Raw genomic sequence first — 51739 nt, 5'->3', positions numbered from 1 at the left:
GGGCGCGCAGGCCTTCGTCGTCCTCGATCTCACTGGTCGCCCCGGCGGCCCGGGTGCGGGCGAACCGCGCCTTGCCCCGCGACAGGTCGTGGCCGACGGCCACCGCCTCCACCTCGTACGACGTGCGGTTGTTGCCGTCGACGTCAGCCCAGTCGCGCGTGTAGAGCCGGCCCACCACGACCACGGGGTCGCCGGTCATCACCGAGGACGCGACGCCTTCCGCGAGCCGACGCCAACAGGTCACGCGAACGCGCAGGCTGTTGCCGTCAACCCAGCGGTTGCTGTCACGGTCGAACCGCCGGGCCGTCGAGGCGACCCGGAAGCTGGCCACGAGCGTGTTCGTGTTCGTGGTCCGGCGCCATTCCGGCGCCGTCAGAATATTGCCAACCAAAGTCACATACGTGTCAAACATTGACATCTCCACAGCAGAGTGAACAAAGAGGGAGTCGACTCGGAACACCAGCCTGCCGGGAGGCGAGGGGGAAAGCCACGGACGGACTGATGCCTGTGGATAAGTGGGCGGCTGTGGAAAACCGAACGATCAAGTTCGGATGTGCTACACGCGCGGTAGCGTCTGGATCGTGGCAGACGTGGAGATAGACGTCCTCGGCGAACCGTACGAGCGCCGGATCATCGACCTCGGGCACGACGACGAGGGACCGCTGGTCGCGACGCTGGTCAGCCGCCGCACCGCGCACCCGACCGGCCGCGCCGTCCTGTACGTGCACGGCTTCGTCGACTACTTCTTCCAGACCCACCTGGCCGACTTCTACGTCGAGCGCGGCTGGGACTTCCACGCCCTGGACCTGCGCCGCTACGGCCGCAGCCTGCTCCCCCACCAGACGCCGAACTTCACCACGGACCTCAGCGAGTACTTCACCGAGCTCGACATCGCCGCCGAGCTGATCGGCGCGGACACCCTGCTCGTCAACGGCCACTCGACCGGCGGCCTGGTCGCGTCGCTGTGGGCACACGCCCGGCGTGACCGAAAAATGATCGATGGTCTTTTCTTGAACAGTCCGTTCTTCGAGTTCAACATGCCCTGGCTGATGCGCGGCCCGGTGCTCGCCGGGGTCGCCCGGATGGGCCGCCGCCGACCTCGCCGAGCGGTCCCCCGCGGCCTGGAGAGCCTCTACGGGCAGAGCCTGCACGTGAACTACCGCGGCGAGTGGGACTACAACCTGGCCTGGAAGCCGATCGAGGCCTTCCCGATCTTCGCCGGCTGGGTGGGCGCCATCCGACAGGCGCACCGCCAGCTATGGGCCGGCCTGGAGATCCCTGCCCCGATCCTGGTCGCCTGCTCGACGCGCACCTTCCGCGGCGCGAAATGGCACGAAAGCATCAACGTGGCCGACGCGGTGCTGGACGTCGACCACATCGTCCGTTACGCGCCCCGCCTCGGGCAGCACGTCACGCTGGTCCGCATCGACGGCGGCATCCACGACCTCACGCTCTCGGGCCCGCAGCCCCGGGAGCGCCTGTTCACCGAGGTGGGGCGCTGGATCGACGCGTACGTGACTCCCACGGACGGGGCCCCGCCGGTGGTGGAGGCGGCGGATAGTCGGGTTCCGGCCGCTGACGCGGCGGCTGCCAGCGACGCGCGTCCGGGTCCGGTGCCGAGCTGACCTGTCGCGGCCCCGAGGGACGCCACCCCGGCTCCGGCGGCCGCGGCCCCGCCGGCCGCCGCCCGTCCGGCATCGGAAGCCACTCCCCGTGCCGCCACACCAGCAGCTCACGGCTGAGCGGATGCCGGTCACCGGCCATGAACACCCGTTCGACCGCCCGCCGCGCCTTGGACAGACCCGGCGGCGACTCACTACCCGTGATAATCACGACATCCCGAGCAGGCACCCCGACAACCAGTTCACCGGGTACGCGCGGCGCCAGCTCGTCCCAGAACTCCTCCGCGAGCAGCACGCTGGACTCGAGCCCCTCGAACGAGAGCATCAACGCGGGCGGCCGCCCGTGGATCTGCGCCCGGCGCAGGTTGTCGTAGAGGTGGTCGATCGCCAACCGGCGTAAGGTACGGCGGTTGATGGCCAGCCGGTCGAGATCCGACCAGCTGATCATTCTTTCCCCGAACGGTGGACCGAAGGAGTAGGCGACCGCGATACCCTCCGTGAACTCGTCGCGCACGTGCCCGTCGTCGACCGCCCGGTCGTCGGTCGACACCAGGACGGGCAGAAAGCGGGTGCTCGTCACCTGCACGCGTGGAAACCTAATATGTGCAGGCGAGATCGTCACGCCCTGGCTGTCCGTCAATTCCACCGACACAGGGCGCGACATCACCGCCCGGCGCTCGTAGCTCAGTGGATAGAGCAGGGGTCTTCTAAGCCCAGGGTCGCAGGTTCGAATCCTGCCGAGCGCACCACAAGATCAAGAGCCGTGGGGCCGATCCCCGCACCGCCCGGTGCGAGGATCAGCCCACCGCCCAGGGCCAGTCGGCGTCGCGACCGCCCTCCAGCAGCGGAATCATCCGGAACGCCTGGTCCGTGAGGCCGCCGAAGGTGTGCCGGTTGGCGGTGCCGGACGGCGCGTGGCCGAACCGGTAGCCCGCCAGGTTCCACGTGTACATCGGCACCGTCGGCGGCACGGCCGTGTCGACAACGCCGCCGGCCGACGCCTGCTCGTCGGTCACCACGACCACGCGGTCATGGCCCGCGAAGTGTGCCCGGAGCGCTTCCGCCGTCGCCGTGCCGTACCCCATGAAGAAGCCGTCCGTCTTCCAGCGCTCGATCGACCGCAGCAGCGACTCGCCCGGCCGCAGCGGAAAAACCCTGCTTCCGGTCGAGAACGACACCACATCGGCGTACGCGCAGCGCTGCGCGAGTGCGACCCCGAACACGACCGCGGCGTCCCAGCGGAGCAGCGTGCCGTCCTTGCTGAACGTCGAGTGCATCGATCCCGACGTGTCGACCAGCACGAGGGTACGGCCGGCCAGCCGCGGGACAGACGCGAGCGCGTGCCCGATCGCCTGTTCCAGCGGGTACGCCCAGCGCAGCGACGGAGCGGCCCGGTATGCCGACAGAAAACGCATCGGCAACTGGCGCGACGTGGCGACCTGGCCCGGATCCGCGATTCGTGCGGCCACGGACGCGGCGACCTCGTCCGAGACACCGGCCCGGTCGAAGTTGCGCAGGTTGCGCGAGAGGGACATGAAACCCATCCCCGGGATCAGCGCCGTCCACAGTGCTGCCTTGTCGAGCCGGTCGCCGGCCAGCGACAGCGCGTCCTCCCACGTCATGCCCGCCGCGCGCAGCCGGTCCGCGGCCAGGAGAACGCCCGGATCGTCGGCCGCCGCCCGGCGGAGTGCGGCATTCGCGGCCACCATCGGCAGCGACGCCCGGACCACCTCGTCGCGGTTGTGCCGGCGCTCCAGCGCCGTCAGGAACAGGTCACCCTGCCACGGTGCGGCCGGCGTCGGGTGCACCAGGTCGATGACGTCGGCGAACCGGAAGCCCTTGCTCGCGGTGTCGTACTTCAGCAGGCCGTGCTCGGTGTAGAGACGGGCGACCGCGTCGGCGACGCCTCGCTTGACCGGCTTCGGGATCGCGCGGCCGTATCGCGAGGTCCAGTAGGCCAGGGCCTCGCCCGGCTCGTCGGCGCGGCGCAGCACCGAGGCGACGATCTGCCGACCGCCGGGCACGCCGGCGGCGACCATCGCCTTCGCCGCCTCCAGGCCGCCGACCAGCGACGCTGAGCGCAGGTTTGCATCGGTCCGCAGCCAGCCGAGGAACCCGGCCAGCCACTGCGGGTCGGCGACGGCGACGGCACGGACCAGCGCGGCGTAGCGGCTGTCGCGGTCGCCGGCGGCCTCGTAGAACGTCGACTCGCCGACCATGTTGGTCACGGCGAGCAGGAACAGCTCGGACTTCTGGTCGCGCGCGTACCCCGGCGCGCCCTCGAACGTGACGCCCGCCGGCACCGCGCCGGCGGCGACCGGGCTCGAGCCGGTGGCCACGCGGTTCTTCGTGCTGTTGAACTTCGACACTGCTTTGATCCCTCCGTTCGCTGCCCGAGATCGAATCGGTCCGGCGGTCAAAGGCGCTCTGCCACTTGAGCTACGCCGGCCGCGGCCGACGGCGGGACTCGAACCCGCAACCACCCCGTTATCAGCGGAAGAACTCCGAACCTGCGCACCGGGCAACACGTGTCTGGTCCACAGTGGATGGCATTGAGGCCTGCCTGGGAGCTGAACCCGAGTTCAAGTCGGCGACGGCGATGCGGGGCTTGAACCCGCCGACCGGAAGGTCGTCACCAGAAGTAGCCGTCACCTGCGCACCGGGCACGTGCGCTTCCCCGGCTGGATTCGAACCAGCAGCCTTGCGATTAACAGTCGCCTGCTCCGCCGATTGAGCTACGGGGAAATGATGTTGAGGAACGTGTGCGCCGTGAGGGATTCGAACCCCCGACGAATGGCTTAAGAGGCCACCGCTCTGCCAGGCTGAGCTAACGGCGCATGGCGGAGGACACAGGACTTGAACCCGCGGCCTTTCGGCCGGCTCCGGTTTTCGAGACCGGCTGCGGCACCATGCCGCGCTATCCTCCTCGGTCGGGCTGGCCGGATTTGAACCGCGCCACATCCCGTGGTGTGCCACTAGGAGGAATCGAACCTCCGACCTTCCGATTCGTAATCGGACACTCTTTCCGCTGAGCTACAGGGGCAAGCAAACCACCAGTGCCCGCCGAGGGATTCGAACCCCCAACCTCCCGGCCCTGAACCGGGCGCCTCTGCCAATTGGGCTACGCGGGCATGACATACAAACGCGTTCGAGACTGTACGAAGATGTTCGAGAATGTTCGTACCCCGTGACGCGAGCGGCTCAGGGCTCGACGATCGTCGATGACGGCCATTCGGGTCGTCGCCCGAAGGGGAGGTCGAGCATGAACCGAAACAGATCGGTCGCGCGGTGGGCGGGCCGCACGCTGCTGGCGCTGGCATTGGCCGTCGGCGGCCTCGTCGTCGCACCCGGCGCGGCGTTCGCCATCGACTTCAACTTCTCCGCGCGATCGCTGAACAGTGCGAAGGGCGGTTACGGCACCGCGTACTTCGCCAAGATCGGGACGTACAACGCCACGTTCACCGTCTGCGACAACGGCCCGGGCGACAGCCGCCGCGCACGCGGCGAGATCTGGTGGGCGAGCGGGCAGCTCAACCTCGAGGCCTCGTCCGGCAGCGGCACCTGCGTGCAGAGGGACTATCCCATTCCGTCCGGCCAGTGGTTCTCCATGCGGGCCTGCCTGCGCAACGGGTCGGTGTCCGGCAGCCTCCCGGAAAGTTGCGGAACGTTGACCCAGGGCAGAGTGCCGTAACCGTCCCCAGCACCGGGGCCGGGCTGCTCCCCAGCGCGGCCCGGCCCCGGCCCAACCCCCCAGGTGGAGTGACGCGGTATCGAACCGCGCACGCGAAGCTTGCAAGGCAACGCTGCGCACCTGCGCCCACCCCGAGCCACCCAGCTCCGCCGCTTTGGCTGCGACCTCGGCCAGGCCCGAGCCCGCCGCGTCGTGCCCTCGGCGCGATTCGAACGCGCACCGTACGGTCCCTCAGACCGTTGCCTCTGCCGTTGGGCCACGAGGGCATCGTTCTTGCTCAGGGGACCAGAAAGGCTCTGTACTTTTCCCCCAACGAAATTACCGTGTGGCCGCCAACCACTCTGGTGGGTATGAGGTAGCGATCCCCACCGCTGGTAATGACGAAAAAGAAGTCGACATCCTCACACGTGTACGTGGCACGGACGCGTCGAACATTGGTTGTCGATGCGGCCACCGCGCGATACTCCATCCTCGACACTCCGACCTGGAAGCGGCCCCCTTTCTGACGCGTCGTGGTCTTGACCTGAACCTTCTTGAGGCCCTCGTCGGACTCCACGACGATGTCGTAGCGGGTTGGCTCCACCGGGAGCGACGGAGTGTAGCCGCGCCGGAGGAACCACGAGACAGCCTCGCCGATAGCAGCGGACCGCAATCGCTCGTCCGCCGCCTGGCGAGCGAAGGGAATTGCGGAGCTAGGATGGATGACCCGAGCGTTCGCGGCATCGGGCAGGTGCGATGTGTCCACGCCGAGTTGAACCGCAGCGCGTTTCATCGTGGCGTAAGCGGATCCGGACGAGCCGCCGTACCCAAGCCTTCGCGCCACATCGGCCCACGACGACGCCTCCCTTATCGCACCGGGAAGCAGATTGAGGCGCTCTCGTGCCTGATCATGGAGCACTGGCGTCTCCGGTGGTATCGGCGGCAAGTGAGTTGCGTCGACGCAGAGCCGGAGTGTGTGGCCTTGAACCGTCAACGTCGCCTGTCGCGACGCCCGGCGACCTAGGGCACGCACAACCTCGTTCCAGGTGGACGATTTCGAGAGCGCTTCTCGAAGTTGGTCGTCAGTCCAAGATCTCGGCCTCGGCATGGACGCGAACCTCCCCGCGCGTCGACGTTGGGGTGTGTGGCGCTCCCGGACAAGGATTCGAACCTCGATTTGCTGGGCCAGAACCAGCCGTCCTGCCGTTGGACGATCCGGGAAGGACGCGGCCGGCGGCAGGGAGACCGCCGGCCGCGGTCAGCGCTGGGTGAGCGACGCCCACGACGGGGTCGTCGGCTCGTGCCGCGGGATCATCCCGGCCTCGGCCGGGGTGCGGTCACCCTTGCGCTGGTTGCAGCCGTCGCAGGCCGCGATGGTGTTGGTCCACGTGTTGCGGCCGCCGCGGGAGCGGGGCAGGACGTGGTCGACCGTGGTGGCGTGGCCGCCGCAGTAGGCGCACCGGCGCCCGTCGCGGATCAGCACGCCCTGCCGCGACCAACCCGGCACCGAGGTGTAGCGCCACCTCGTGACCACATAACGCACGAGGCGCACGACGGTCGGCACCGGATAGACGCCGATCAGGCTGTCGGGCCGTGCCTCGTGAACCTCGGCGACCTGCCGGACGAGCATCCGCACGGCGTGCCGCAAACTGACCCGGTGGAGCGGGCCGAGGTCGGCGTTGATGACCAGGACGTCCACCGGGTCCTCCTTTCGTTGTCAGAACGACTGCGTTGAGCGGATGACCGGGCTCGAACCGGTGACCTGCACCATGGCAAGGTGCCGCGCTGCCAACTGCGCCACATCCGCGTGTGTCGGGAACCAGGGAGTCGAACCCCGCGCTTCCTGCACCCAAAGCAGGTCCGGTCACCGAGCCGGTCGTTCCCGAAAGCCCTCGACCAAACAACAGAGGCCGAGGGACAAACAAATGCCATCCACTGTGGAGTTCTCAAATCACGATCCCAACCGCGCCCATTGGCGCGGTAGGAGAATAAGAGTGCAAAAGAAACGCCGCCCGGTCCCTTACGGGTGGGCGGCGTCAGCGCTCGAGAATGAGCGCTACGTCAGCCACCGACCCGCGTTGGGCTTGGCTTCGAGACCGGATAGCCCAGCGAGACCGGGCAGGAACGCGCATCCGCGCGGCGTCTGCCGCCACGGTCGCGAATCCATCTGCCGCATCATCTCCGGGTCTCCTTGCTCGTTGGTGTCTGTATCAAAGGTAAGCCGCACGCCGCGACAGAGCAACGGAATAAAAAGATCATTCATTGTGCAGCACCTCGGCGATCGTGAGCCGGGCCGCGCCGCCGGCCGGCACCAGCGCCCCGAGCAGCGCGATCACCACCCCGGAGAGGGCCAACAACGCCAACGTCGGCGCGTGCCAGACCGCCATGACGCTCGACGGCAACGACACCTGACTGGCGTCCGCGGCCTGCGGCAGGATGAACCGGTGCGCCAGCACACCCAGCGGGATGCCGAGCAGCCCGCCTGCCAGACCCACGACCAGCATCGACGACAGCACCATCGTGACCACCTGACGCGGCGTCATCCCGATCGACTTGAGCATGCCGAGGTCGCGCCGGCGCTCCCGGACGTTGAGCACGACCGTGTTGAAGACGCCCAGGGCGGCCACAGTGGACAGCAGCAGCGCCAACGCCGACGAGAAGCCCACCACCGTCACCAGCAGGTCGCTGAGCTGCGAGGTGTCCCAGGCGTCCAGGCTGGCGTCGGCGGCGGCAACCGCCCGAACATACGACGCGACGTCGAAGCCCGCGACGAGCTGGACCTGGTAGAGCACCTCGTGCGCAGGGACCACCCGCTCCGGCGCCAGTGACGTGAGCACGCTCCAGTCCGCGACGATGCCCGGCGGCCCGTCGGGACCGTCCATCACCTCGCCGACCACGGTCAGCGACCGCGACGCGGAGCCGAGCCGCAGCGTCAACCGGTCACCGATCGACAGGCCGCGCTCCCGCATGAGCTGCGCCGGCACCACGGTCTCCTCGGGGCCGGCCATCCAGCGCCCGGCCGTGAGCTCGTCCGCGTACCCCATCGTCGAGTAGTCACCGCGGAAGAAGTTGACGTCCAGGTTCTCGGTCTGCCCGACCTCGGACACCGGCAGCCTGTACCGGGCGGCGACCCGCGCCGCGCCCGGCAGTCCGCGGAGCAGCTCCTCGACCTGCGCGTCGGTGCGGGTGGTGGCCACGGGCTGGCCCGGCGGCGGCGCGCCGTCGGGCGCCATCCGGCTGCGTCCGTCGGACGCGTGCACCACGATCTGCCCGTCGGACCGGTCCTGGATCGTGGAGACCCGCACGAGCGTGTCGGCGAGCCCGGTCGCGAACGTCACGGTTGTCACGCCGAGCAGCACGGCGGCGACGGTGAACCAGGTGCGCCCGGGCCGCGCGAACGGCTGACCCAGACCCAACGACACGGCACGCGGCAGGCGTACGCCGGCCAGCCGGTGCTGCACCCGCGTGCCGCGACCGGCCCGTGGCGCGCTGCCCGCGGTGATCGCCTCCGCCGCCGACAGGCGGTGCGCCCGGGTCGCCGGGACGAACGCCGCCAGCAGCACCGTCAACGGCACGCCGACGAGCACGGCCAGCCAGATGCCGCCGCCGGCGCCGATGCCGGGATCGAGCCCGAGCCCCTGGAAACCCTCCCGCAGCAGCGGTTGCGCGGCCAGGGTGCCCAGCACCGTGCCGAGCACGCAGGCCACGATGGCCGGCACGGACACCATGACCAGGTAGACCCCGACGACCTGGCGCGGCGTGAAGCCGACCGCCTTGAGGATGCCGATGTGCCGGTAGCCGGACACGACCGCTCCGCTGACGACGTTGCCGACGATCACGATCCCGACGACCAGTCCGAGCACGCCGAACGTCGCGAGGAACGGCACGTACACCGCGATGTCCGTGGAGATGCGTTCCTTGACCACGGTGTACGCCTGCGAGGCGACCAGGGCTTTCGCCGGCAGGCCGGCGGTGACGGCGGCCAGGGAGTCCTCGACGGCCGCGGCGCTCGACACGTCACCGGTGAACCGGTAGAGCATCTGGATCCCGGTCGGCCGCAGCGCGGCCATCTGCTCCGGCGTCACCCAGGCGTCGGCCGAACCCGCGAGGCCGTAGGCCCGGCCGACGATCGTGAAGGTCGTCCCGTCGAGGGTGATCGAGTCGGGGTCCGGCGGGACCCGGTCCGTGGGGTGCACGGGCTCGTTGAGCACGATCTCCCCCGGCGCGGCCGGCCAGCGGCCGTCCCAGAGGTCGAGCTTGTCGACCGGGCCGCCCGGGTCGCCGCGCCCGACGACGGTCAGCGGACCGCGCGGTCCCGGCCCGGTGCGGATGGCGGGTTCGAGGACCGTCAGCGGGAACGGCCCCGCGACGGCCGCGACCCCGGTCTTCGCGGCGGTGAGCTGTTCGGCGGAGACGACCGCCGGGTCGAACTCCGCGATCGCGTGCGGCCCGGCCTGCCGGGCGAACGCCTTGTCGAACGGCGCCGACGTCGCCGACAACAACGACAGCGCCACCACGATGGTCGTCGTCGACAGCAGCACGACGAGCCCGATCACGAACGTCTGCACCCGCCGGCGCCGCACGGCCGCCCGCGCCGCCCGCCAGACCGCACTCATGCCCGTTCCAGGGCGCGCTCGTTGGTGACGCGGCCGTCGGCGAGCTCGACGACGCGGCTCGCGCAGCGGGTGGCGAGCCGCTCGTCGTGCGTGACGATCAGCAGGGTCTGGCCGATCTGGTTGAGGTCGAGCAGCAGGTCCATCACCTGCTCGCCGGACCGGCTGTCCAACGCCCCCGTCGGCTCGTCGGCCAGCAACAACCCGGGCCGGTTCATCAGCGCCCGCGCGACCGCCACCCGCTGTCGCTCGCCCCCGCTGAGCGCCGCCGGGTAGATGTTGCGCCGGTCCGCGATGCCCAGCTCGTCGAGCAGTTCCATCGCCCGCTGCCGGGCGGTGGCCACCCGCGAGCCGGTCAGCTGCGCGGCCAGCGCCACGTTGTCCAGCGCCGGCAGGTCGTCGAGCAGGTTGAAGAACTGGAAAATCATGCCGATCCGGTGGCGGCGGAACAGCGCCAGCTTGGTCTCGTTGAGCCGGCCGAGGTCCTGGTCCTGCACCCACACCGAGCCGGACGTCGGCCGGTCCAGCCCGGCGATCATGTTGAGCAGGGTGGACTTGCCGCACCCCGACGGTCCCATCACCGCCACCGCCTCGCCGGCCCGGATCTCCAGGGACACACCGGCCAGCGCGGTCGTGTCGCCGTACTCTTTGCGGACGTTCTCCAGCCGCACGACTGTGGTCATGGCAGCAAGTTATCCACCCACCGACCAGGACGGCGTCGGCCGCTGGATGCAACCCGGCGCCGCCGTCATACCCGGGATGTAGGCGGCTGGCCCCGCGGATGACGCGGCGCGCCATGCGTTCTGCCATGGTGTGTGGGTGGGTTGGCTGGTGGCCGCCCTCGCGACCGCGGTCGCGGCGGGCCTGTGCGTGGCGTGGCTGCGCGCCCGGAACCGGCACAGCCGGGCGATGGAGCAGCGCGGCTGGCTGCTCGAACGCGAGCGGGAGACGGCCGCGCACAAGGCCGTCGAGGAGGAACGGGCCCGGATCGCCCGGGAGCTGCACGACATCGTGAGCCACAACGTGAGCCTCATGGTCGTGCAGGCCACCGCGGCCCGCGAGGTGCTGACCACGCTGCCCGACGACGCCGCCCGGGCGCTCGACGCCGTGGAGGGCGCGGGCCGCACGACGATGACCGAGCTCAGACACCTGCTCGGCCTGCTCGCGCCGTCGGCCGACGGCGAGCCGGACACCCCGGACGCCCCGCAGCCCAGCCTCAGCCGGCTCAGCCCCCTCGTCGACCGGATCGCCTTCGCCGGCCTGCCGGTCGAGGTGCGGATCTCCGGCGAGCCGAAGCCGCTGCCCTCCGGCGTCGACGTCACCGCGTACCGGATCGTCCAGGAGGCGCTGACCAACGCGCTCAAGCACGGCACGGGCGGAAAGGCCGAGGTCACCGTCCGGTACGCCGAGCATTCGCTGCGGGTCGAGGTGCTCACCAGCGGCCCGAGCGTGCTGACCGGCGCCCGGCCGGAACCGCACGCCAGAGCGGGCGCCGGGCGCGGACTCGTCGGGCTGCGCCAGCGGGTCGCGGTCTACGGCGGCGACCTCGACGCGCGGCGGCGGCTCGGCGGCGGTTACCGGGTCCGCGCCCGCATCCCGGTGGAGTACCCGTGACGGCCCCCCGGGTGCTGATCGCCGACGACCAGGAGCTGATCCGCACCGGTTTCCGGCTGATCCTGACCGCCCGCGGCATCGACGTGGTCGGTGAGGCCGCCGACGGCGCCGAGGCGGTGGCGGCCGCCCGGCGGCTGCGGCCGGACGTCGTGCTGATGGACATCCGGATGCCGACGATGAACGGCCTCGACGCGACCCGGCGCATCCTGGACGACGACGGCGGCTGCCGGGTGCTGATGCTGACGACCTTCGACCTCGACCGGTACGTCTACGCCGCGCTGTCGATCGGCGCGAGCGGCTTCCTGCTCAAGGACGTCACGGCCGACCACCTGGCCAACGCGGTGCGCCTGGTCACCACCGGCGACGCGCTGCTCGCACCGTCGATCACGAGGCGGCTGGTGCAGCGGTTCGCCGTCGAGGACCGGCGGGACGTTCCGGCCCAGAACGAGAAGGACCTGGCACCGCTGACGCCGCGGGAACGCGAGGTGCTGGCCCTGCTCGGCCGCGGACTGTCCAACACGGAGCTGGCGAGCGCCCTCACGCTCAGTGAGGCGACGGTGAAGACCCACGTCGCCCGCATCTTCGCCAAGCTGGGCCTACGCGACCGGGCGCAGGCGGTGGTGCTGGCCTACGAGACGGGCCTCGTCACTCCCGGCGACGGATAGTGGAAAAACTCTCAGCCGATCGAGGCAACCTGGCGGCGCCCCAGAGCATCTAATCCAATGTGGACGAACGTGCGGTCAGCGGAGGGCGCGCATCGGCGCGCCGTCGAGGAAAGGGTCCTCGTCCTTCCGCGCGGCGAGCGAGTGGCTGGTCACGGTGTCCACGCTGGTGCCTCGACCTTCCGCGGGCCGGTAGCGGACCGTCGCCGCGTGCGGCGAGGAGTGGAGCACGATCCCGGGGCGCCAACTGCCCGACGTGTGCACCCACACCCAGGTGCCGGGCTGGAAGCCGGCTCCGGGAACGGTTTCGGGTTCCGTGCGGAGGTTGGGGTCGAGCAGCGGCGCGGCCATGTGGATCAACTCCGTCGCGGGTCGGTGCTTGGGGGAGCTCGCGGGAGGTCTTATGTAGATGAGCATCTCAGCCGGCCGATCAGCGTGCAAGATTTCACGGCGATCTTTAACATCCTGAGGTCATCCATCGCGGCGAGTTTCAGTTACGCTATGTACCTCGCGGTTTCATGGTGAAAGAAGCAAGCCGCCGGCCGTACAACCAATATCGGTCTCTACCAGGAGCAAGTGCAGCGATGGCAGCTCGAAACAGGCACGCGGTGCCGATCTTCGACTACCCAGAGCAACTTCTGGATTTCGACCGCGCGGGTGTCCGGTTCGCCGGAAACCGTGGTGGGCGCCAGTTTCCACGTCAAATGACCAGAAGGGACAACCCCATGCCGGACAGCACGGGATGGATCATGTCCAGCCGATCGACGGGCAACGGTGGCAGCTGCGTGGAAGCGCGCCGCCACGAAGGATGGATCGAGGTGCGCAACAGCAAGAACCGTTCCGGCGGCCTGGTGCGGTTCACCACCGAGGAATGGGACTCGTTCCTCTTCGGCGCCAAGGGCGGCGAGTTCGATCAGCTGCTCAAGGACTGAGCGAGCGAGCAGAGCCTGACCTGGCTACACACAAAGAAAAGCGCCGGGCCGGTGGAACCGGCCCGGCGCACGCGTGTCGGTGCGGGTCAGCGCACCTTCCCCACCGCGCAGATCCCACCGCTCTCGGTGGGCCGGTCGGCGAAGTCCTGCGGGTCACCGGGCGCGGGCCGCCACTCGGGCAGCCACACGACGCCGGGCTCCACCAGGTCGAGCCCGTCGAAGTAGGAAGCCACCTGGGCCTTGGTCCGCAGCACGAACGGCGTCGCGGTGTCGCGCTTGTAGACGTCCTGCGCGTTGTCCAGGTTGGCCAGATCGCGCTGCATGCCCTCGGCCGACCCGTGCGAGATGGCCAGGTAGCTGCCCGGCGGCAGCGGGGTCAGCAGCTCGCGCACCGCCCGGCTGGCGAGGTCGTCCTCGGAGACGAAGTGCAGCACGGCCACCATCAGCAGGCCGACCGGCTGGTCGAAGTCGATGATCTTGCGGACCTGCGGGTGGTCGAGAATGGACTGCGGGTCGCGCAGGTCGGCCCGGATCGCGGTCGCGTTGTCGTTGCCGGCCAGCAGGTCGAGGCTCTCCGAGACGGCGACGGGGTCGATGTCGACGTAGACGACCCGGGCCTCGGGGACGATCTCCTGGGCGATCTCGTGGACGTTGCCCTCGGTCGGGATGCCGGAGCCGACGTCGAGGAACTGGGTGATGCCCTGGCTCGCCAGGTGCCGCACGGCGCGCCCCAGGAAGGCGCGGTTGGTGCGGGCCAGCAGCGGCACGAACGGGAACATCTGGGTGATCGCCTGCGCCGCCGCCCGGTCGGCCGCGAAGTTGTGCGTGCCGCCAAGGTGGAAGTCGTAGATGCGTGCCGCGGTCGCGGGCTTGTTGTTGCCATCGTGCGCGACACCAGACACGAGCCCTCCCCAGGGTTCATTCACCGTCAAGGTCCACTATGCCCGAAGGCACCGGACCTTGTCGCCCCGGGGGAAGCTAGAAGGCCTCGAGCGCGACGGAGGACTTCATCACCAGGTCGAAGACCCGGCGGTACTCGGCGACCTCGTGCTCTTCCTCCAGGTAGAGGGCGCCGACGTGGGACTCGAGGTAGACCACGTCCGGGTCGTCCGGGTCGTCGAAGTCGAGGATGCGGAACGCGCCGGCCATCGCGGCGTGGGCCCCGACGGTGAAGGGCAGCACCCGGATCTCGACGTTGTCGCGCTTGGCCGTGCGCCGCAGGTGCTCGATCTGCCCGTCGAGCACCGTCTTGCCGCCGACCGGTCGGCTCAGCGCCCCCTCGCCCAGCACCGTCACCAGGCGGGGAGCGCGGGCTAGTAGGGCGCGCTGGCGCTGCATGCGCAGCTTCACCTGCCGGTGCACGGCCTCGTCGTCGCGAGGCTGCTCGGCGCCGAAGACCGCCAGGGCGTATTGCTCCGTCTGCAACTCGCCCGGGATGATCTCGCCGTCGTAGGTGCAGATCTTCGAGGCGCTGGCCTCCAGGCCGACGTAGAGCTTGAACCAGTCCGGGATGACCGGGCTGCCGTCCCACCACTCCTCGCGCGACGTGCCGAGCGCCAACTCGGCGAGCGCGTCGGTGACGCTCTGGTCGGCGCCGTAGAGCCAGCACAGCGCGCGCACGTTGGCACCCGTGACCGGGACCTTGCCGGTCTCGATGCGGTGCAGCGTCGGCTCCGAGATGCCGAGCTTGGCCTCCGCGACCTCCCGACGGGACTTGCCGTTGGCGAGCCGCAACTTGGTCAAGCGCCGCCCGAGAGCACGCCGAACCACCCGCTGGCCAGTGACCGGCACTTTCCCGACCTCCCATGCATTGCGCCCCCGCGACGCCATGTCAACGCCCGACACCTTACCGGCGGTACCAGTCCAGTTACACCATCCGAAGGATCAAATCCGAAAGATCGATCCAGGAGGTACGGGTGAAGCGCGCACCACCCTATCGGTGGATACTGCGATCATGCCGCTCCCTACCGGCTATGCCGATCTGGTCCAACAGGCCTCCGCCGAAGCGCGCGACGGTGCCACCGAAACGGCGGTCCTGCGCCGGCTGCGCGACGGCGGCCTCCAACTGCTCCCGTCCGCCCGCGCCCTGTGCGACATCTACGACATCGACCTCGGCGAGGCGCAGCGCCGCATCGACCGCAGTGGAGTGTGGTCCGACGTCCGCGACGGACACGGTCCGTTCGGCGTCACCGACACCTGAGTGCGGGCGGCCGCACGCTACAGTTGCGGCATGCGACGATGGCTGTCGATGTCTTGCGTCCTGCTCGCATTGGCCGGGTGCACGTCCGCGAGGCGCGAGCAGGCACCGCCGCCGCCCGACCTCGCCAGCCTGGCGAGCCCCTGCGGGTTCCTCCGCGACGCCGAACGCGACGACCTCGGCCTCGGGCCGGGCGCGTTGACCACGGCGCCCGGGCTCGAGGGTGGCGCGGAGACGACGCAGTGCGTCTACCGCGAGGCCGAGCCGGGCGCGGGACGGGACGCGTACGTCGACAGCGTCTCGGTCACGTTCCTGCCGACCACGCTCGACCTCGCCCGGCGGGCCCTGGAGACCGTCGAGAACCGCGGCCTGTTCACCGCCGGCCGGATGTCGGCGTTCGCCGCCGCGCCCGACGGCGTGTTGCAGCGGGAGGGCACGCGGCTCGGCGAGCCCACCTGCGAGCGGCTGTTCGCGGTGCGACCGGACCGCGCCGTGCAGGTGGGCTACACCGTCGAGCGCCTGCCGCTGGGCGAGCCCGTCTGCCAGGCCGCGGCGCGCCTGGCCCCGCTGGTCGACACTCGCATCCCGCGTTAGTCCTCGGGCGCGTAGAACGCGATGGTGTTGGCCACCGCCGCGGTGACCTCCTCGGGTGACGCGCCGTCGGAGAGCTGCGCCGCGCCCCAGCTCTCCGCGCTGGCCACCATGAACGACCGGGCCTCGGGCGACTCCTCCCAGCCCTCGGCGTCCTCGAGCCCGCCTCCGGCCAGGTGCAGGCCGAGCCCGAGGAACGACAGGTCCCAGCCGACCCCGGTGGCGCCGGGGCCGTACTGCGCCCAGAGCTGGGGGTCGACCACCGCGACGTGCCGCAGCAGCAGCTCCGTGCCGCCGTCGGGCTCCGGCGACAGCGTCAGGTGCAGCTCGCTGCCGGTCGTCGTGGCGATGTCGGCACCGAAGATCCAGGTGACGACCAGCTCGGTCGGCCGCTCGCAGCGCAGGATCCGGCCGCCGGCGTTGCCCTCCATCTGGTAGAGCCCACCCACCCGGAAGTCGCCGGTGATCGGCAGGAACCAGCGGCCGACCCGCACCGGGTCGGTCAGCGCGTCCCAGACGTCGTCGGCCGGCGCCGGGAAGCTGCGCCGCAGGACCACCGAGCGCGCCGGGCCTTCGGGCAGGTTCTGCTGGCCCACCTCGCGGGTTACGGCCTTGATCGCGTCCAGAAAGTCCATGTTCGACAGTTTATAAGGGTTGTGCGTCAGCTCTGCTTCGCCAGGTCGACGCAGCCGGTCTCGTCGGGCAGCAGCGGGCGCAGCAACAGGGACCACTGTTTGCCGCCGGAGAACCACGGCGTCATCGCGTTGGCCTTGGCGGCCGCGGCGAGCGCCGCCGTGGCCTCGTCGCCGGTCGCGGTCACACAGGTGACGTCGACGATGGAGGCGTTGAGCTGGTCGCCGGGCAGCGCCGGGCCGGGCCAGTCGACCGGCGCCGGCTGGCCGCCGAGGTCCGCCACGTTGTCGGGCTTGACGTAGGGGGTGGCGATCGCCGCGACCGCCTTGGCCGCGTAGCCGCCCTCCTCCTTGACCGCGCCGGCGCCGAGCGTCGTCGGCAGGTCCTGCAGCGACGCCAGCAGGTCGGACAGCTTCTTGCGGGCCGCCTTCTGCTGGGCGTCGAGCATGCCGCCGTCGTCGGGCATCTCCAGCGCGTACGCGTCGGTCTGGCGGGTCTCGGCGTTGGTCCGCACGACGAACCGGGTCGTGGCCGCGTCGGCGACACCGGGCTGGCCCAGGTCGGCGCTCGTGCCGACGCCCGCGTCGAGCGCGCGCTTCACCAGGGCGTCGACGTCGGCCTCGGAGATCCGCGCCTGCTGCAGGTTGGGCAGCGCCGGGCCGGGATAGATGGCCGGCACGGGACCCTCGGTGATCACCCGGCCGTCGCCGTAGATCGACAGTGCGGGGACCCGCGCCGGGATCGACTGCGGGGTCACGAAGCCGCCAACATGGGTGACGCGCAGCACCACCTCGTCGGCTCCGAACGCCTCGGCCGCGGGTGGCGCGGCATCGGCGGCGGGCACGGTGCCACAGGAGGAAAGGAGCACCAGCAGCGGTACGGCGGCCACAGCCGCCCACGACGAACGTCCCATACCGGTTCTGACGATCCGCGGGCCGATTGCGTTCCGGCCTGTCCGCGACCGGGTGCGTGGCAGGATCGGATGATGGTGCGTGACGATCACCTGGTCGCCCAGGTGCGCGAACTGGTCGGCGACGCCCCCGACGTCGACGAGCGCCGGATGTTCGGCAGCCTGATCTTCATGGTGGGCGGCAACATGGCCTGCGGAGTCCGGGACGACGGCCTGCTCGTGCGGGTCGGCAGGGACGCCACCGACGCCGCGCTGGCGGAGCCCCACGTGACGCCGTTCGAGATGGGTGGCGGCCGCCGGCCCGCCGGCTGGGTGGTGGTCGGCCACGCCGGGCTGGCCAAGGAGAAGGACGTCCGCGGCTGGGTGGAGCGGGGCGTGGCGTACGCGCGCACACTGCCCCCGAAATGACCAGCCACACGCCGGCCCGCGCGGCCGGCCAGAGCCAGGCACCCGGACCGGGCGTGCTCGCCGTGACCGGGTCGACCGGCGGGCTGGGCAGCCGGGTCGCTGCGCGGTTGGCCGACGCGGGCCGGCCGCAGCGGCTCGTGGTCCGCACGGCCGACCGCGCCCCGCGGCTGCCGGGCGCGACCGTGGTGGAGGCCGAGTACGGCGACGCGGACGCCGCCCGGGCGGCGCTGTCCGGTGTGGACACCCTGTTCATGGTCTCCGCCGCCGAGGAAGCCGACCGGGTGACCAAGCACCTCACCTTCATCGACGCGGCCATCACCGCCGGCGTCAAGCACCTCGTCTACACGTCGTTCGTGGGCGCGGCGCCGGACTCGACGTTCACGCTGGCCCGCCACCACTACGCGACCGAGCAGCACGTGCACGCCAGCGGCATCTCCCACACGATCCTGCGCGACAACCTCTACCTCGACTTCCTGCCCAACCTGGCCGTCGACGGCGTGATCCGCGGCCCGGCCGGCGAGGGCCGCCTGGCCGGGGTCGCCCGCGACGACGTCGCGGACGTGGCGGTGGCGGTGCTCGGCGAGCCCGGTCGGCACGCCGGTGAGACCTACGACCTGACCGGGCCGTTCGCGATCACGCTGGAGGAGGCGGCCGCCACGATGACGGCGGTGTTCAACCGCGCCGTCCGCTACGAGCCGGAGACCGTCGAGCAGGCGTACGCGTCGCGGGCCGGCTACGGCGCGCCCGCCTGGCAGGTCGACGGTTGGGTCAGCACCTACACGGCGATCGCCCGGGGCGACCTGGCCGAGGTCAGCGACTGCGTCGAGCGGATCGCCGGACACCCGCCGATCGACTTCGCCGAGGTCCTCCGCCGCCGCGATCCGGCCGCCGAGGTATAACGCCCTGGTGTCCGAACAGAAGATCGTCGAACGGCTGCGGGCCGCCGGCTGCGTGTTCGCCGAGGACGAGGCGCGGCTGCTGATGGGTTCAGCGCCCGACCCGGCCCGGCTCGACGCGATGGTCGCCGAGCGGGTCCGCGGCGTGCCGCTCGAGCACGTGGTGGGCTGGGCCGAGTTCTGCGGGCTGCGGATCGCCGTCGCGCCCGGCGTGTTCGTGCCCCGGCACCGCACCGAACTGTTGGTCCGGCTCGCCGCGGCCGAGCTGGAAGGCGGCTCGGTCCTGGTCGACCTGGCCTGCGGGTCAGGGGCAATAGCCGCCGCGATCGCCAGCCGCGTCGACGGATTGAAGGTGTACGCGTCCGACATCGAGCCGGCCGCCGTCGAGGTGGCGCACCGGAATTTGGCCCCCTTTGGCGGGCAGGTCCACGCCGGCGACCTGTTCGAGCCGCTGCCGGCCACGCTGCGCGGGCAGGTGGACGTGCTCGTGGCCAACGTGCCGTACGTACCCAGTGGGGCTGTTGGGTTGTTGCCACCAGAGGCCCGCGAGCACGAGCCCCTGCGTGCGCTGGACGGCGGCGCGGACGGGCTCGACGTGCTGCGCCGGGTGGCCGCCGGGGCACCCGACTGGCTGCGCCCCGGCGGCGCCATGTTCAGCGAGATCGGCGTCGGCCAGATCGACGCGGCCCGGGCCGCCCTGACCAAGGCCGGCCTCGATCCCGAGGTGGTCGCCGACACGGACCTGGACGCGACCGTGGTGGTCGGGCGGCGCTGAGTTCCGCCCCACAGGGTGGGAATCCCGGTCGGTCGACGAGCCCGGCGCCGGTAGCCTCGCGGTCATGAGGATCGGAATCGTGGGTGCCACCGGCCAGGTGGGCGGCGTGATGCGGCGGATCCTGGCCGAGCGCGCGTTCCCCGTCGACGAGCTGCGGCTGTTCGCCAGCGCGCGCTCGGCCGGGCGGGCGCTGCCGTGGCAGGGCACCGAGGTCACCGTCGAGGACGCCGACACCGCCGACTACCGCGGTCTCGACGTCGTGCTGTTCTCGGCCGGCAAGGGCGCGTCCAAGACGCTGGCCCCCAAGGTCGCCGAGTCCGGCGCCGTGGTGATCGACAACTCGTCGGCCTGGCGGATGGACCCACAGGTCCCGCTGGTCGTCGCCGAGGTCAACCCGCACGCGATCGCCGACCGCCCCAGGGGCATCATCGCCAACCCCAACTGCACCACGATGGCGATCATGCCGGTGCTCAAGCCGCTCGACCGCGAGGCCGGGCTGGTGGCCATGGTGGTGGCGACCTACCAGGCCGTCTCCGGCGCCGGGCTCTCCGGGGTCGCCGAGCTCGACGAGCAGGTCCGCAAGGTCGTCGAGCGGGCCACCGAGCTGACCCACGACGGCGCGGCGGTCGACTTCCCCGAGCCGCGCCAGTTCAGCGAGCCGATCGCGTTCAACGTGCTCCCGCTGGCCGGCGCGCTGGTCGACGACAGCACCCTCGAGACCGAGGAGGAGCAGAAGCTCCGCAACGAGAGCCGCAAGATCCTCGAGCTGCCCGGGCTGCGGGTCTCCGGCACGTGCGTCCGCGTGCCCGTCTTCACCGGCCACTCGATGCAGGTCAACGCCCGTTTCGCCGGCCCGCTGAGCACGGCCCGGGCGGCCGAGATCCTCGCCGACGCGCCCGGCGTCGAGATCGACGACGTGCCGACCCCGCTCAAGGCGGCCGGCCGCGACCCGTCCTACGTGGGCCGGCTGCGGGCCGACGAGACCGCCGACAACGGCCTGGCGTTCTTCGTCTCCAACGACAACCTGCGCAAGGGCGCCGCCCTCAACGCGGTGCAGATCGCGGAGCTGCTGGCCTGACGTGGTTGCGCTCGCGCGCTGACCGGGGCTCGTACGCCGTCGGCGTGAGCCCGGTCAGCGCGCGGAAGTCGTTGACCATGTGCGCCTGGTCGAAATAGCCGACCTCGGCGGCGGCTCGCGCCCAGTCACCGTCGACGGTGTCGAGCAGTCGCTGCAGCCGGCGGACCCGGGCGAACCGCTTCGGGGCCAGCCCGACCCGGGTCGCGAACCGCCGTCGCAGGGCGCCCGTCGTGATCCCGAGACGCTCGCTGACCGCGCCCACGTCCAGGCCGCGGTGCAGGTCGGCGGCCGCGGCCGCGATGCCCGCGTCGGGTGCGTGCCCGAGCCGGCGGGTCAGCTCGACCTCGACCAGCCTCAACGCGGCCTGCCGCGACGGCGCCGCGCACAGCCGCTCCCGGAGAAAGGTGCGGCCCCAGAGATCGTCGAGGTCGACCACCGGCTCGTCGAGGACGTCGACCGGGCCGACGAACGGGTGCGCGCCGCCGGGCCGGAACACGACACAGATGGTCCGCCGCTGCTGCGCGGTGTCGAGCTCCAGCGGGCCGGCCTGTGGCGGGCAGAACCCGGCGCCGCCGCGGGTGTGCCGGACGCCGCCGCCGTCGTACCAGCTCAGCTCGTCGTGATCGAGGTTGACCACGATCTGCGCGGCGCCGGTGGGCACGGTCGTCTCGCGGCCGTCGGGCAGGTCGCTCTCGTACCAGCCGATACTCGCGACGAACGGCGCCAACATGATCCCCACTCTGCCACCGGGGCGAGAATGGTGCCGTGACCGAGGTCTTCCACGAACTGCTCGAATCCCGCGACGCCGGCGTCCTGGCGACGATCCAGCGCGACGGACGCCCGCACCTGTCCAACGTCAACTACGTCTACGACCGGTCGGCGGCCACGATCCGCGTCTCGATCACCGACTACCGCCAGAAGACGGTCAACCTGCGGCGCGACCCGCGGGCCAGCTTCGAGGTGACGACACCCGACCTGGGCCGGTTCGTGGTCGCCGAGGCCCGCGCCGCGCTCTCGCCCGTCGCCGCCGACCCGGCCGACCCGACGGTCGACGAACTGGTCGACATCTACCGCCGGATCGCCGGCGAACACCCGGACTGGTCCGAGTTCCGCACGGCGATGGTCGCCGAGCAGCGGATCGCCCTGACCCTGCACGTCGAACGCCTCTACGGCTGGCCACGCAGCTAGATCGCGGCGACGACCACCTCGCCCAGGTCGGTCGCTTCCAGCTCGCCGCGGATCTTCTCCGCGTCGCCCTCGATGACCAGCGTGATGCCGTCCGGGTTGAGGTGGGCCGCCGTGGCCGCCGACACCGAAGGCACCGTCGCGCTCAGCAGTGACTCGCGCAGCTGGGCGTGGTAGTCGTCGGGCAGGTCGTGCACCACCAGCGTCGACAGCGCGCTCGCGTAGGCCCGCGGCGTCTGCAGGCCGACCGAGAGCTGCCCCGCCCGCCAGTCCCGGGCCACCGCCAGCTCCGGCTCGGTGACCCCGTCGGCCTGGGTGCGGGCGATCTCGCCCACGGCGTCGACCAGGGCCGGCGCCGTCACCGCGGTCTGCACGCCCGCGCTGACCACGAACCGGCCGAACCGCCGGGCCAGGCCGTATTCGGCGCGGATCCCGTACGTGTAGCCGCGCACCTCGCGCAGCAGGTGGTTGAGCCGCGACGTGAACGCGCCACCGAGCACGATCGCGCCCAGCGTCATCGGCACGTAGTCCGGGTGCGACCGGTGCGGCGCCTGGTGACCCAGCCGCAGCGTCGACTGCACCGAACCGGGCCGGTCGACCAGCACGATCCGCCGGGTCGACCGCGCCGCGACCGGGAAGGGCTCGCCCGCCACCGCCGCGGCCTCCGTGGCGCCCGCGAACGCCGCCCGGCCCAGCGCGTCGAGGTCGAGCCGGGACAGGTCGCCGACCACCAGCAGCGTGCCCGGCGCCGCGAACCAGGAGCGGTGGAAGGCCAGCACCTCGTCGACCGACAGCCCGGCCACCGAGTGCGGGTCGCCGGAGAGCGGCCGGCCGTGCCGCACCTCGGCACCGAACAGGTCTGCCCGCAGCACCGCGTCGGCCCGCGGGCCGGGGTTGGCCCAGTAGAGCCGCAGCGACTCGGCCTCGTCGTCGCGGACCCGGGCCACGTCGGCCGGGTCCAGCTTGGGCCGGCGCACGGCCTCGGCCAGCAGCTCGACGGCGGCCGGCAGCGACGCGACCGGCACCTGGACCGTCGCCGAGAACGAGTCCCAGTCGACCGACAGCGACAGGTCGGTGCCCAGCGACTCGAGCGCGACCGCGTAATCGGCGGCGGACCGCGCCGTCGTGCCCTCCTCGAGCGCCTTGGCCAGGACCTCGGCGACACCCTCGACACCGATCGTCTCGCGGCCGCCGCCCGCGTCGAGCAGCAGCGTCGCGACCGCCAGGTTGTGACCCGGCACGTCCGCGGCGACGACCGAGCCACCGGCGACGGAACGCCGGACCACCGCCGGGAAGCGGTACGGGCGCGGCGTGCCGGGCTCCGGTCGCTGAGCGATGAGCTGCGTCATGCCACTGCCTCCATGGGCTCGTAGACCAGCGTCACGCGGTCTTCGGGGCGGAGCACCTCGCGGGCCACGTCGGCCAGCGCGGACGCGGTCACGGCGCGCCAACCCGGCAGCCGGCTGCCGACCAGGGTGGGGTCACCGAACAGGGTGGCGTAGCGGCTGAGCAGGTCGGCCCGGCCGTCCACGGTGGCGACCCCCGTCCACCAGTCGGTCTCCAGCAGCGCCTTGGCGCGGGCCAGCTCCTCCTCGGTGACGCCGCCGGTGACCAGCTCGTCGACCACCTCGGCCAGCGCCGAGCCGAGCCGGGCGGCGGTGACACCCGGGCGGGCCGTGGCGGAGGCGATCAGCGGCGCGGGCGCGTAGGCGAGATCGACCCCGTACGCCGAGACCGTGTCGGGCTGGGCGAGCCGGGCGCCGTCGGCCAGCAACCGGTAGAGCCGGGAGCCCCGGCCCTGGCCGAGCACCGTGGCCAGCACCGTGACGGCGTCGTACTCCGGCGTGCCGTAGGGATAGGTCCGGTGCGCCAGGTAGACCCGGGGCGCCGGCACCTCGGAGGCGACCACCGACGAGACCGGACCGGCCCAGCCGGCCAGCGACCCCTCGGGCGCCGACGGCCGCGCACCACCGGAGTCCAGCCGGCCGAAGTATTTCTCCGCCAGCGCGAACACCTCGGCCGGCGCCGCGTCACCCGCGACGGTCAGCACCGCGTTGTCGGGCACGTAGTAGCTGCGGTGGAACGCCTGGAACGTGGCCAGCTCGGCGGCGTTGAGGTCGGCCATCGAGCCGATCGTCGGGTGGTGGTAGGGATGACCGTCCGGATAGAGCAGGGGCAGCAGCCGCAGCCAGGCGTCGCCGTAGGGCACGTTCTCGTAGCGCTGCCGCCGCTCGTTCTTGACCACGTCACGCTGGTTGTCGAGCGTCTCCTGCACCAGCGCCGGCACGAGCCCGCCCATCCGGTCGGCTTCCAGCCAGAGCGCCAGCTCGAGGTGCTCGGCCGGCAGCGTCTCGAAGTAGTTGGTCCGGTCGGGGTTGGTGGTCGCGTTGAGCGAGCCGCCGTTGCCCTGCACGAGTCGCATGTGCTCGGTCTTCGGCACGTTGACCGAACCCTCGAACATCAGGTGCTCGAACAGGTGCGCGAAGCCCGTCTGCCCTTCGGGCTCGTGCCGCGACCCGACGTCGTACCAGAGGTTGACCGCCACGACCGGTGCGCTGCGGTCCTCGCTGACCACCACGCGCATGCCGTTGGCGAGCCGGGTGGTCTCGATCGGCCAGGGAAAACCCGTCTCGGACATGAAGTGACGTTATCGGATCCGCTCACCGGGATACTTGTCCGGTGCACAGCGAGCCGTATCTTCTCGACCCCTCCCCCGACGGGGTGCACGTGCTCTGGCACACCGGCGCGCCGGCCACCGGCGCGGTGCTGCTCGGCGGCGGGCGGCGCGTCGCAGCGACCAGCTCCGCGCTGGTCACCCTGCATGACGACGATGGTGTACGCGCGACGGTGCACCGCCACTGGTCGTACGTGGACGGGCTCGGGGCGGGCCGCACCCCGTACCGCGTGGTCTCGACGTTCGCGAACGGCGCAGTGCAGGAATCGCCCGAATACTCCCTGGCGCCCGCCGTCCCACCGCACACGCCGGTGCGCCTGCTGCTCTCCAGCGACCACCAGATGTGGCGGATGACCCCGGCCAACATCGCGATGGTGGCCGAGACGGTCGGTGTGGAGCTCGACGGCGTGCTGTTCGCCGGCGACATGGTCGGTGTGCCCGACCGGGCCGGCGACTGGTTCGACCACCCGACCGGGCGGGGCTTCTTCGCCAGCATGACCGGCCGGGCCGACACCGTGATCGCGGGACGGCGCTACCGGGGTGCGCCGCTGCTGCAGCACGCACCGCTGTTTCCGGTGATCGGCAACCACGAGGTGATGGGTCGCCGGCGACGGCACCACACGCTCCAGGAGCGGTTCAACGACCCGGCGCCCGGCGCCTGGGACACGGCCAGCTACGAGGCGCTGTTCCCGGTGCCGGCCGGGCCGGGCGGACCACGCTGGTGGTCCCGGACGGTCGGCGACGTGTTCGTGGTCGGGCTGTTCGTCACCCGGGCGTGGCGGGACGCGGTGACCACCTTCACCGAGCCGGTCGAGCGGCTCGGCGACCCGATGGGCGGGCAGTTCCTGTTCGAGCGGGTCGACGCGGGCTCGCCGCAGCACGCGTGGCTGACCGGTGAGCTGGGCTCGGCGGCGGCCCGCGGCGCCCGGTTCCGGGTGGTGGTGTTCCACCACGCGAGCCACGGGCTGGGCGCCCACGCGGTGCCGCCGTACACCGATCCGGTGTTCACCGGTGCGGGCTACGAGTATCCCGACGACATCGTCCTGCGCGACCTGGCGCCGCTGTTCGCGTCGGCCGGCGTCGACCTGGTCGTCAACGGGCACTCCCACCTGTGGAACAGGTTCCTTGACCCGGCCGGCGTCAACTGGCTGGAGAGCTCCAACGTCGGCAACTCGTACGGCGCGTTCCCCCACCGCGGCGACCCGGGCGGCCTGACACCGGTGGTGCCCACGGTCGCGCCGCTGACCGACCCGGCCGGCAACCCGCTGCCCTATGTCGCCGACAACGACGTCACGGTGTTCTCGGTGCTCGACTCGGCCGCGGCGGTGGTCCGCTCGTACCGCTTCGACACCCGCCACCCCACCCAGCCGGCGGTCCTGTTCGACGAGCTACCGCTCGAGTGACCGTTTCGCCGCGTCGCGGGTGGCCAGCCGGGTGAAGATCCAGACGAACAGGATCGCCAGGCCGATCTGGATGCCGTGCCGGATCCAGTCGATGCCGCGGGTCTCGCCGACGCCGAGGAACTCGGCGATCACGCCCCCGACCAGCGCGGCGATGAAGCCGATGGCGATCGTGGCCCAGATCGAAATGTTCTGGCGGCCGGGCAGGATGAGCCGGGCCAGCGCGCCGATGATCACGCCGCCGATGAGTGCCCAGAGCAGTGTGGCGATCATGGGTTGTCCCCCCTCGCGTCACCCAGCAGGAGCTGGTTGAAGGCTTCCTCGAGCGTGGTGGCGTCGGGCAGCGCGCCGCTGGGGCTGGCCCGGTCGACGAGCTGGGGCAGCACCTCGGCCAGGGTCCCGGCCGCCTGCTTCGGCGCCAGGCCGGCGTCGTCGGCCGCCCGGTCGAGGTTGGCCGCGCCGAGCGCGTCGCGGATCTGCGCGTCGGTGATCTCGCGGTTCGGCCCGTTGTCGATCCAGGACTGCACCTGCTGCTGGAGTCCGCCCTGCTGGAGCTGGTCGAGCAGCCGGTTCAGGTCGAGCCCGTCACCCGCGCGGGTCAGCACGCTGACCAGCAAGCGGCGTACGCGCTCGTTCTGCGCCAGCTTGGTAATCTCGTCCAGATCCATCCCCGCTCCATATCCGGCTTTTGCCCCTTTCATATGGAGGCTAGGCCGCGTGTCGCGCCGGTGGTGACGGGATTCACGCATCCCGACCCGCAACCGGAAGGGCGATTGACGCGTCTGGTCCAATACACGCCAAACAGCCCGGGGGTCCCATGCGCGCGCACGAAAACAGCCGGTTTCGGAACGTGGCCACACTGGCCGCGGTCGGTGTGTTATCCGGCGTGATCGTGGCGGCAGCGGCCTTCCCCCTGGCGGCGGCATCCGGGTTGATCGCCAAGGCGGGCGCGGTCTCCTTCGACGAGCTGCCGGCGAGCTTCACCGTCAAGCAGGCACCCCAGGCCACCCAGGTCTTCGCCCGCGACGGCCGGACCCAGCTGGCCACGTTCTTCGACGAGAACCGCAAGGACGTGACGCTCCAGGCGATCGCGCCGACCATGCCGCAGGCCCTGGTCGCGGCCGAGGACCAGTCGTTCTACAAGCACAACGGCGTCGACGTGCGTGGCCTGGCCCGGGCCGTGGTGGTCAACAAGACCACCGGGGCGCAGCAGGGCGGCTCGACCTTGGACATGCAGCTGGTCCGGATGCTGGCCACCTATGCCGCCACCGACCCCCAGCAGGTCGTCGAGGCGACCGAGAAGAGCACGAGCCGCAAGATCAAGGAAAGCCGGCAGGCCCTCGCGCTGGACAAGGAGCTGGGCAAGGACGGGGTGCTGGAGCGCTACCTCAACATGGCGCCGTTCGGGCACAGCACCTACGGCATCTACGCGGCGTCGATGTACTACTTCGGCAAGACGCCCGACAAGCTCAGCCTGTCGGAGTCGGCACTGCTGGCCGGCGTGATCCGGGCGCCCAGCGACTACGACCCGATGGACGAGGGCCTGCGCGCGCAGACCCTGGAGCGGCGCGACTGGGTGCTCGACCAGATGGTCAAGACCGGCGCGATCACCACGGCGCAGGCGACCGAGGCCAAGGCCGTCCAGCTCAAGTTCGTCGGCAAGACGCCGAGCAACGGCTGCACCGCGACCCGGCCCAACGACTACGGCTTCTTCTGCGACTACTTCCAGCGCTGGTGGCTCGCGCAGGAGACGTTCGGCAGCACCACCTACGACCGGGAGCGGCGGCTGCGCGGCGGCGGCTACCGGGTGGTCACCTCGCTCGACCCGGTAGTGCAGAAGGCCGCCCAGAAGAACGTGACCGACCAACTCGGCGTCAACAACAAGGAAGCGCTGATGGTGGCCGCGGTGGAGCCCGGCAGCGGCAAGGTGCGGGCCCTGGCGACCAACCGGACGTTCGGCATCGACAACCCGGCCAACCCGAAGAACAAGCCGCACAGCAACCCGAACGAAGCCGACCGCGGGGTGCGCGGCACGTACCCGATCACCACCAACCCGCTGATCACCGGTGGCGGCGGGGTCCGGGGCTACCAGGCGGGCTCGACCTTCAAGATCTTCGCGGCCGTGGCGGCGTTGCAGAAGGGCATGCCGATGGCCACGGAGATGAACGCGCCGCAGGTCTACCGGTCGGGCTACTACGCGCCGCAGGGCGAGCCGGGTAGCTGCTCCGACATCCCGCGCTACTGCCCGACCAACGACAACCCGGGCATGGCCGGCCGGCACGACATGTGGAGCGCTTTCGGGCGCTCGGTCAACACGTACTTCGTGCCGCTCGAGGAGCAGGCCGGCGCCTACAACACGATCCAGGCAGCCAAGGCGCTCGGCATCCGCTTCCTGGAGCCGACCGAGGCGGCGCACGCCGCCAACAAGGAGCAGGCCGACACCTGGGGCTCGTTCACGCTGGGCGTCTCGGCGACCACGCCGCTCGACCTGGCCAACGCGTACGCGACGCTGGCCGCCGACGGCAAGCACTGCGAGCCGACGCCGGTGGAGCAGATCGTCGACCCCGAAGGCGCCAAGATCGACGCCGGGGCGCCGCACTGCGACCAGGCCGTGCCCGTCGAGGTGGCGCGCGGCGCGATCGACATCGCCCGGTGCCCGGTCGGCGACCAGTCGGCGTTCGGCAAGTGCCGGGGCTCGACCGCGGGCGGCGTGCACGACGTGGTCGACCACCCGGTCGCCGGCAAGACGGGCACCACCGACAGCGACCGCACCGCCTCGCTGGTGGTCACCACGACGACGCTGGCGGTCGCCGGCATCATGGCGGACCCCGACTTCCCGGAAACGCCCGAGAACATGGACCACAACAAGATCAACCCGGCGGTGTACGAGACGCTGGCGGACGCGATGAAGGGCAAGCCGAAGGTCGACTTCCCGGCGCCGTCCCAGAAGACCGCGTACGGCAACCAGAAGTCGATCCCGGACGTGTCGTGCGCGTCGGTCGACACCGCGCGGACCCGCCTCCAGGAGGCCGGCTTCAACGTCAAGGTCGACAACGCCCCGGTGCCGTCGAACTGCCCGGCGGGTTCGGTCGCCTACAGCGACCCCAACGGCCGCAGCGCCGAGGGCGCGATCGTCACGCTGAAGATCAGCGGCGGCTCGCCGCCCCCGGCGAACCCGACCGACAACCCGAACGGCCGGACCGGCGGCCCCGGCCCCAACAACGACGCCCGCCCGCCCGACACCATCATCGGCCAACTCTTCGACGCCAACTGACGCGCCCTCGCCCGACGCGAAGCCGCCCGGCCCGCCGAGAGTTAGGAACGGACCGTTCCTATGCGGAAAGCGTTAACAACGGACCGTTCCTTAACCGAAGGTGAAGGCGTAACCTTCCGCGCCCGGTTCGTTGAACGTGATCTCCAGGATGCGTTCGGCGACCGGGCCCGGCTGGCGGATGAGCTGGTAGAGCCGGCCCTCCCGGAGCACCCCGACACCCTCGGCGTCCACGTCGACCCCGTGCGCCGCCCCGGGCTTGGCGCCGTCGAGGAACACCTGGAACGGGATCGGTCGCCCGGTCGGGTTGGCCAGCACGAGGTGGGCGTCCCGCGCCTGGAACCGGAACGCGATGCTGCCGCCCTCACCGTCCAGCCGGACCTTCTCCCGCTCGATCGTCCACTCGCCGTCCAGCGCCCACCGGTCCTGCGGCAGGTAGCCCGGGAACGCGTAGTCCCGCCGCTCGTCGAGCGCCGGCCCCGCGGACGCGAAGCCGCCACCCCGCCCGTACCCGAGATAGCTCTCGGGTGTCCGCAGCGTCTCCCAGTCGGCCTCCGCCTCCACGCCACCACCCTCGACCGCGCCCGTGACCAGCTCCCGGTCGAGGCCGAGCAGCCGCTGGACCGACCGCTCCGACTCGGCGTAGCGGCCCTCGCCGAACTGGTGGTCGCGGACCACGCCGTCCCCGTCGACCAGGTACAGCGCCGGCCAGAAATGGTTGTCGAAGGCCGTCCAGACCTCGTAGTCGTTGTCCACCGCGACCGCGTACTCGATCTCGCGCTCCTCGATCGCGTGCCGGACGAGATCGGTTTCGCGCTCGAAGGTGAACTCGGGCGTGTGCACGCCGACGACGACCAGCCCGTCGTCGCGGTAGGCGCGGTCCCAGGCCCGGACGTAGGGCTCGGTGCGCAGCCAGTTGATGCACGTCAGCGTCCAGAAGTCGACGAGCACCGCGCGGCCGGCGAGCTCACCTGGACCCAGCGGCTCGGAGTTGATCCACTCGGTCGCGCCGGTCAGCGTCGGCATGGCGGTCATCGCACACCCCCTTCTCGGGTTTTGCGCCGACCGAAGGTCCAGGCGCCTCTAGCGGACTGGCCGCAGGCCGTTGCGGACCTCGGCGGCGAACAGCTCGGGCTCCTGCCAGGCCGCGAAGTGGTTGCCGGCGTCGACCTCGTTGAAATAGACGAGGTTCGGGTACGCGCGCTCGGTCCACGATCTCGGCGCCTGGTACAGCTCGTGCGGGAACACGCTGACCGCGGCCGGCGTCAGCACGCCCTTGACGTCGAAGAAGCCGACCGGGCTCTCCCAGTAGAGGCGGGCCGACGAGATGCCCGTGTTGGTCAGCCACGCCAGCGTCACGTTGTCGAGGACCTCGTCCCGGCTGAGCATGCCGACGGGCTCCTTCTGCACGAACGCCGCCGAGATGTCTTCGTAGCTGCGCTGGTCGTGGTCGATCATCCAGGCCGCGAGCGCGACCGGCGAGTCGGCGAGCCCGTACAGCGTCTGCGGGTGCAGCGCCATCTCCAGCGCGTACCCGATGCCCTTGGTGTAAAGGAAGCTGAGCTGGTCGTAGGCCCGGCTCTCGTCGTCGGTGAGGTCGGTCGGCTTGGGCTCGCCCGAGCCGAGCACGTTCTGCGTCAGCACCCTGAAGACGTCCGGCGGCACCGTGCCGGGCATGTTGGTGTGCACGCCGATCAGCCCGTCGGGCGCCTGGGCACCCATGAGGTCCGTGATGATCGCGCCCCAGTCCCCGCCCTGCGCCGCGAACCGCTGGTAGCCGATGCGGTTCATCAGCGTCACCCAGGCCCGGGCGATGTGGTCGGGTCCCCAGCCGGTGCTCTCGGGGCGCCCGGAGAACCCGTACCCGGGAAGGGACGGCACCACCACGTGGAAGGCGTCCGAGGCGCTCGCGCCGTGCGTCTCGGGGTCCGTGAGCAGGTCGATGGTCTGGAGGAACTCGACGACCGAGCCGGGCCAGCCGTGGGTGAGGATCAGCGGCATCGCGTCCTCGTGCCGGGACCGCACGTGGATGAAGTGGATGTCCAGGCCGTCGATCTCGGTCATGAACTGGGGCAGCTCGTTGAGCCGCGCCTCGACCCGCCGCAGGTCGTAGTCCGAGGCCCAGTACCGCGCCAGCTCCTGCATGGTCTCGAGCTGTACCCCCTGGGTCAGGTCGGGTACGGTCTCCCGCTCGGGCCACCGGGCGTTGTCGATCCGGTCGCGCAGGTCCTCGAGATCGCGTGCTGGGATCGTGACGGTGAAGGGACGGACCTCGGCGGCGGACATGCGGCGGCTCCTCTCCGTTCCAGGCTCGCTGGAGGGATGGAGCGGGCCAGCATTTTGTTAGTTTCCCGAGTGATCGTGCGCTTCCAGGCCGGCCCAGCCGCGCGGGCTCTCCGGCTCGCCGCGCGCCCGGCCCTCGATGATCGACGGGTCGACGGCGGTGTCCTCGTGCTCGGTGGCGAAGTCGTCGGCCTCGCCGGTGTCGGCCGGGTCCGTGTCGCCGGGCGCCCGGCCGAGCGGCTCCCGTGCGCTCATGATCAGGCGACCCCGTCCCGCAGCCGGTGCGGGTCGACCTCGCGGCCCGGGTGCCGGGCCAGGTACTCGGTCTCCAGCTCGGCCGTGCGCCGCAGGTGGTTCGCGAGCGCCGGGTCCGAACCGTGCCGGAGCGTGTCGAGCCGGGTCCGGTGCAAGCTGTGCAGCTCGCGGATCACGTCGTCGTCGGAGAGTTCGCTCGGGTCGACACCGACGTCCTCGCCGACGACCGACACCGTCACGTCGACGGACTCGGTCGCCTCGCGGCGCCCAGAAGATTCGGTCATGGTTCGATACTGCCCATTTCCGGCGCTGGGTAACCAAGATTCGCCCCGACTACGACGCGCTGTCGGAGTGCTCAGCGGACGCCGGTACCCTCGTTCGACATGAGGCGTCTGGTCACCCCACCGATGATCGCGAAGCATGTGCTCGCGATCGCCCTGATCGGCGGTTTCCTCGCGCTGGGCTGGTGGCAGATCTCCCGGGCGTCGGCGGGCAACACGCTGAGCTGGGCGTACGCGATCGAATGGCCGGTTTTCGCGGGGTTCGTGGTTTTCATCTGGTACCGCGAGATCAAAGAGGCGCTCCGCCCGGCCGAAGCCGCCGGGGCCGCTGCGGCCGCCGCAGCCGCCGCTCCGGAACCGGCGCCGACCCCGGTCCGGCCGCCCGTGCTCGGCACGAAGGCGCCCAAGATGGGTTCCGGCTTCCGGCGCCCCGTGCTCGTGCCGCGCCGCGCCGCCGTGGCCACCGCCACACCCGCGCCCGACCCGACGCTCGACGAATACAACGACTATCTCGCCTGGCTCAACGCCAACCCGGGCGCCAAGGCGTCCCAGTACCCGGGCCGCCGCCGCGGTCCTGCTTGATCAGGAAGGATCCCCCGCACCATGCGCGCAGCCCTCACCCGCTACCGGATCATCGCGTACGTGGTCGGCGTCGTGCTGATCGTCCTCGTGGCGATCGGCATGCCGCTGAAGTACCTCGGCGACAACCCGACGATCGTCGAGACCGTCGGGCCGGCGCACGGCTTCCTCTACATGGTCTACCTGGTCGCGGTCTTCGACCTGGGCCGGCGGGCACGGTGGCCGCTCGGGCGCATGCTGCTGGTCATGCTGGCGGGCACGATCCCGTTCATCTCGTTCTATGCGGAGCGCAAGGTCGTCGGCTGGGCTCGGGCCGCGGCGGAGACCAGCGACGAGCCGGTGGCCGTCACCTCGTAGCGTCCGCCTTCAGGGCGACGCAGAGGGCCCGCCATGCTTCCGGGGGAAAGTGCAACACCGGGCCGCGCTGATTCCCCCGAACGAGCACGCCGTCGGCCGTAACCGCGACGTCGACACACTGGTTTGATTCGCAGTGACTGCTGCGACGCCAGTCGAGAGTCATTTCCATCAATGCAATCTCGCATAGCCCGGCGATGTTTGCGAAGAGTGACCGTGCCATGAGCGCGATCACTCACGGTGATTCACCTTTCATCTCTTGGTGATCTTGTTTATCAATGGGGTTAACACTTGGTTCCCGACCGGGCGATTCGGCTTCCATTGTGGACGTTCGGCCGCTAAGTTCCAATGCTGGCGCGGCCCTACGTGGCGTTCAAAAGGCCGCGCTCTTTTGGTGCCTTAATCAAGCCCCGAGCCTGCGGAGATCCGAATGTCCGACAGCAAGACAACCATGCCCGTTTTCCGCCGTAGCTCACGCTGCGAAGCGGTGAACTGCGCCGAAGTCGCTACGGTCGGTGACGGTGCGATCCTGCGCAACTCCACCGCACCCGACACCCGGCTGTTCTTCGACGCCGCCAACTGGCGCGGCTTCATCGCCGGCGTGGCGGCCGGAGAGTTCGACCTGCCCCGCTGAACATCGCGACAGTCCATTTCGGCACGCCGGCCGACCAGGCCGGCGTGCCGCACATATAGCGCTGGATAGATGGTTGGGGCCCATCGACGGGTGTACTCTTGGGCAAGGTGCAACCTGGCAAATCGCAACGTGCCACTTGGCCAGCCTGAGACGACATCTCCCCCCGACCGGAGGCGGGCGTGACGACGGTCCAAGGGCCCACCGCCAGCCGGCGTCGACTGCGCACGGCGCTGAGGGCCGCCCGGGAAAAAGCCGAACTGACCCAGGAATTCGTCGCCGAGGCGATGGACTGGTCGCTGAGCAAGCTGATCCGCATCGAAACAGGCCGGGTCAGCATCTCCACCAATGACGTCCGCGCGCTGCTCAGCCTCTACCGCATCGACGGTTCACCGGAAGCCGACGAGCTGATCGCGCTGGCCCGCGTCGCCCGGCAGAAGCCGTGGTGGCAGGACTCCCGGGCCGCGATCCCGGCCCACTACGCCCAATACATCGGCCTCGAGGTCGAGGCGTCGGCCATGCGCTGCTTCCAGTCCAGTGTGATCCCGGGCCTGGCGCAGACCAAGGACTATGCGCGCGCGGTGGTCACCAACCGCACCCCGGGCCAGATCCGCCCGGACGAGCTCGACACCCGGGTCGACGTCCGCATGCGCCGCAAGACCGAGATCCTGGGCCGCGACGAGCCCCCGGAGTTCGACATCATCCTCGACGAGGCGGTCCTCCGCCGCGCGATCGGCGGCGCCCACGTCCACCGGGAACAGCTCGAACACCTGGTCGCCCTGGCCGCCTCCCCCACGATCACGATCCAGGTGGTCCCGTTCTCCGCGGGGGCGATGACCGCCGCGGGCTCGTTCGTCATCCTCCAGTTCCCGGACGACGCCGACGACGACGTGGTCTACCTCGAGAGCGCGCTGCTGGAAAACTTCATCGAACGTCCGATGGAGACAGCCCCCTACCACTCCGAGTTCAAATGGCTGAGCTCGATCGCCCTCTCCCCCACCGACTCAACGTCCTTCATCGAAAAAGTCGCGGGCGAGCTGTAGGTCAAATGAAGGTCGCCGGCGAACCCTAGGGAGTTCGCCGGCGACCCGCGCCCGCCCGCCGTGCGGGCGCTCTATTCGGAAAGTCTCACCAGGGGTAGACGTTGACCAGGGGTGTCGAGGCCAGGCCGCCCATGCGGTCGACCTCCTGTGCGCGGAGCAGTGCCCGGGTGACCTGGCCGTATTCCCGCTCCTCGTCTGAGCTGAACAGCAGCACCGTCATGCCGCGGTAGTCGCCCCACAGCTCGTAGGCCCGCGGGCGCATCCGGTGTCCGAAGGACACCAGAGCGATCGGCACGAAGGCCGCCGCGCCTAGCAGAAGGAACGCCGTCGGGCTCAGGCGCGCGCCGCTGAAGCTCAGTGCGACGCCGACACTGCCCAGGACCGCGCCGCTGACCAGCACCGACCGCATCGTGAGCCGGTCGTGGGGGCCGCGGGCCGTGCGGAGGTTGGACAGGTCGCGGACCGGGAACCGCCGGCCGGCGACCACGAACGACTCACTGGTGACCAGGATGCCGGGCTGCCGGTAGAGCGGGGTGGGCGGTGGGCTGGCCGAGGTGATGGGCTGCGGGCGGGCTGTTTTCACGGGGTGCCTCCAGCAACTCCGTGCGGGCTGTGGTGACGTGCCGTTTCCCGATCGGCCTTCCGGTGAGGGCGAAGGCAGGTCGCGCTGAACCGCGGAGAGCCCGCTGACGTGCGGCGGAAAGCTCTACTGCCATTGTGCGAAACGCGAGCTAGTTGAGGGAAGTGCCGCAATCCGCCACCTGGCACTTCGGGATGCGGCGGGTGGGGGTGTGGCCAGGTCTTTACCCAGGTTGCGCCCGGTATGGCCGCGCGATCCTGTAGGCGGGACTCGGAAAATGCGACAAAGCGGCCGCCGCGTCCGGGGGACGCGACGGCCGCCGAGAGTGGAGCGTCAGAGCTGTTCGAAGCAGGGCTTGTCGAGGGTGAACGCCTTGGCCGTCGGGCCCTCGAACATGTCGCGCACCTTCGTCACGCCGGTGGGCGCGGTCGCGTCCACCTTGGAGATCTGGGTCTGCTTGAACGTGCCGCCGGGTCCACCGGCGAAGTTGCCCGCGCCGGCCGGCAGCATGCCCTCGTAGTCGACCGAGCTGAGCTGCTTGACCGCGGCCACCACGCCGGCCCGGGTCAGGTCACCGTTGGCGACGGCCTTCTCCAGGGCGGCCTTCACCGGGTACGACCAGACCCAACCGGAGGTGTACCCGTCGGACGGCGTCTTGCCGGGCAGCGCGTCCCGCATCGCCTTGTGGCCCGGTGAGTCGGTGCCCCACGAGCCCCACGGCCCGCTCTGCTCGTACAGCGCGGTCAGCGCCGGGCCCGCCGGGCTCTGCAGCAACGCCGGGTTCCAGGTCGGGCTGGTGCCGATGAAGCGGCCCTTGAAGCCCCGGGCCGCCGCGCCGCCGATCACCGCGGCCGCGTCGGCCGGGCCGGTGGTCAGGATGACCACGTCGGGCTGCTGCTGCAGGATCGCCCCGACCGCGCCGGCCTGCTTGTCGGTGCCGGTGTCGGTCTTCACGTCGGCGAACTCGAAGCCCAGCTTCTCGGAAGCGAGCTTCGCGCCCGCTGCGGCGTCGTCGCCGTAGTCACCGGCCAGGTGCACCGCCATGACCTTCTTGGGCTTGTAGACCTCGTTGGCGTAGTCGAGCGCGTTCATCGACTCGATGCAGTAGTTGGCACCGGACTCGATGATCACGTCCTCGAACGCATAAGCCGAGGTCCACGCCGCCGGCGAGCCGACCACGTTGCTGGCCTTCATGTCGGGCAGGATCGCCGCCGTCGTCGGCGAGCCCAGCGTCTGCGCCAGCGCCAGGATGTTGGGCTTGATCTCCTGGTACACCTGGTTGGTCACCTGCGGGTTGTACTTGTTGTCCCGGACATATTTGGTGACGTCGACCTCGTAGTCGCCGATCCCACCGTTGGAGTTGACCCGCTTCCAGAACGCCTTCTGGGCATCGGTGATCGGCACCGCCAACGCCCGGAACGGGCCCTCGGTGAGGTCGGAGATGATGCCGAGATAGATGCAGCCCTTGTCTTTGTTGACGGCCTCGGGGCAAGGCTCCGCCGTCACACCGACGTCGGTCTTGACGCCGGACTCACCGGTCTCCGTGTCGCTTCCGCGGCAGCCGCCGAGGGCGACCGCGAGGAGAACGACCGCGGCACCGGATGCCAGTCGTTTCATGCGCACCTCTTAGTAGGAGAAGGGCCAGGACTTCCAGTAGTTGCGCGCGCGGACCCACAGGCCGAAGAGCCCCCGCGGTTCGAAAATCAGGAAAACGATGATCAGGACGCCGTAGAGGATCGACTCGACCTGCAGCACATTGGGCACCTCGTTGGCGTCGGTGCTGATGAACGGTAGGAAGGCCTGCAGCTCGCGGATGATCCGCGGCAGCAGGGTGATGAAGAACGCCCCGGCGATCGCACCGGAGATGGTGCCGGCGCCGCCGATCAACACCATCGCGATGTACTGGACCGACAGCAGCAGGCTGAACGAGCTGGGTTCGATGAACCCCGTCACCGTGAACAGCAGCGCTCCCGCACAGCCGGCGTAGAAGGACGAGACCGCGAACGCGATCGTCTTGTAGCGGGCCAGGTTGACGCCGATCACGCCGGCCGCGATGTCGCGGTCGCGGATCGCCGTGAACGCCCGGCCGACCCGCGACCGGGCGAGGTTGCGCGCCGCCAGCGCGAACACCAGCAGCAGCCCGGCCATCAGCCAGAACAGCTTCTGGTCGCGGGTGGCCGACGCGGTCGTCTCGGTCAGCGACCAGCCGAAGACCTCGAGGGTCGGCGCGGGCCGGCCGACGCCGACGCCGCCGGTCACGCTCGACCACTCGTTGAAGATGTGCGCTCCGATGAAGACCAGGCCGAGCGTGACGATCGCCAGGTAGAGACCGCGCAGCCGGGTGGCCAGCGGCGCGACGATCACGCCGAACAGCCCGGCGACCAGGCCCGCGGCCGGCAACCAGACGAGCAGGTTGGTCACACCGAGGCCGAGGGTGCGGCCGTCGGGGTCACCGCTGATCACGGAGGCGGTGTACGCGCCGATGCCGAGGAAGAACGCGTGCCCGAGCGACACCTGGCCCGCATAGCCGGTGACCAGGCCGAGCCCGATCGCGCCGATCGCGGCGATGCAGCACGTCGCCAGCAGTTGCAGCTCGGCGTCGGCGAGCATGAACGGCAGCAGCGCCGTCACCGCGAGCAGCACGCCGAACGCCACCTTGCGGGTGGTCGTCGGGAACAGGCCCATCTCGCGGGAGTACGACGTGAACAGCAACGGCCTTCCGCGCGGGGCCTTGGTGGCAACCGTCATACCCGTTCGACCTCCCGGGTGCCGAACAGCCCGTAGGGGCGCACGAGCAGGACAAGCAGCATCAGCACGTACGGCGTGATCACCGAGACGTTGCCGCCGAGCCAGGGCGTGTGGTTCTGGTAGGTGGCGACCAGCTCCTGCGCGACGCCGACGGCCAGGCCGCCGACCACCGCGCCGGGCAGCGAGTCGAGCCCGCCGAGGATGATCACGGGAAGCGCGACCAGCGCGGTCAGCCAGAGCGTGCCGTCGAAGCTGCCGCCCGCGGCCGCGAACGTGCCGCCCACCGCGGCCAGCGCACCGGCCAGTGCCCAGCTCAGCGCGAACACCGCGCCGACCGAGACGCCCTGTGCGAGCGCGGCCTCCTGGTCGTCGGCCGCGGCCCGCATCGCGAGGCCCATCCGGGTGAACCGGAAGAACGCGAACAGCCCCGCCACCAGCACCGCCGCGCACAGGAACGCCGCGATGTGCCGGTGTTCGATGTGGACGTCGCCGATCACCAGAGTGCCCAGCCCCCACGGGTCGTGCACGTTGCGCACGTCGAGCCCGATGAAGATGTTGACCACGACCCGGATGGCCACGTCGACGCCGAGCGTGATGATCGCGACGACGAACGCCGGGCGGCCGATCATCGGGCGCACCGCGCCGCGCTCGATGCCGAGCCCGAGCAGCGCGGTGAGCAGGGCGGCCACCGGCAGCGCGCCCCAGAAGCCGAGCGGGACGGCGAGGTGGCTGACCAGCACGACGCCGGCGAGCATCAGGGCCGGCTGGGCGAAGCTGATCACCCGCGTCGCCTTGTAGATGATCACGAAACCGAGCGCGAGCAGCGCGTACACGCTTCCCACGCCGATCCCCCGCAAGAAGCCCTCGACGAAAGAGCTCATGCCGCTGCCTTCGCCTTGTAGATGTCGTCGACCAGGTCGCCGAACAGGTCGGCCACCGCGGAGCGGCGGACCTTCTGGGTCGCGGTCAGCTCGCCGTCCTCGTGGTCGAGCTCCTTGGGCAGCATCCGGAACTCGCGCACGTGCTCGACCGGGGCGTGCCGCCGGTTGACGTCGTCGACCACCGACTGCACCAGCGCGCGCACCTCGTCCTTGTCGGACAGGTCGCGGTAGGTGGTGTAGCCGACGCCACGGCGCTGCGCCCACTCGCCGACCGTGTCCCACTCGATGCCGATCAGCGCGGCCAGGAACGGCTTGCGATCGCCGAGCAGGATCGCCTCCTTGATGTACGGCGACGCCTTGAGCGCGTTCTCGATCTCGCTGGGCGCGATGTTCTTGCCGCCCGCGGTGATCATGATGTCCTTGGCCCGGTCCGTGATTCGCAGATGCGTGTGGCCGTCGCCGGACCACTCGCCGATGTCGCCGGTGCGCAGCCACCCGTCGTCGGTCCTGGCCCGCGCCGTCGCCGCCGGGTCGTTGAAGTAGCCGACGAACACGCCCGCGTGCCGGAGCTGGATCTCGCCGGTGGCCGGGTCGAGCCGCAGCTCGGTGTCGTCCTCGGCCTCGCCGACCGTGCCGAGCCGCACCCGCCGCGGCCGGTTGCCCGTCGCGATCGCCGAGCTCTCGGTCATGCCGTAGACCTCGTACATCGGCACGCCGATGCCCATGAAGAAGCGCAGCACGTCGGGCGCGATCGGCGCGGCGCCGGAAGCCGCGAACCGGACCCGGCCGATGCCGACCCGCTCGCGCAGGGCGCGGTAGAAGAAGAGCCAACCGGTCGCGTACGCGAGTCGGGTGCCGAACGTGTGCACCCCGCCGGTGCGCACCAGCGTGGCGCCGATCCGGTCGGCCACCCGCAGCCAGAGCCGGGCGTTGAGCCGCTTGACGGGCGACGCGTTGGCCAGCTTGATCTGCACCGTTGCCAGCATCTTCTCCCAGATGCGCGGCACGCCGAACAGGATCGTCGGCTGCACCTCGCGCAGGTTGGCCTGCACGGTGGCGATCGACTCGGCGAAGTTGACCTGGATGCCGGCGCCGGCGTTGAACCAGATCGTGAAGATCCGCTCGGCGACGTGGCACAGCGGCAGGTAGGACACCAGCAGGTCGCGCGGGCCCGGCGGGGCACCGGCGAAACCCCGGCCGGCACTGATCGTGCGCACCGCGAAGTCCACATTGGCCACCGACAGCATCGCGCCCTTGGGCGGACCGGTCGTGCCCGACGTGTAGATCAGCGTGGCGATGTCGTCGAGCGTCGTGGTCGCCATCAGGTCGTCGACCGCCTCGGCGTGCGCGGCCCGGTGCTCGCGGCCCAGCGCCAGCAGGTCGTCCCAGCCGAGCAGCGCCGGGTGGTCGTAGCGGTGCCGGATGCCGCGCGGCTCGAGGTAGATCACCCGCTCCAGGTCGGGGCACTCGCCGATCACCTCGAGCGCCTTGTCGACCTGCTCCTGGTCTTCGGCGACCAGCACCCTGGCGCCCGAGTGGGACAGCAGGTAACCGACCTCCGGTGCCGGGTTGGTCGGGTAGAGCCCGACGGTGGTCGCCCGGACCGCGACCGTGGCCACGTCGGTGAACAGCCACTCGGGCCGGTTGTCGGCGTGCACCGCGACCCGGTCGCCCGGCCGCACGCCGAGGGCGAGCAGGCCGTGCGCGACGGTCAGCGCCTGGTCCCAGTAGTCGGACCAGGTGTACTGCCGCCAGATGCCGTGGTGCTTCTCGCGCATCGCGACACCGTGTGGCGTCGCCGCGGCCCGGTCGCGGATCCGGGACGCGATCGTGGTCACCGTGTCGGTGCGGGTCGGTGCCAGCGTCATGCCCGATCCACCTCCCCCAGATAGGCGCGGATCACGTCGGGGTCGTGCTGGATCTCGGCCGGAGCGCCGGTCGCCACCGGGTGGCCGAAGTCGACCACCATCACCCGGTCGGCCAGGTCCATCACCAGGCCCATGTCGTGCTCGACGAGCACGATCGGGATGTCCAGCTCGTCGCGGATGTCGAGGATGTAGCGGGCCATGTCCTCGGTCTCCTCGACGTTCATGCCGCCGACCGGCTCGTCGAGGAGGAGCAGCTTGGGCTCCATCGCCAGGGCCCGGCCGAGCTCGACGCGCTTCTGCACGCCGTAGGGCAGCAGGCCGACCGGCAGCCGGCGCCACTGCTCGAGCTCCAGGAAGTCGATGATGTCCTCGACCCGCGCGCGCGCCGCGACTTCGGCCCGCCGGGCCTTGCCGAGCCAGGCGAGGGCCGCCAGCGTCCCGTACCCGATGTGGTGGTGTCGTCCGAGCATCAGGTTGTCGAGGACCGTGAGGTTCGCGAACAGCTCGACGTTCTGGAAGGTGCGGGCCATGCCGCGGGCCGCGATCTGGTGCGGGCGGCGACCGATCAGGTCGGCGCCGTCGAAGACGACCCGGCCGCGCTGCGGGCGGTAGACGCCGGAGAGCACGTTGAAGATCGACGTCTTGCCGGCGCCGTTGGGCCCGATGATGGCGAACAGCTCGCGCTCGCCGACCGTGAAGCTGATGCCGTCGATCGCCTTCACACCGGCGAAGCTCAGGTGCACGTCCTCGAAGGCCAGGATATCGCCGCTCATGACAACCACCGCTTGCGCCGTTTGTAGTGCTTGACGTCGCGGAACGAGCGGCGCGCGGCGCCCGTGTCGGCGGCGCCGAGGCCCAGGTAGAACTCGCGCACGTCGTCGTCGGCCAGCAGCCGGTCGGCGGGCTTGTCGAGGACGACCTTGCCGGTCTCGAGCACGTACCCGTGGCTCGCGATCGACAGCGCCATCGCCGCGTTCTGCTCGACCAGCAGCACCGCGGTGCCCGACTTGTTGATCTCGACGATGATCTCGCGGACCTGGTCGACCAGGCGGGGCGCGAGGCCGAGGCTCGGCTCGTCGAGCAGCAGGTAGCGGGGTTTCGCCATCAGCGCCCGCCCCATCGCGAGCATCTGCTGCTCACCCCCGGACAGGTAGCCGGCCAGCTTCCGGCGGCGGTCCTTGAGCACCGGGAACAGGCCGTAGACGTGGTCGAGCCGCTCGCCGACGGCGCCGGCGTTGGTGTGGCCGCCGACGCGGAGGTTGTCCTCCACGCTCAGCTCGCCGAAGATGCGGCGGCCCTCCATGACCTGGCTGACACCGCGCCGCACGATGGCGGCCGGCCGCAGGCCGTGGATCGGGTCGCCGTCGAGGGTCACCGAGCCCTTCGTCACCGCGCCGTCGTGGACGTCGAGGAGGCCGGTCAGGGCCCGCAGCAGGGTCGTCTTGCCCGCGCCGTTGGCGCCGAGCAGGGCGACGACGGCGCCGCTCGGGAGGTCGAGCGAGACACCGCGTAAGACAAGCATCACGTCGTCGTAGACGACCTCGAGATTTCGGACTTGCAGCACCGGGGCGCCCCACTTTGTGCGTCTGGATGCGTGTGAGTGTGGTGTGGGTCACAAGGTGAAACACATTTAACTACGTAGTAACCGACCGTCGCTAGAGCCGGGCCCAAGATTTTTGCACTGCCAATGAAATTTCTTTGCCCGCAGGTGTGAGCTGTCCTGCTTTCGGTGCGGATCATTCGGCTGATAAAGGGCGGATAACCCCTGAGACGCTTTGTGCGGGTGGGGTGCGGGGTTACGGTGAGGCGCCGGTGAGGTTCCTCAAGCCATCCCCCCGGATGGCACCCCGCCGGTGCCGCCGAATCGCCGGCCCGCGCCGCGCCCGGTCCTAGCCGAGCGCCCCGCAACGACGACTGCCTGGCCACATGGCGAATCGGGGACCCAACCGAGCACTGGGGTGAATCCGCGCGCGTGGCGCGCGGTAGGGCGTCCTTCTCGTCCGAACCCGTCAGCTAACCCGGTAGGCGGCCGCGAAGAAGGGTCTGCCCTTGTCGTCAGCACGGATGTCGCTGCGTGCGCTCGTGCTGGTCGCCATGGCGGTGGTCGTTGCCGTGCCCGCGGGCGCGGCGTCGGCGGAACCGTCGGCCAGTGAGCTCACCACCAAAATCAACAGGTCGTCTGCCGAGCTGGAGAAGGTCGTCGAGGCCTACAACAAGCTCAACGAGGAGACGAAGGCAACCAAGGCGGAAGCGGGCAAGGTGCAAGGTCGCCTCGCTCCGCTGCAGCAGCAGCTCGACGCGGCGCAGGCCGAGGTCGGGGACATCGCGGTCGCGGCCTACCAGACCGGTCGGCTCGGCACCGCCGGCGCCCTGCTGGGTGACAGCTCAGGGTTGCTGGACCGGATGTCGGCGCTGGACGCGCTCGCCCGGGAACGTCAGACGCAGATCGACGCGTTCCAGGCCACCCGGGAACAGCTGACCGCCGACCAGCAGCGCCTGGCCACCGCGCGGGCCCAGCAGGACGCGCAGGCCAAGGAGCTCCAGGCCCGCAAGAAGAAGATCCAGGCAGACCTCGACAAGTTGTACGACCTGCGCAAGCAGGCCTACGGCTCGTCGACGTCGAGCGGGTCCGCGTACAGCGGGAAGATCCCGTCGGTGTCCGGCAAGGCGGGCGTGGCGGTCCGGTACGCGTACAACGCGATCGGCACGCCGTACGTCTGGGCGGCCGAGGGTCCGAACGGTTACGACTGCTCGGGCCTGACCCTGGCGGCCTGGCGCGCGGCGGGCAAGAGTCTGCCGCACAACGCCGCGATGCAATGGGACCAGGTCGCGCACATCTCCCGCAGCGAGCTCGCTCCGGGTGACCTGGTCTTCTACAGCGGGCTGGGGCACGTCGCCCTGTACGTCGGCGGCGGCCAGGTGATCCACGCACCCACCTTCGGCGAGTCGGTCAAGCTGGCGTCGGTCACCATGATGACGCCCTACGGCTACGGCCGAGTGCGCTGATCCTCGGCAGGCCCCGGCAGGCGGACCGGTTCGGTCCCCCGGCCGGGGCCGGTCCGTAACCGGCGGGCTGCGCTGGTCGTTGCGCGATCGACCGGCCGGGGCGAGGGACGGGGGCACCCGGCGGCAGTCATCGCAAGGAGGCCACCGTGCTCGACGACCTACAGACCGCGCCGGAGGACGACCCTGAGGCCAAGACCCGGCGAACCAGGCGGGCCGCGCTGGTGATCGGCGGTGGGGCCGTGCTCATGCTGGTGGCCCTCGGCGTCGCCGCGGTGACGCTGGCACCCTCCGGCAGTGCGCCGGCGGGACCCTCGACGGACCTCCTCGCGCAGTCGCAGCGCGTGTGCGACGCCGACGGCCAGGGCACGAAGGTGCAGGACAACGGCGCGACGCTCGTCGTCGACAACACCGGCACCAAGGACACGAGCGGGGTCAGCCTGACCGGGCTCGAGTGCATCCTCGAGGAGACGAAGGTGCCCGAGGACATCAAGCAGCGGATGTTCAGCACCCGGACCCGCGACGGGAAGGTCGAGGGCACCTGGCCGGGCTTCCGCGCCACCTGGACCTACGACCCCGCACAGGGGCTCGACTTCACCATCACCCGGACGGCGTAGACATACAGAAACGGCTGGCGTCCCCCTACCGGACGCCAGCCGTTTCGATGAATTGTGTTACGCGGCCTGCAGGCCCTCCGCGCGGGCCAGCTCGCGCAGCCGGCCGAGCGCCTGGATCTCGAGCTGCCGGATCCGCTCCCGGGAGAGCGAGAACCGGGACGCGACCTCGGTCAGCGAGTGCTCGCGGCCGTCCTCGAGGCCGTACCGCGCCCGCATGATGCCGGCCGACCGGTCGTCGAGGTGGTTGAGCAGGCTCTCGATGCGCTGCCGCTCGAGCGTCGAGAGGACGACGTCCTCCGGCGACGGCGCGTCGTTGTCGGCGACCAGGTCACCGAGGTTGGTGTCGCCGTCGTCGCCGACCGGGGTGTCCAGCGACACCGTGTCCTGCGACCAGCGGACCAGCTCGTGCACCCGCTCCACCGGCACGCCCAGGGCCGCCGCGATCTGCTCCGGCTCGGGGTCGGAGCCGAGCTCGCGGGTCAGCTGGCGGGCGACGTTGCGCATCCGGTTGACGTCCTCGACGAGGTGCACCGGCAGCCGCACCGTGCGCTCCTGCTGTGCGATCGCCCGGCTGATCGCCTGGCGGATCCACCAGGTCGCGTAGGTGGAGAACTTGAAGCCGCGCTCGTAGTCGAACTTCTCGACCGCGCGGACCAGGCCCGTGTTGCCTTCCTGGATCAGGTCGAGCATCGGCATGCCGGACCGCACGTAGCGCCGTGCGATCGACACGACCAGCCGCAGGTTGGCGCGGATGAACAGGTCCTTGGCCCGGTCACCCTCGACGACCAGCCGCTCGAGCTCTTCGCGCTCGACGCCGGAAGGAATCTTGTCCTCGTCGAGAAGGTGTTCCGCGTAGAGGCCGGCCTCGATCGACTTGGAGAGCTCCACCTCCCGGGCCGCGTCGAGCAACGGCGTGCGGGAGATCTCGTGCAGGTAGACGCCGACCAGGTCGCGCTCTTCGGCGACCTCGTCCGTGCGCATCACGATGTTGTTCTCCACGTTGCCCACTGTCCCCTCGGTAACCCCAACGTTCTCGTGCTTCACACCGACCTGCCTCTCCCCGGTAACTCGTGAGATGCCTCATCGGTGCTGACACCTACACAACAGTTGAGACGCTCCGGGGATTCCGTCTTGCGAGTCGAAACTGTCACGAATGCCTGAGTAGTTCCTGAGAGTGAGTGTCATATTCACTCTGCTAGCTCTCAGGGTTCTGAGATCGCGTCGCGGGCCCACCCCCGTTGGCCGTCCGCGCGCCGTATTTATCACACCATTTCCGACTGTTCTTCCGCAGCGACGTAGACCACTGCTCCGATGGGATTCGCGTCACTGCGTAGTGACACGCACCACAGAGCGCCATGGTTCACTCGAAGAACACCTCAGGCGAGCAGCGCGAGCGCGTCCCTCACCTGTTGTTGGGAACGCGCGAGGGCGGCGCGTGCTTCCGGGACGGCTGCGCCTGAGACCAGCGACACCAGAGCCGTCTTGAGATCGCCGTCCGCGGCCGTCAGGGCGCGCGTGCAGTCGGCTGCCGGGCATCCGGTCGCCTCGACCAGGATCGAGATCATCCGGCCGCGCAGCTTCGCGTTGGTCGCCGACATGTCGATCATCAGGTTTGAGTAGACGCGGCCGAGCCGCACCATCACGGTCGTCGAGAACGCGTGCAGCACCAGCTTCTGGGCGCTGGCCGCCTTCATCCGGGTCGAGCCGGTGACCACCTCGGGACCCGTGTCGAGCCCGATGAACAGGTCGACGTCGGCCTGGGCGGCCGCATCCGGGTCCGCCGCGACCAGCGCGGTGCGCGCACCCAGCGCCGCAGACGCGCGCAACGCGCCCAGCACGTAGGGCGTGCGGCCCGAGGCCGCCAGGCCGACCACCAGGTCGAACGGCCGCACGCAGGAACGGGCCTCTTCGGCGCCCGCGGCCACGTCGTCCTCGGCATCCTCGACCGCGCCCCACATCGCGTCGCGACCGCCGGCGAGGTGCGGGCAGAACCAGTCGACCGGCGAGCCGAACGTCGGCGGCAGCTCGGCGGCGTCGACCACGCCGACCCGGCCGGACGTGCCGGCGCCGAAGTAGTGCACCCGGCGGCCGGCCCGCAGCGCCTCGACCGCCAGGTCGACGGCCGCCTCGACCGCGTCGAGCACGCCGGCGACCACACCGGGCACGGTCTGGTCCGCGTCGTTGATGAGCTGCAACACCTCGCGGGTCGGCAGCAGGTCGAGGTCGTACGAGGCCGGGTTGCGCCGCTCGGTGGGCGCCACGACCCGGACCACCTCGGGACCGCTCACCCGCGCCGCCGCACGACCCGGCGGGAGCGCACCGCTTCGGCGGTGACCTCCAGCGCCTTTCTCGCCTTGGCCCGGTTGCGGGCCGCGACACCGACGAAGAGGCAGTCGACGACGGTGAGCTGGGCCAGCCGGCTGGCGGTGGCGCCGGAACGGTAGGTGGTCTCGCGGGCCGCGGTGGTCAGCACGTGGTCGGCCACGTCGGCGATCGGCGAGCGCGGGAAGTTGGTCAGGGCGACCGTGGTGGCGCCGCGGGAGCGGGCCACCTCGAGCACGTCGAGCACGTCGCCGGTGGTGCCGGTGTGCGAGATGCCGATCGCCACGTCGCCCTTGCCGAGCAGCGCGGCCGAGGTCAGCGCCGAGTGCACGTCGGGCCAGTAGTAGGCGGTGCGGCCGATCCGGTGCAGCTTTTGCTGGAAGTCGGAGGCGACGAAGCCGCTCGCGCCGGCGCCGTAGATCTCGATGCGGCTCGCGCCGTTGAGCGCCTCGACGACCGCCTCGCAGACCTCGGGGTCGAGCTGCTGCGCGGTCTCCTCGACCGCGCGAGCGTCGTTGAACGCGATCGTGGCGATGATCTGGGTGAAGTCGGCGCCCGGCGGGATGTCGCCGCCGACCACGCGGGCGTCCGGCGGCTCGACCCGGCGGGCGGCCTCGGCTGCGAGCCGGATCCGCAGCTGCGGGTAGCCTTCGAGGCCGACGGACCGGCAGAACCGGATCACCGTCGCCTCGGAGGTCTCCGCCGCCGTCGCCAGGTCGGTGATGGTCCGCCGGGCCGCGTCGGCGGGATCGGCCACGACGAGCCGCGCGACCCGTTGCTCGGCCGGAGACAGCGCCGGGAGCAGACCGCTGATCTGGACGATCAGGCCCGGCTCGGGCATCGCAGAAACCTTCGCTGTCTTCGCCACGCATGAAACTTACTTTCACGCGCCGAGCGCCGTCAACTACCCGAAATCAGGGTGTCAGACCGACCGGACGTGCCACTCCCGCAGCACGGATGCCTCGTCGTCGGCGACCAGCCCGCCGGCCTTCACGTCCTGCGGAAACGCTTGCATCCAGTCGGCCGTACGCAGGGCGGTGTCGGCAATCGGACGGGCCGTCAGACCGGCATCCACCGAGCGGGCCGTGTCGCGGGTCATGAACCCGGCGTACTCGGGCAAGGGCAGCCAGAGCGGCAGGGCCCGCTCGCCCGACCAGGGCCGCACGTCCTGCTCGACCAGGAACTCCTGGTCGACCCAGGTGAGCGTCGTGCCGTCGGGCGCCAGCGCGTCCCGCAGCTCCGTCAGGAAACGCGAACGCGGCATCGGCAGACCCGCGCCGTCGTACGCGCCCGCGAGTCCCGTGGTGCCGGCGAGCAGCAGCCATTCGGCCAGGTCGTCCACGTCGACGAACGACACCAGATCGTCGGGCGAGCCGGGCGCCAGCACCTCGCCGCCCCGGCGCATCCGCGCGACCCAGTACGGGAACCGGTCGCTGCGGTCCTCGGGACCGACGATCAGCCCGGCCCGGCAGAGGAACACCCGGTCGGCGCCGATCCCGTCCCGGATCGCGTTCTCGGCGGCCACCTTGCACGGCCCGTACATGTCCATCTGTCCGTCGCGCGGGTTGTCGACCTCCGGCGGTGCCGGGTCGTGCAGCTTGGCGGTGTCGGCGCGCTGCCCCGGCGTGGCGTCGTCGGGATAGACGTTGCAGGTCGACACGAACGAGTAGTGCCCGACGCGGCCGGCCAGCGCGGCGACCGCGTGCCGGGCGTGGCTGGGCCGGATCGTGACGTCCACCACCGCGTCGAACGTCTCACCATCCACTGCGGACAGACCGTCGGGTCGGTCCCGGTCGCCGGTGACGAACCGCACGCCGTCGATCGCGCCGCCGGATTCGCCGCGGGCCAGGCAGGTCACGTCGTGGCCGGCCGCCTGCGCGAGCCGGGCCACCGCACGACCGAGGAAGACCGTTCCACCGAGTACGAGAAGTCGCATCGCCCGATCATCCAAGGGGCGTGGCGCGCCGCAACAGGGGCTTTCACTGACAGCGGAACCGTTACGGTGAGGCCATGAGCGGTCGGACGGTGATTGTGACCGGCGCACACGGCGGCCTCGGAGGCGCCGTGGTCGACGAGTTCGTCGGCCACGGGTGGCGGGTGGTCGCCCCGGTGCGCAGCCCGATGGAGACGGGCCGCACCGAGGTTCTCGAGGTGGCCGCGGACCTCACCGACCCGGCCGCGGTGTCCGCCGCGGTCGACGTCGCCTCCGGCGATCCGGACGCGCCGTTGCGCGCGGTGGTCAACCTCGTCGGCGGGTACGGCGGCGGCACGCTCGTGCACGAGACCCCGGTCGAGGAGGTCGAGCGACTGCTGTCGCTCAACGTCCGGCCCACGTTCCTGGTCACCTCGGCCGCACTTCCGCACCTGCTCCGCGAGGGCGGTGCGGTGGTCTGCCTCTCGGCCCGCGCGGCGCTCGCCCCGTTCGCCACCGGCAGCGCGTACGCGCTCTCGAAAGCCGCCGTGCTCGCGCTCTCGAACGGGATCGCGGCGGACTACAAGAACCGCGGCGTGCGCTGCAACGCGGTGCTGCCGAGCGTGATCGACACGCCGTTCAACCGCCGGGAGTCGCCGGACGCCGACTTCACCAAGTGGGTGAAGCCCGCCGAGATCGCGCCGGTGATCAGGTTCCTGGCGAGCGACGAGTCGGCGCCGACGAGCGGTGCGGCGATTCCGGTGTACGGGCGGGCGTGACGTCACCGTCCGGGTCCAGGTCCGGCGGCAGGTGCAGCGGCGGCAGCCAGGGTTTCAGCGCCGCCAGCACCGCGGTGGTCACCTCGTCCGGCGCGCCGCCGGCGTCAACCACGACGAACCCCGGTGACTCCGGCAGCGAGCGGAAGGCGGCGTCGGCCGCGGCCAGATATTCGAGGCTCTCGTGGTCGGTGCCGCGGTCCTCGATCCGGCGGTACGCGTCGCGCGGGTCGACGGCCAGCAGCACGGTCACGTCCGGCGCCGCGAACAGCCCGTAGGCCAGCCGGGCGAACCGCTCGCCCCGGCCGCCGGCGTGCGCGCGGATGCTCACGTACTGGTCGACCGCGTGCCGGTCCATCACCGCGAGGTCGCGGGCGAACCGCGAGCGCAGGTGGGTGCGGGCGATCGCGAGCCACCGCAGCACCGACTCGACCAGCAGCATGCCGCGGCGGCCGAACAGCGCCGGACCGTCGGCCAGGCCGAACCGGCGGGCGAAGTGGCCGAACCAGGCCCGGCCGCCGGCGTTCTGCCGGTAGGTGGCGGGCAGGCCGGCGTCCGACAGCACGGCCGCCAGCCGGTTGGCCTGGGTGGTTTTGCCCGACCCGTCGATGCCCACCAGCGCGACCGTGCGCAGCCGCTCAACCGCCATGCCGGACAACGGTAGCGGTCCCGGGCACGCTGGCCCGCACTAACGGGATGAACTGGGTGGAATCACCCCCGTTACAGGTGTGAGGCCCTGGACCCACGGGTACGGGGATGGTTCCTGACACGACGGGAGATGGCGATATGGCATCGCACGGGGACGATTCGCTGCTGCTGACCCTCAAGCGGGTCGCGGCCGTCCTCAAGCAGACGGAGATACCGTTCGCGCTGGCCGGCAGCTTCGCCGTGTACGCGCACGGCGGCCACTCCAGCGACCACGACGTCGACTTCCTGATCAAGGAGGAGGACGCCGAGCGGGCGCTGGCAGCCCTGGTCGAGGCGGGCTTCACGGCCGAGCGGCCGCCCGAGGACTGGCTGGTCAAGGTCTACGACGAGGACGGTCACCTGGTCGACCTGATCCACCGGCCGATCGAGAGCCCGGTGACCGACGAGACGTTCGGCGACACCGTGACCCGCACGGTCGACGCGATCCAGATGCCGGTGCTCTCCGCGACCGGGCTGATGGTGCACAAGCTGCTCAGCTTCTCCCAGCACTACTGCGACTTCGCCCGCGGCCTGCCGCTGGCCCGGTCCCTGCGCGAGCAGATCGACTGGGACCGGGTGCGCAAGGAGACCGCGCAGTCGCCGTACGCGGAGGCGTTCCTGGTTTTGCTGGACCGCCTCGACGTCGTGCCCTACCCCGGTTACCGGAGGGACTCATGAACGACTACACGGAGGCCGAGGTGCAGCGCGCGCTGGCCGAGGATCTCGGCGTCGCGGAGCAGGGCATCACCGTGGTCCGCACCGAGCCGGGCCTGGTGCTCTGCGGCGAGGTGGAGAGCCCGCACCGGCGGGACGAGATCGTGCGCCTGGTGCACGAACGCTTCCCCGGCATCGAGATCGCGGCCGACATCGGGGTGACCCGCGCGGCCGCGCCGACCGAGGCGGAGGAGCTCGCGTGATCAGGATCGCTGCCGTCGGCGACGTCCACATCGACCGCGACGTGCTGGGCCGGTTCCGGCCGGCGCTGGAGGAGTTGCCCGAGCACGCCGACGTGCTGCTGCTCGCCGGCGACCTGACGCGGCACGGCACGGAGGCGGAGGCCAAGTGCGTGGCGACGGAGTTCGGCGGGCTCGGCGTACCCGTGATCGCCGTGCTCGGCAACCACGACCACCACTGCGACGAGGTGCCCGGCGTGCTGGCCGCGTTGGGCGACGCCGGCATCACGGTGCTGGAAGGCGACAGCACCGTGGTCCGGGTCGACGGCGTGCGGTTGGGCGTGGCCGGGGTCAAGGGCTTCGGTGGCGGCTTCGCGGGCCGCTGCGCGAGCGAGTTCGGCGAGCCGGAGATGAAGGCGTTCGTGCGCACCACGGGCGCGGTCGCCGAGCGGCTCGGCGCCGCGCTGCGCGACCTGGACTGCGACGTGCGGGTGGCACTGACCCACTACTCCCCCGTGCCGGACACGCTGGCCGGCGAGCCGCTGGAGATCTACCCGTTCCTCGGGTCCTATCTGCTCGGTCAGGCCATCGACTCGGCGCCGACCGCGCTGGCGGTGCACGGGCACGCGCACCACGGCAGCGAGCGCGGGCGCACGCCCGGCGGCGTGCGGGTGCGCAACGTGGCCCACCCCGTCATCAAACAGGCGTACAGCGTGTTCAACCTCGCGGCCGACAACGTTTCTTCTTCGGCGGCATCGGGTATTTGATCAGCATGGACCTACTTCTCTGGATCCTCGCAGTGATCCTCGTCGTCGCCGGCATCTTCGCGCTGTTCCGGCGGCAGCTCCTCTGGGGCATCGTGCTCATCATCGTCGGCCTGCTGGTCGGCCCCGGC

The 51739-nt window shown here is 70.8% G+C and carries 58 protein-coding genes, 11 tRNA genes and 1 riboswitch; of the genes, 26 read left to right on the top strand and 43 right to left on the bottom strand.

Features of this window, described 5'->3' with window-relative positions; translation table 11 throughout:
• Positions 1 to 412: single-stranded DNA-binding protein (gene ssb, locus Air01nite_RS30580; RefSeq protein WP_203706801.1), on the bottom strand; the 412-nt coding region annotated here is incomplete at its 3' end.
• 178 nt (positions 413 to 590) lie between these two features.
• Between ssb and Air01nite_RS30575 the strand changes: the two genes are divergently transcribed.
• Together Air01nite_RS30575 and Air01nite_RS30570 are read left to right on the top strand one after the other, a co-directional pair.
• On the top strand, positions 591 to 1625 hold the full coding sequence (locus Air01nite_RS30575) for an alpha/beta hydrolase (protein ID WP_203706810.1): 1035 nt from the start codon (positions 591 to 593) through the stop codon (positions 1623 to 1625).
• A gap of 670 nt (positions 1626 to 2295) precedes the next feature.
• A tRNA-Arg gene (locus Air01nite_RS30570) sits at positions 2296 to 2371 on the top strand.
• Between the two features lie 48 nt (positions 2372 to 2419).
• Here Air01nite_RS30570 and Air01nite_RS30565 read toward each other — a convergent pair.
• The 7 genes from Air01nite_RS30565 to Air01nite_RS30535 all read right to left on the bottom strand — a co-directional run bounded on the left by Air01nite_RS30565 (position 2420) and on the right by Air01nite_RS30535 (position 4753).
• Positions 2420 to 3961 carry a TROVE domain-containing protein gene (locus tag Air01nite_RS30565; RefSeq protein ID WP_239091070.1) on the bottom strand — a complete coding sequence of 514 codons (1542 nt, stop codon included), beginning with the start codon at positions 3959 to 3961 and terminating at the stop codon, positions 2420 to 2422.
• Positions 3931 to 4072, bottom strand: a tRNA-OTHER gene (locus Air01nite_RS30560). Before Air01nite_RS30560 ends, Air01nite_RS30565 begins: the two co-directional genes overlap by 31 nt.
• Positions 4073 to 4294: 222 nt before the next feature.
• A tRNA-Asn gene (locus tag Air01nite_RS30555) sits at positions 4295 to 4367 on the bottom strand.
• An 18-nt stretch (positions 4368 to 4385) separates the two neighbouring features.
• Positions 4386 to 4459: transfer RNA gene (locus tag Air01nite_RS30550), tRNA-Lys, on the bottom strand.
• Position 4460: 1 nt separating this feature from the next.
• Positions 4461 to 4548, bottom strand: a tRNA-Ser gene (locus Air01nite_RS30545).
• 43 nt (positions 4549 to 4591) lie between these two features.
• A tRNA-Arg gene (locus tag Air01nite_RS30540) sits at positions 4592 to 4666 on the bottom strand.
• Between the two features lie 13 nt (positions 4667 to 4679).
• Positions 4680 to 4753 (bottom strand) — tRNA-Leu (locus Air01nite_RS30535).
• A 131-nt stretch (positions 4754 to 4884) separates the two neighbouring features.
• Here Air01nite_RS30535 and Air01nite_RS30530 point away from each other — a divergent pair.
• On the top strand, positions 4885 to 5313 hold the full coding sequence (locus tag Air01nite_RS30530; protein ID WP_203706800.1) for a hypothetical protein: 429 nt from the start codon (positions 4885 to 4887) through the stop codon (positions 5311 to 5313).
• Between the two features lie 193 nt (positions 5314 to 5506).
• On the opposite strand, the gene Air01nite_RS30525 is transcribed toward Air01nite_RS30530, so the two are convergent.
• The 8 genes from Air01nite_RS30525 to Air01nite_RS30490 all read right to left on the bottom strand — a co-directional run bounded on the left by Air01nite_RS30525 (position 5507) and on the right by Air01nite_RS30490 (position 10588).
• Positions 5507 to 5579: transfer RNA gene (locus tag Air01nite_RS30525), tRNA-Leu, on the bottom strand.
• A gap of 11 nt (positions 5580 to 5590) precedes the next feature.
• Entirely contained in the window at positions 5591 to 6400 is an 810-nt protein-coding gene (locus Air01nite_RS30520; protein ID WP_203706799.1) for a group I intron-associated PD-(D/E)XK endonuclease, read from the bottom strand.
• A 42-nt stretch (positions 6401 to 6442) separates the two neighbouring features.
• Positions 6443 to 6513 (bottom strand) — tRNA-Gln (locus Air01nite_RS30515).
• A 37-nt stretch (positions 6514 to 6550) separates the two neighbouring features.
• Positions 6551 to 6991 (bottom strand): HNH endonuclease, encoded by a 441-nt coding sequence (locus Air01nite_RS30510; protein WP_239091069.1) that lies wholly within the window; start codon positions 6989 to 6991, stop codon positions 6551 to 6553.
• A gap of 35 nt (positions 6992 to 7026) precedes the next feature.
• Positions 7027 to 7099 (bottom strand) — tRNA-Gly (locus Air01nite_RS30505).
• 5 nt (positions 7100 to 7104) lie between these two features.
• Positions 7105 to 7177: transfer RNA gene (locus Air01nite_RS30500), tRNA-Pro, on the bottom strand.
• Positions 7178 to 7547: 370 nt separating this feature from the next.
• Complete coding sequence (locus Air01nite_RS30495; RefSeq protein WP_203706798.1) at positions 7548 to 9908, bottom strand: ABC transporter permease; 2361 nt, start codon at positions 9906 to 9908, stop codon at positions 7548 to 7550.
• Positions 9905 to 10588 (bottom strand): ABC transporter ATP-binding protein, encoded by a 684-nt coding sequence (locus Air01nite_RS30490; protein ID WP_203706797.1) that lies wholly within the window; start codon positions 10586 to 10588, stop codon positions 9905 to 9907. The genes Air01nite_RS30495 and Air01nite_RS30490 overlap by 4 nt, the downstream gene beginning before the upstream one ends.
• Before the next feature lie 226 nt (positions 10589 to 10814).
• Here Air01nite_RS30490 and Air01nite_RS30485 point away from each other — a divergent pair, with 226 nt between their 5' ends.
• Positions 10815 to 11519 carry a sensor histidine kinase gene (locus Air01nite_RS30485; protein ID WP_203706807.1) on the top strand — a complete coding sequence of 235 codons (705 nt, stop codon included), beginning with the start codon at positions 10815 to 10817 and terminating at the stop codon, positions 11517 to 11519.
• On the top strand, positions 11516 to 12184 hold the full coding sequence (locus tag Air01nite_RS30480; RefSeq protein WP_203706796.1) for a response regulator: 669 nt from the start codon (positions 11516 to 11518) through the stop codon (positions 12182 to 12184). Before Air01nite_RS30485 ends, Air01nite_RS30480 begins: the two co-directional genes overlap by 4 nt.
• A gap of 75 nt (positions 12185 to 12259) precedes the next feature.
• Here the strand turns inward: Air01nite_RS30480 and Air01nite_RS30475 are convergent, their stop codons facing one another.
• Positions 12260 to 12532, bottom strand: coding sequence for a hypothetical protein (locus Air01nite_RS30475; protein WP_203706795.1), 273 nt, complete (start codon positions 12530 to 12532; stop codon positions 12260 to 12262).
• A 257-nt stretch (positions 12533 to 12789) separates the two neighbouring features.
• On the opposite strand from Air01nite_RS30475, the gene Air01nite_RS41795 reads away from it, so the two are divergent.
• Positions 12790 to 13113 (top strand): DUF397 domain-containing protein, encoded by a 324-nt coding sequence (locus Air01nite_RS41795; RefSeq protein ID WP_308439993.1) that lies wholly within the window; start codon positions 12790 to 12792, stop codon positions 13111 to 13113.
• 86 nt (positions 13114 to 13199) lie between these two features.
• On the opposite strand, the gene Air01nite_RS30465 is transcribed toward Air01nite_RS41795, so the two are convergent.
• Positions 13200 to 14015 (bottom strand): SAM-dependent methyltransferase, encoded by an 816-nt coding sequence (locus Air01nite_RS30465; RefSeq protein ID WP_203706794.1) that lies wholly within the window; start codon positions 14013 to 14015, stop codon positions 13200 to 13202.
• Positions 14016 to 14091: 76 nt separating this feature from the next.
• Entirely contained in the window at positions 14092 to 14943 is an 852-nt protein-coding gene (locus tag Air01nite_RS30460) for a helix-turn-helix domain-containing protein (RefSeq protein ID WP_275408318.1), read from the bottom strand.
• 124 nt (positions 14944 to 15067) lie between these two features.
• On the opposite strand from Air01nite_RS30460, the gene Air01nite_RS30455 reads away from it, so the two are divergent.
• On the top strand, positions 15068 to 15313 hold the full coding sequence (locus tag Air01nite_RS30455) for a hypothetical protein (protein ID WP_203706792.1): 246 nt from the start codon (positions 15068 to 15070) through the stop codon (positions 15311 to 15313).
• 30 nt (positions 15314 to 15343) lie between these two features.
• Positions 15344 to 15904 (top strand): DUF3558 family protein, encoded by a 561-nt coding sequence (locus Air01nite_RS30450; protein WP_203706791.1) that lies wholly within the window; start codon positions 15344 to 15346, stop codon positions 15902 to 15904.
• On the opposite strand, the gene Air01nite_RS30445 is transcribed toward Air01nite_RS30450, so the two are convergent.
• Positions 15901 to 16536, bottom strand: a complete 636-nt coding sequence (locus Air01nite_RS30445; RefSeq protein ID WP_203706790.1) for an SRPBCC domain-containing protein — start codon at positions 16534 to 16536, stop codon at positions 15901 to 15903. The two genes, Air01nite_RS30450 and Air01nite_RS30445, sit on opposite strands and share 4 nt — an antisense overlap.
• Positions 16537 to 16562: 26 nt before the next feature.
• Positions 16563 to 17423 (bottom strand): hypothetical protein, encoded by an 861-nt coding sequence (locus Air01nite_RS30440; RefSeq protein ID WP_239091067.1) that lies wholly within the window; start codon positions 17421 to 17423, stop codon positions 16563 to 16565.
• A 96-nt stretch (positions 17424 to 17519) separates the two neighbouring features.
• On the opposite strand from Air01nite_RS30440, the gene Air01nite_RS30435 reads away from it, so the two are divergent.
• The 4 genes from Air01nite_RS30435 to Air01nite_RS30420 all read left to right on the top strand — a co-directional run bounded on the left by Air01nite_RS30435 (position 17520) and on the right by Air01nite_RS30420 (position 20601).
• Positions 17520 to 17852, top strand: coding sequence for a TfoX/Sxy family protein (locus Air01nite_RS30435; protein WP_203706788.1), 333 nt, complete (start codon positions 17520 to 17522; stop codon positions 17850 to 17852).
• On the top strand, positions 17849 to 18751 hold the full coding sequence (locus Air01nite_RS30430; RefSeq protein WP_203706787.1) for an SDR family oxidoreductase: 903 nt from the start codon (positions 17849 to 17851) through the stop codon (positions 18749 to 18751). The genes Air01nite_RS30435 and Air01nite_RS30430 overlap by 4 nt, the downstream gene beginning before the upstream one ends.
• A gap of 7 nt (positions 18752 to 18758) precedes the next feature.
• Positions 18759 to 19523, top strand: coding sequence for a putative protein N(5)-glutamine methyltransferase (locus tag Air01nite_RS30425; protein WP_275408317.1), 765 nt, complete (start codon positions 18759 to 18761; stop codon positions 19521 to 19523).
• A gap of 64 nt (positions 19524 to 19587) precedes the next feature.
• Positions 19588 to 20601 (top strand): aspartate-semialdehyde dehydrogenase, encoded by a 1014-nt coding sequence (locus tag Air01nite_RS30420; protein WP_203706786.1) that lies wholly within the window; start codon positions 19588 to 19590, stop codon positions 20599 to 20601.
• Here the strand turns inward: Air01nite_RS30420 and Air01nite_RS30415 are convergent.
• On the bottom strand, positions 20567 to 21331 hold the full coding sequence (locus Air01nite_RS30415) for a helix-turn-helix domain-containing protein (protein WP_203706785.1): 765 nt from the start codon (positions 21329 to 21331) through the stop codon (positions 20567 to 20569). The genes Air01nite_RS30420 and Air01nite_RS30415 overlap by 35 nt on opposite strands.
• 35 nt (positions 21332 to 21366) lie before the next feature.
• Here Air01nite_RS30415 and Air01nite_RS30410 point away from each other — a divergent pair, with 35 nt between their 5' ends.
• A complete protein-coding gene (locus Air01nite_RS30410) occupies positions 21367 to 21789 on the top strand; it encodes a PPOX class F420-dependent oxidoreductase (RefSeq protein ID WP_203706784.1) in 423 nt (140 codons plus the stop codon).
• Here Air01nite_RS30410 and Air01nite_RS30405 read toward each other — a convergent pair.
• Together Air01nite_RS30405 and Air01nite_RS30400 are read right to left on the bottom strand one after the other, a co-directional pair.
• On the bottom strand, positions 21786 to 23135 hold the full coding sequence (locus tag Air01nite_RS30405) for a M16 family metallopeptidase (protein WP_203706783.1): 1350 nt from the start codon (positions 23133 to 23135) through the stop codon (positions 21786 to 21788). The two genes, Air01nite_RS30410 and Air01nite_RS30405, sit on opposite strands and share 4 nt — an antisense overlap.
• Complete coding sequence (locus tag Air01nite_RS30400; RefSeq protein ID WP_203706782.1) at positions 23132 to 24424, bottom strand: M16 family metallopeptidase; 1293 nt, start codon at positions 24422 to 24424, stop codon at positions 23132 to 23134. The genes Air01nite_RS30405 and Air01nite_RS30400 overlap by 4 nt, the downstream gene beginning before the upstream one ends.
• Positions 24425 to 24465: 41 nt before the next feature.
• Between Air01nite_RS30400 and Air01nite_RS30395 the strand changes: the two genes are divergently transcribed.
• Positions 24466 to 25863 carry a metallophosphoesterase family protein gene (locus Air01nite_RS30395; protein ID WP_203706781.1) on the top strand — a complete coding sequence of 466 codons (1398 nt, stop codon included), beginning with the start codon at positions 24466 to 24468 and terminating at the stop codon, positions 25861 to 25863.
• On the opposite strand, the gene Air01nite_RS30390 is transcribed toward Air01nite_RS30395, so the two are convergent.
• Positions 25849 to 26133: a GlsB/YeaQ/YmgE family stress response membrane protein gene (locus tag Air01nite_RS30390; protein ID WP_203706780.1), complete on the bottom strand. Its 285-nt coding sequence runs from the start codon at positions 26131 to 26133 to the stop codon at positions 25849 to 25851. The genes Air01nite_RS30395 and Air01nite_RS30390 overlap by 15 nt on opposite strands.
• Positions 26130 to 26528, bottom strand: a complete 399-nt coding sequence (locus Air01nite_RS30385; RefSeq protein ID WP_203706779.1) for a YidB family protein — start codon at positions 26526 to 26528, stop codon at positions 26130 to 26132. Before Air01nite_RS30385 ends, Air01nite_RS30390 begins: the two co-directional genes overlap by 4 nt.
• A gap of 149 nt (positions 26529 to 26677) precedes the next feature.
• Between Air01nite_RS30385 and Air01nite_RS30380 the strand changes: the two genes are divergently transcribed.
• Positions 26678 to 29134 (top strand): penicillin-binding protein, encoded by a 2457-nt coding sequence (locus Air01nite_RS30380; RefSeq protein ID WP_203706778.1) that lies wholly within the window; start codon positions 26678 to 26680, stop codon positions 29132 to 29134.
• Positions 29135 to 29224: 90 nt separating this feature from the next.
• On the opposite strand, the gene Air01nite_RS30375 is transcribed toward Air01nite_RS30380, so the two are convergent.
• From Air01nite_RS30375 to Air01nite_RS30360, 4 genes are read right to left on the bottom strand one after another with little or no spacing between them, the layout of a single operon-like run.
• Positions 29225 to 30166 carry a thioredoxin family protein gene (locus Air01nite_RS30375; RefSeq protein WP_203706777.1) on the bottom strand — a complete coding sequence of 314 codons (942 nt, stop codon included), beginning with the start codon at positions 30164 to 30166 and terminating at the stop codon, positions 29225 to 29227.
• Positions 30167 to 30214: 48 nt separating this feature from the next.
• Complete coding sequence (locus tag Air01nite_RS30370) at positions 30215 to 31417, bottom strand: epoxide hydrolase family protein (protein WP_203706776.1); 1203 nt, start codon at positions 31415 to 31417, stop codon at positions 30215 to 30217.
• A gap of 57 nt (positions 31418 to 31474) precedes the next feature.
• Positions 31475 to 31669: a hypothetical protein gene (locus Air01nite_RS30365; protein WP_203706775.1), complete on the bottom strand. Its 195-nt coding sequence runs from the start codon at positions 31667 to 31669 to the stop codon at positions 31475 to 31477.
• Between the two features lie 2 nt (positions 31670 to 31671).
• Positions 31672 to 31953 carry a DUF6158 family protein gene (locus Air01nite_RS30360; RefSeq protein WP_203706774.1) on the bottom strand — a complete coding sequence of 94 codons (282 nt, stop codon included), beginning with the start codon at positions 31951 to 31953 and terminating at the stop codon, positions 31672 to 31674.
• 99 nt (positions 31954 to 32052) lie between these two features.
• On the opposite strand from Air01nite_RS30360, the gene Air01nite_RS30355 reads away from it, so the two are divergent.
• On the top strand, positions 32053 to 32532 hold the full coding sequence (locus Air01nite_RS30355; protein ID WP_203706773.1) for a hypothetical protein: 480 nt from the start codon (positions 32053 to 32055) through the stop codon (positions 32530 to 32532).
• 21 nt (positions 32533 to 32553) lie between these two features.
• Entirely contained in the window at positions 32554 to 32886 is a 333-nt protein-coding gene (locus tag Air01nite_RS30350; RefSeq protein ID WP_203706772.1) for a DUF3817 domain-containing protein, read from the top strand.
• Here Air01nite_RS30350 and Air01nite_RS30345 read toward each other — a convergent pair.
• Positions 32876 to 33049: a DUF397 domain-containing protein gene (locus Air01nite_RS30345; protein ID WP_239091072.1), complete on the bottom strand. Its 174-nt coding sequence runs from the start codon at positions 33047 to 33049 to the stop codon at positions 32876 to 32878. The two genes, Air01nite_RS30350 and Air01nite_RS30345, sit on opposite strands and share 11 nt — an antisense overlap.
• 264 nt (positions 33050 to 33313) lie before the next feature.
• Here Air01nite_RS30345 and Air01nite_RS30340 point away from each other — a divergent pair, with 264 nt between their 5' ends.
• Together Air01nite_RS30340 and Air01nite_RS30335 are read left to right on the top strand one after the other, a co-directional pair.
• Positions 33314 to 33517 carry a DUF397 domain-containing protein gene (locus Air01nite_RS30340; RefSeq protein WP_203706771.1) on the top strand — a complete coding sequence of 68 codons (204 nt, stop codon included), beginning with the start codon at positions 33314 to 33316 and terminating at the stop codon, positions 33515 to 33517.
• A 179-nt stretch (positions 33518 to 33696) separates the two neighbouring features.
• A complete protein-coding gene (locus Air01nite_RS30335; RefSeq protein ID WP_203706770.1) occupies positions 33697 to 34557 on the top strand; it encodes a helix-turn-helix domain-containing protein in 861 nt (286 codons plus the stop codon).
• Positions 34558 to 34642: 85 nt separating this feature from the next.
• On the opposite strand, the gene Air01nite_RS30330 is transcribed toward Air01nite_RS30335, so the two are convergent.
• The 7 genes from Air01nite_RS30330 to Air01nite_RS30300 form a co-directional block, all read right to left on the bottom strand.
• The gene (locus tag Air01nite_RS30330) at positions 34643 to 35140 is read right to left on the bottom strand and encodes a DUF6232 family protein (protein WP_203706769.1); all 498 of its coding nucleotides are present in this window, start codon (positions 35138 to 35140) and stop codon (positions 34643 to 34645) included.
• A gap of 330 nt (positions 35141 to 35470) precedes the next feature.
• Positions 35471 to 36754 (bottom strand): ABC transporter substrate-binding protein, encoded by a 1284-nt coding sequence (locus Air01nite_RS30325; RefSeq protein ID WP_203706768.1) that lies wholly within the window; start codon positions 36752 to 36754, stop codon positions 35471 to 35473.
• Between the two features lie 9 nt (positions 36755 to 36763).
• Positions 36764 to 37885 carry a branched-chain amino acid ABC transporter permease gene (locus tag Air01nite_RS30320; protein WP_203706767.1) on the bottom strand — a complete coding sequence of 374 codons (1122 nt, stop codon included), beginning with the start codon at positions 37883 to 37885 and terminating at the stop codon, positions 36764 to 36766.
• Positions 37882 to 38766: a branched-chain amino acid ABC transporter permease gene (locus Air01nite_RS30315; protein WP_203706766.1), complete on the bottom strand. Its 885-nt coding sequence runs from the start codon at positions 38764 to 38766 to the stop codon at positions 37882 to 37884. Before Air01nite_RS30315 ends, Air01nite_RS30320 begins: the two co-directional genes overlap by 4 nt.
• The gene (locus Air01nite_RS30310) at positions 38763 to 40634 is read right to left on the bottom strand and encodes an AMP-dependent synthetase/ligase (RefSeq protein ID WP_203706765.1); all 1872 of its coding nucleotides are present in this window, start codon (positions 40632 to 40634) and stop codon (positions 38763 to 38765) included. Before Air01nite_RS30310 ends, Air01nite_RS30315 begins: the two co-directional genes overlap by 4 nt.
• A complete protein-coding gene (locus Air01nite_RS30305; protein WP_203706764.1) occupies positions 40631 to 41407 on the bottom strand; it encodes an ABC transporter ATP-binding protein in 777 nt (258 codons plus the stop codon). Before Air01nite_RS30305 ends, Air01nite_RS30310 begins: the two co-directional genes overlap by 4 nt.
• On the bottom strand, positions 41404 to 42156 hold the full coding sequence (locus Air01nite_RS30300) for an ABC transporter ATP-binding protein (protein WP_203706803.1): 753 nt from the start codon (positions 42154 to 42156) through the stop codon (positions 41404 to 41406). The genes Air01nite_RS30305 and Air01nite_RS30300 overlap by 4 nt, the downstream gene beginning before the upstream one ends.
• A 383-nt stretch (positions 42157 to 42539) precedes the next feature.
• A riboswitch (cyclic di-AMP (ydaO/yuaA leader) is annotated at positions 42540 to 42677 on the top strand.
• Positions 42678 to 42683: 6 nt separating this feature from the next.
• Between Air01nite_RS30300 and Air01nite_RS30295 the strand changes: the two genes are divergently transcribed.
• Together Air01nite_RS30295 and Air01nite_RS30290 are read left to right on the top strand one after the other, a co-directional pair.
• Positions 42684 to 43640, top strand: a complete 957-nt coding sequence (locus Air01nite_RS30295; RefSeq protein WP_203706763.1) for a C40 family peptidase — start codon at positions 42684 to 42686, stop codon at positions 43638 to 43640.
• A 146-nt stretch (positions 43641 to 43786) separates the two neighbouring features.
• Positions 43787 to 44254 (top strand): hypothetical protein, encoded by a 468-nt coding sequence (locus Air01nite_RS30290; RefSeq protein WP_203706762.1) that lies wholly within the window; start codon positions 43787 to 43789, stop codon positions 44252 to 44254.
• A gap of 57 nt (positions 44255 to 44311) precedes the next feature.
• Here Air01nite_RS30290 and Air01nite_RS30285 read toward each other — a convergent pair whose 3' ends face one another.
• The 4 genes from Air01nite_RS30285 to Air01nite_RS30270 all read right to left on the bottom strand — a co-directional run bounded on the left by Air01nite_RS30285 (position 44312) and on the right by Air01nite_RS30270 (position 48512).
• On the bottom strand, positions 44312 to 45235 hold the full coding sequence (locus Air01nite_RS30285) for a sigma-70 family RNA polymerase sigma factor (protein WP_373310498.1): 924 nt from the start codon (positions 45233 to 45235) through the stop codon (positions 44312 to 44314).
• A gap of 395 nt (positions 45236 to 45630) precedes the next feature.
• On the bottom strand, positions 45631 to 46542 hold the full coding sequence (locus Air01nite_RS30280) for an N-acetylmuramic acid 6-phosphate etherase (protein WP_239091065.1): 912 nt from the start codon (positions 46540 to 46542) through the stop codon (positions 45631 to 45633).
• Positions 46539 to 47417: a MurR/RpiR family transcriptional regulator gene (locus tag Air01nite_RS30275; protein WP_373310496.1), complete on the bottom strand. Its 879-nt coding sequence runs from the start codon at positions 47415 to 47417 to the stop codon at positions 46539 to 46541. Before Air01nite_RS30275 ends, Air01nite_RS30280 begins: the two co-directional genes overlap by 4 nt.
• Before the next feature lie 81 nt (positions 47418 to 47498).
• Positions 47499 to 48512 (bottom strand): NAD-dependent epimerase/dehydratase family protein, encoded by a 1014-nt coding sequence (locus Air01nite_RS30270; RefSeq protein ID WP_203706759.1) that lies wholly within the window; start codon positions 48510 to 48512, stop codon positions 47499 to 47501.
• 74 nt (positions 48513 to 48586) lie between these two features.
• On the opposite strand from Air01nite_RS30270, the gene Air01nite_RS30265 reads away from it, so the two are divergent.
• Complete coding sequence (locus Air01nite_RS30265) at positions 48587 to 49267, top strand: SDR family NAD(P)-dependent oxidoreductase (protein WP_203706758.1); 681 nt, start codon at positions 48587 to 48589, stop codon at positions 49265 to 49267.
• Here the strand turns inward: Air01nite_RS30265 and Air01nite_RS30260 are convergent.
• Positions 49197 to 49913: a dTMP kinase gene (locus tag Air01nite_RS30260; protein ID WP_203706757.1), complete on the bottom strand. Its 717-nt coding sequence runs from the start codon at positions 49911 to 49913 to the stop codon at positions 49197 to 49199. The genes Air01nite_RS30265 and Air01nite_RS30260 overlap by 71 nt on opposite strands.
• 137 nt (positions 49914 to 50050) lie before the next feature.
• On the opposite strand from Air01nite_RS30260, the gene Air01nite_RS30255 reads away from it, so the two are divergent.
• From Air01nite_RS30255 to Air01nite_RS41345, 4 genes are all read left to right on the top strand, one after another.
• Positions 50051 to 50629, top strand: coding sequence for a nucleotidyltransferase family protein (locus tag Air01nite_RS30255; protein WP_203706756.1), 579 nt, complete (start codon positions 50051 to 50053; stop codon positions 50627 to 50629).
• Positions 50626 to 50868, top strand: a complete 243-nt coding sequence (locus tag Air01nite_RS30250) for a hypothetical protein (RefSeq protein ID WP_203706755.1) — start codon at positions 50626 to 50628, stop codon at positions 50866 to 50868. Before Air01nite_RS30255 ends, Air01nite_RS30250 begins: the two co-directional genes overlap by 4 nt.
• On the top strand, positions 50865 to 51611 hold the full coding sequence (locus Air01nite_RS30245) for a metallophosphoesterase family protein (protein WP_203706754.1): 747 nt from the start codon (positions 50865 to 50867) through the stop codon (positions 51609 to 51611). The genes Air01nite_RS30250 and Air01nite_RS30245 overlap by 4 nt, the downstream gene beginning before the upstream one ends.
• Before the next feature lie 5 nt (positions 51612 to 51616).
• On the top strand, positions 51617 to 51739 hold a 123-nt coding region (locus Air01nite_RS41345), incomplete at its 3' end, for a GPGG-motif small membrane protein (protein WP_239091071.1).

The organism is Asanoa iriomotensis (assembly GCF_016862515.1).
GTDB lineage: Bacteria > Actinomycetota > Actinomycetes > Mycobacteriales > Micromonosporaceae > Asanoa > Asanoa iriomotensis.
The sequence above is the reverse complement of the archived record's forward strand: the minus strand, read 5'-3'. Positions and strand labels throughout refer to the sequence as shown.

Bases quoted from the DNA above. Each gene is read 5' to 3' on its own strand.
- Air01nite_RS30530 (WP_203706800.1), top strand. From the start codon at position 4,885: ATGAACCGAAACAGATCGGTCGCGCGGTGGGCGGGCCGCACGCTGCTG.
- Air01nite_RS30520 (WP_203706799.1), bottom strand. From the start codon at position 6,400: ATGCCGAGGCCGAGATCTTGGACTGACGACCAACTTCGAGAAGCGCTC.
- Air01nite_RS30495 (WP_203706798.1), bottom strand. From the start codon at position 9,908: ATGAGTGCGGTCTGGCGGGCGGCGCGGGCGGCCGTGCGGCGCCGGCGG.
- Air01nite_RS30490 (WP_203706797.1), bottom strand. From the start codon at position 10,588: ATGACCACAGTCGTGCGGCTGGAGAACGTCCGCAAAGAGTACGGCGAC.
- Air01nite_RS30485 (WP_203706807.1), top strand. From the start codon at position 10,815: ATGGAGCAGCGCGGCTGGCTGCTCGAACGCGAGCGGGAGACGGCCGCG.
- Air01nite_RS30475 (WP_203706795.1), bottom strand. From the start codon at position 12,532: ATGGCCGCGCCGCTGCTCGACCCCAACCTCCGCACGGAACCCGAAACC.
- Air01nite_RS30460 (WP_275408318.1), bottom strand. From the start codon at position 14,943: ATGGCGTCGCGGGGGCGCAATGCATGGGAGGTCGGGAAAGTGCCGGTC.
- Air01nite_RS30455 (WP_203706792.1), top strand. From the start codon at position 15,068: ATGCCGCTCCCTACCGGCTATGCCGATCTGGTCCAACAGGCCTCCGCC.
- Air01nite_RS30450 (WP_203706791.1), top strand. From the start codon at position 15,344: ATGCGACGATGGCTGTCGATGTCTTGCGTCCTGCTCGCATTGGCCGGG.
- Air01nite_RS30445 (WP_203706790.1), bottom strand. From the start codon at position 16,536: ATGGACTTTCTGGACGCGATCAAGGCCGTAACCCGCGAGGTGGGCCAG.
- Air01nite_RS30435 (WP_203706788.1), top strand. From the start codon at position 17,520: ATGGTGCGTGACGATCACCTGGTCGCCCAGGTGCGCGAACTGGTCGGC.
- Air01nite_RS30430 (WP_203706787.1), top strand. From the start codon at position 17,849: ATGACCAGCCACACGCCGGCCCGCGCGGCCGGCCAGAGCCAGGCACCC.
- Air01nite_RS30420 (WP_203706786.1), top strand. From the start codon at position 19,588: ATGAGGATCGGAATCGTGGGTGCCACCGGCCAGGTGGGCGGCGTGATG.
- Air01nite_RS30415 (WP_203706785.1), bottom strand. From the start codon at position 21,331: ATGTTGGCGCCGTTCGTCGCGAGTATCGGCTGGTACGAGAGCGACCTG.
- Air01nite_RS30405 (WP_203706783.1), bottom strand. From the start codon at position 23,135: ATGACGCAGCTCATCGCTCAGCGACCGGAGCCCGGCACGCCGCGCCCG.
- Air01nite_RS30400 (WP_203706782.1), bottom strand. From the start codon at position 24,424: ATGTCCGAGACGGGTTTTCCCTGGCCGATCGAGACCACCCGGCTCGCC.
- Air01nite_RS30390 (WP_203706780.1), bottom strand. From the start codon at position 26,133: ATGATCGCCACACTGCTCTGGGCACTCATCGGCGGCGTGATCATCGGC.
- Air01nite_RS30385 (WP_203706779.1), bottom strand. From the start codon at position 26,528: ATGGATCTGGACGAGATTACCAAGCTGGCGCAGAACGAGCGCGTACGC.
- Air01nite_RS30380 (WP_203706778.1), top strand. From the start codon at position 26,678: ATGCGCGCGCACGAAAACAGCCGGTTTCGGAACGTGGCCACACTGGCC.
- Air01nite_RS30375 (WP_203706777.1), bottom strand. From the start codon at position 30,166: ATGACCGCCATGCCGACGCTGACCGGCGCGACCGAGTGGATCAACTCC.
- Air01nite_RS30370 (WP_203706776.1), bottom strand. From the start codon at position 31,417: ATGTCCGCCGCCGAGGTCCGTCCCTTCACCGTCACGATCCCAGCACGC.
- Air01nite_RS30365 (WP_203706775.1), bottom strand. From the start codon at position 31,669: ATGAGCGCACGGGAGCCGCTCGGCCGGGCGCCCGGCGACACGGACCCG.
- Air01nite_RS30360 (WP_203706774.1), bottom strand. From the start codon at position 31,953: ATGACCGAATCTTCTGGGCGCCGCGAGGCGACCGAGTCCGTCGACGTG.
- Air01nite_RS30355 (WP_203706773.1), top strand. From the start codon at position 32,053: ATGAGGCGTCTGGTCACCCCACCGATGATCGCGAAGCATGTGCTCGCG.
- Air01nite_RS30350 (WP_203706772.1), top strand. From the start codon at position 32,554: ATGCGCGCAGCCCTCACCCGCTACCGGATCATCGCGTACGTGGTCGGC.
- Air01nite_RS30345 (WP_239091072.1), bottom strand. From the start codon at position 33,049: ATGACTCTCGACTGGCGTCGCAGCAGTCACTGCGAATCAAACCAGTGT.
- Air01nite_RS30340 (WP_203706771.1), top strand. From the start codon at position 33,314: ATGTCCGACAGCAAGACAACCATGCCCGTTTTCCGCCGTAGCTCACGC.
- Air01nite_RS30325 (WP_203706768.1), bottom strand. From the start codon at position 36,754: ATGAAACGACTGGCATCCGGTGCCGCGGTCGTTCTCCTCGCGGTCGCC.
- Air01nite_RS30320 (WP_203706767.1), bottom strand. From the start codon at position 37,885: ATGACGGTTGCCACCAAGGCCCCGCGCGGAAGGCCGTTGCTGTTCACG.
- Air01nite_RS30315 (WP_203706766.1), bottom strand. From the start codon at position 38,766: ATGAGCTCTTTCGTCGAGGGCTTCTTGCGGGGGATCGGCGTGGGAAGC.
- Air01nite_RS30310 (WP_203706765.1), bottom strand. From the start codon at position 40,634: ATGACGCTGGCACCGACCCGCACCGACACGGTGACCACGATCGCGTCC.
- Air01nite_RS30305 (WP_203706764.1), bottom strand. From the start codon at position 41,407: ATGAGCGGCGATATCCTGGCCTTCGAGGACGTGCACCTGAGCTTCGCC.
- Air01nite_RS30300 (WP_203706803.1), bottom strand. From the start codon at position 42,156: ATGCTTGTCTTACGCGGTGTCTCGCTCGACCTCCCGAGCGGCGCCGTC.
- Air01nite_RS30285 (WP_373310498.1), bottom strand. From the start codon at position 45,235: ATGCGCACGGACGAGGTCGCCGAAGAGCGCGACCTGGTCGGCGTCTAC.
- Air01nite_RS30275 (WP_373310496.1), bottom strand. From the start codon at position 47,417: ATGCCCGAGCCGGGCCTGATCGTCCAGATCAGCGGTCTGCTCCCGGCG.
- Air01nite_RS30270 (WP_203706759.1), bottom strand. From the start codon at position 48,512: ATGCGACTTCTCGTACTCGGTGGAACGGTCTTCCTCGGTCGTGCGGTG.
- Air01nite_RS30265 (WP_203706758.1), top strand. From the start codon at position 48,587: ATGAGCGGTCGGACGGTGATTGTGACCGGCGCACACGGCGGCCTCGGA.
- Air01nite_RS30260 (WP_203706757.1), bottom strand. From the start codon at position 49,913: ATGGCGGTTGAGCGGCTGCGCACGGTCGCGCTGGTGGGCATCGACGGG.
- Air01nite_RS30255 (WP_203706756.1), top strand. From the start codon at position 50,051: ATGGCATCGCACGGGGACGATTCGCTGCTGCTGACCCTCAAGCGGGTC.
- Air01nite_RS30250 (WP_203706755.1), top strand. From the start codon at position 50,626: ATGAACGACTACACGGAGGCCGAGGTGCAGCGCGCGCTGGCCGAGGAT.